The sequence below is a fragment of the Desulfovulcanus sp. genome (assembly GCF_982781345.1).
Genome location: NZ_CEYAEZ010000002.1, coordinates 1 through 57,671, shown reverse-complemented (window position 1 = coordinate 57,671; position 57,671 = coordinate 1). Strand labels below are relative to the sequence as shown.

Sequence of the window (57,671 nt, the reverse complement as noted above, 5' to 3'; positions counted from 1 at the left end):
ATTTGAACTTCACCTCAGAACACAAAACTCAATACTCTAAAACTTTACAAGGGCAGCCCCCCAAGTAAAGCCTCCACCAAAGGCCACTAATAACACACGATCGCCAGGAGCAATGCGTCCTTTTTGTTTCGCTTCGGCCAATGCAATAGGGACAGAAGCTGCCGAAGTATTGCCATAATCCTGTACATTGACAAAAATTTTTTCAGGCGGAAACTCTAATTTTTTGCTCACCGCTTCTATAATGCGGTTATTGGCCTGATGAGGGATAAACAGGTTAATATCATCCACAGACAAATTGTTCTTTTTCAAGATTTCAAGGGCAATATTAGACATGAAGCGTACAGCATACTTGAACACGGTCTGGCCTTGCATCTGGACAAAAAAATCCTCATCGGCCTTTTGACCAAAGGTCAAGGGATATGCAGACCCCCCGCCCTTAACAGTTAATAGTTCTCCTAAGGAACCATCTGCTTTTAATAATACATCTTCGAGTACAGCTCCGTCTGCTCCAGAATTAGAAAGGATCACAGCCCCTGCGCCATCTCCGAAAAGTACGCAGGTAGAGCGATCGCTAAAATTGATTCTCGATGTAACCACTTCTGATGCTACAACGAGGACTTTTGCATCCTCATAGAGGGCACAAAAACCTCTTGCCAGGTCAAGGGCATAAATAAAGCCAGTGCAAGCAGCATTTATATCACAACACGGAATATCTTTGATGCCCAATTTTTTTTGTAGTACACATGCAGCACTAGGGATGTAACTGTCAGGCGTAAAGGTAGCCGTAATAATATGAGTTAAGTCTTGGGGCTCAAGGTGGGCATCCTGAAGGGCATTTTGAGCGGCAACCAAAGCCAGGTCAGAACAGGCCTCATCCTCAACAATGTGCCGTTTTTTAATACCTGTTCTGGTTGTTATCCACTCATCCGAAGTATCCACTAATTTTTCTAAGTCGTCGTTGGTCAAAATCTTGTCCGGCACATAAAAGCCGAGACCACAAATTTGCGTTTCTCTACCCATGTAAATGATCCTATTTTTTTAAAGGCTAAAGCACGGGACACAAGACGTAAGCTAAAGATAAATTTTTCACAAGATGCACAAATTCAATCAAATTTTCCTATCTTGAATGAACTTTTCCTTCAGAACAAATAACAATCATTCAACATTACGAACGCGGCAAGGCCCTTTTACCAAAAATGCTCAATTCTTTGTTGGCGGATAAACCTTCTACCAGATGTTCATTGGCCTGGTTTTTAATAAAGGTAGCGGCCATGTGCACTGCATTTGTTATGGCCTTACTGTTGGAAGAGCCATGACAGACAATGGCAATGCCTCTTAGGCCAAGAAGCGGAGCACCCCCATATTCAGCGTAGTCAATTCGGCGCCCAAAGCGCTTTAGTGCCCTAATCCCCAGGAGAAAACCAAGACGAGCCAAAAAACTTTTTTTTACCTCGGCCTTTAACAACTTGGTCAAAGATATGGCCAGACCTTCCATAAGTTTTAGGGCAATATTGCCCACAAAACCATCGCAGACAACAATGTCTGCTTTGCCTGTAAATATATCCCGACCTTCTACATTGCCTATGAAATTTAGGGAAGACATCCTGAACAATTCAACTGCTTCCCTGACCAGCTTATTGCCTTTGCCCTCTTCCTCACCAATGGTTAAGATCCCGACCCGCGGTTTCTCTACGTGCAACACATCCCGAGCCAGGACATCCGCCATGAGTCCGAATTGAACCAAATGGTAAGGCTTGCAATCCACATTGGCACCGACATCGATCAAAATGGTCGGGCCCTTTTCAGAAGGAATAATCGAGGCCAGGGCTGGGCGCTCAATACCTTTGATTCGGCCCAGAATAAACATGCCGCAGGCCAAAGTAGCGCCGGAATTACCAGCACTGACCACCCCATGGGCTTTACCTTCGCGCACTAACCTGAATGCCACCTCAATAGAGGTATTTTTCTTTTTGCGCAAAATCTCAGATGGCTTTTCTGACATGCCTGCGACTTCCGGAGCATGGACAATTTCAATATCTAACCCACTAGTTTTATGTTGTTTTAACTCCTGGGAAAGAATCTTTTCATCGCCGACTAGAATCAGAGAAAGCCCTTCTGCCCTGGCGGCCTTTAAAGCGCCTGGAATAACGACTTGGGGACCGTGGTCCCCTCCCATGGCATCGATAGCAATGCAAGGGTTTTGCTTAGGCATCCTCGCGCCTTAAATATTGTCTCCCTTTATAATTGCCACAACCAGGACAAATGCGGTGGGGCAATGTGGCTTCGCCACACTCGCAGTAAATAAAATTGGGAGCAGAGATATGGTCATGAGACCTGCGCATACCTTTTTTGGATTTGGATGTTTTCTTCTTTGGTACAGCCATGATTTCACCTCTTCTTAATGGTTAAATGGTCGAGAGTAGTTGAGTTGTGGTGTAGTTAAACGATATGCTCTCAACCTTTACAATCTTAATTACCCTTAACTTTAAATTGTTTTAACACAGCCAGCCGTGGGTCGCCAGCATTTCGCTCACAACTGCAATTTTTTTCATTCAAATTTTGACCACAATGTGGACAAAGCCCCTTGCAGCTCTCTGAGCAAAGATATTTATCGGGCAAGGCAAGGACAAATTGTTCCCAAAATAAATGTTCTATATCAAGCTCCCAGGCCCCATCAATAAAGCGGAGTAGAGGTTTTTGAACATGGTCAGGTTCAACCGGCTCAAACTCCTCAAAAAGGCCAAAAGAGTAATCAACACCAACCCTCGCCTGCTCCAAACAGCGGTGACATGGCAAAAAAACAGAACCGCTGATTTTTCCCTGGATGTAGAATCCTTTTTTTTGGGGGATAATACTAAGCCAAACGATTAAACTTTCAGCCATAGCGCAGGGCAACTTGTTTTTCTCCCACAAGTACACCCACGCCTGGTCATCTTGAAAAGAAAATTCCCGGCCTTCTGCCGGGATGTCGGTCAAAGAGAGCCATTTTTTTTGCATAATCACCTCGGAAACAAGCTGTCTATATTGCGAATAATTTTCTTGTCAAGGAGTTTGCACTTGCTATTTTTGAGCAAGCAAGTTAGGAGAGTAAATTCTTTGGCATTGAGTGGATGAATTCGCGAGTTGCAAAAACCATATGTTTTAACCTCGCGAAATAAATTTTTGAGACAAATCAAAGATTTACATAACGAGTGAGGAGGTTCGGTTATGGGAAAAGAATGTGCTATCTGCGGAAAGAAGCCTCAGGTTGGGAATAATGTCAGCCATGCCAATAATAAAACTAAAAGAAGATTTATGCCCAATCTGCAGAAAGTCAAGGCCCAATTACCCAGTGGGCAGGTAAAGAAAATTAGCGTGTGCACCAGGTGCATTCGCTCTGGTGCTGTTGTCAAGCCAATGGCAAAATAAAAAAAGGCGGCTAAGGCCGCCTTTTTTTATTTTGTAGAAATAACACCCTGGCCTAACTTCGCTATTTGTCCATCCTGTAAAACTCGAAACACATCTCTTCTTTCCACTTATCAATCTCATCTTTAAAAAATGCGAAGGGCATTTCCATTTTACACGACCTGCAAACTACCCTGGCTCCTGCTCACCGGCCAACTATCTGAACCGGCGAGCTACAAAATTTGCACCTTAATTCAGGAACCTTAGCATCTTTCACTTTAAGCCCTCTCTTCTTTCCTAACTGCTACTACTTAAGCAAGTTGCTGAATCCCTTCCAGAACCCAAGAAGAGTTAGGCTCATCTGTTTGCCGGCTAAAATGCCATACTTCGCGCACCTGTTGGGGATTACTTTGCTCTGGCTCTTCGCGCATCAGAGCATCAAAGTAAACCGAGGCAATGGTTCTGCCCCCTTCCTCACGGACATCTAACAGCCTGGCGTTTACAAGCAAAATTTCTGTTTTGCCAGGATGCGGGTCCTCCTGAGCCTGAGCCTTGATGAAAGCAAATACTTCTGGACTTGTGAACTGCTTTATATCCTCCAGGTCCCTTTTGTCCCAGGATTCCTGCAACCTTAAAAAGGCAGCCTTAGCCCCTTTTAAAAATTCCTGCTCATCAAAGCCGTCCGGGAGATTTATTTCCGGTTCGGACGATAACTGCCCTGACCCCGTACGCAAGTTGTCCCATGACGCTTCCGAGCGGGTAGAAGACTCATAGCTCGCCCCGGAATATGACGATATAGATGGCTCTTCAGCAGGTCTTTTCGATCGCATAAACTTAAAGATAAGAAAGATCACTCCACCAATGATCAACAGATCCAGGAGGTTGGGTCCATGAAATGGTCCGCCAAAAAAAAGAGAGCCTAGCAGGCCGCCCATAGCAAGACCTCCTAGAAAGCCCCACAATCCAGGACGTGAAAAGGTTGTTCTCTGTCCACGGGAGTTGGCGTATGATTTACTAGTATAAGGTTTGGAAGGAATTTTTTTCGTATAGCTGCGGCTATAACTTGGCCTGCTGCCAAAAGAACGACCTCCGCCAAATCTTTTAGCGAAGGCTTGGTGGTCAAAATCCAGAAAAAAACTAAAAATCAAAACAGGAATCAAAATTATAAGCATCTTCTTCCAATTCATTATCTCCTCCGTGTTCAGTGTTCAATGTTCAACGTTCAAGGTTGAAATTTTTACGCTTAACTCTGACAATCAACATTGAACATTGAACGTTGAACATTTAGCCTTCTTCATGTTTGTGCGGAACCTGACCTAAAGGATGGACATGGATGTGTTTATGCATCACCACTGACTCGTCGTACACGAGCTTGCCCTGTTTCATTAAATATTGTTTTTTTGTGGTCTGGGCAAGAAAGTCATAGTCATGGGAAATGATAACCTGTGCAATATCTAAATCTTGAATAATCTTGATAAGTTTTCGCCTGGTTTGTTCGTCCAGTCCTGTAGTAGGTTCATCAAAAATAAGTGCTTCCGGCTCCATGACAAGGACAGTGGCAATGGAGACCAATTTTTTTTCTCCGCCAGAAAGGTTATGTGTAAACCTTTGTTCAAACTCGCTCAGGCCAAGCTTGGCCAGTATAGCACGGGCAAGTTCTTTGGCTTTTTCCGGAGAGTGACCCAGGTTTAACGGGCCAAATGCCACATCTTCCAAAACAGTTGGATAGATAAGCTGGTCATCAGCATTTTGAAAAACAAACCCAATACGCGGCCTTATTTTTTGAAAGTCCTCTTCGGAGCTCATTTTTTGACCAAAAATTTCAATCAGTCCGCTCCTGGGCTTAATCAGGCCCATGATGATGTGAGCCAGAGTCGTTTTGCCGCTACCATTGGGTCCAATTATACCTACTCGTTCTCCAGAGTAAAGCTCAAAGTTTAATTGATCGAGCAAAGCCGACCCATTTGGATAGGCAAAAGAGATATTTTTTAAAGAAACTAACTTCATATTAATAATGTTGAATGCTGAATAGCGAAGCGTTGAATTATTTTGAAAAAATAGGGTTTATATATTCCAGCATCAACAACACGAAGGCAAATATAGATGATGTCAGGAAAAAGGAAAAGTCTTTTTTGGTCAAGGAGAATTTGTGCAGAGAATAAAATTTTCCCTGGAAGCCCCGGCAGAGCATGGCCTTGTGCACCTGTTCTGCCCTGTCCCACGATCTGACGAGGATAAGGCCCAAAAGGCAAGCATAAGTTTTATAGGTGTGGAGGTTGGTTTTAGGGTTAAATCCCCTCACTTTCAGAGACCGTAACAGCCTTTTTTTTTCTTCTTCGAGGACAAAAATATACCTGAATGAAAAAATCAGTAAATAGGTAAGCTTTTCTGGCAGGCCTAGCTGTTGTAAGGCATAGCCAATGGTAGGCACAGGGATGGTGGAAATAAGAGCAATAAAGATGGTCATAATTGCATTGGCTTTTAAAGTAATTTGCAAGGCCAGAATCAATCCCTCTTTGCTGGCAGATAACGGGCCAAGAGAGAACAAGGTCTGCCCCGGATAGGAAAACGGGAGCACTGCCCAAAGAAAAAGTATAAATGTATTAATGACCAAGAGCCTGGATAGAAGCTTTTGCAGGGGAAGAGATGAAAGAAAATAGAGAATTACTGCACCGGCAATACCAGCACTGAGGATAGGCAACGAAGAACTAAGAGCCAGGATAACTGACAAAATAAAAGCCTGGACCAGTCTTATTCGCGGGTCCAGGCTATGAATAAAAGATTTATAAGCTACAAACTCCTGCTCAAGCATTTTAACCCGAATCTACGTAGTTCACTAATTAAATTTAATGTCCGCTCTCTACTTTTTGCTCTTGAAATACATGGCAATGCCCATAAGACCCAGAATATAGCCAATGCCCCCAAAAATGTCAGCAAAACTTATCGGTCTTTCCTGTAGAAGAGTAAGCTTTTCCATAACCGGCTTAAGTTTTCGATCCAGGACTTTGTTCAAGACCTTTTCCAGGCTGGCGGTATCTATGCTACCGGCTGCTCCAACCTTTGACTGAAGCTCTGTTTCAGATTTTTGGAATTCTTCAGGCGTATCAATATCAGTAGCCTGTGTCGTATCTTCGGACATTTCATCCTCAACAAGTTCATCAGCCGGGATAGGCCATGTGTTCTTATGGCCCATACCAGCAATCAACTCAACTTCAAGATCCAATTTTTCTTTAATGGCCTTTTGAGGAATAGGTATAGAAACCTCTCCCTGGTCATTAGTCTTACCCTGGACCAAAACTTGGCCACTCTTTTTATCCAGGATCTTGACCTGGCAATCTTGCGCCTTGTTGCCAGAGGCAAATTTTCCCGTACAATTGATTTTTCCCCCTTCTACCCAACAGAAAACATTTACCCGATGGGCCAGAGAGGAGCTAATAAAGCCTAATGTAAGAATGATGGTCAATAATAATTTAGCCATGTTAGTTCCTAGTCTTTGTTTTTGGGTTTCTGGTTTTTATTCAATAATCAAAACTCAACACACCGTTTCTCCGCTTCACCGTTTCTCTATCATTTCAGGCCGGACCTTGTGTAGAAAAGAAACCGTCAAGCTGGCAATTATCCCCTCCACGACCATGACCGGAATATGGGCAAGAATAATGAGTTTAGCTGCCGGCAAAAAAGCCTCCCCAGAAAAAGCTAGACTTATGGCCACCAAGAGTCCGCTACCCAAAATGCCCAGGGCACCCAGGCAGAAATTTACAAATATATTTTTTTTGAGCTTTACAGGCAAACTATAATAGATCAAACCGCAGACAAGCGCAGGTCCTGCCATAATCACAGTATTTACTCCAAGGGCAGTGAGCCCTCCAAATTGAAACAATACTGCCTGCAAGAACAAAGCTACCAAAATAGCCAGAATGCAGGCTGGTCCCAAAATAATTCCGGTCAAACCATTCAAGACCAGGTGCATATTAGAGGGTCCGATGGGCACATGGATTAAAGAGGCCACAAAAAAGACCGCTGACAGGATGGCGGTCTTGGGAATCTGATTATAATCCAATTTTTTTAGGGCCCAGGCCGTGCCGATAGCAGTTAGTCCGGCCCCGGTAAGCAGTACTGGAAGACTTAAAACACCTTCAGATATATGCATGTGTCTATCCTTATCAGGCCAGATCTATACGATAATGATCTGGCCTGTACTTGGTTTTACTTTTCTTGCCAATCCAGAAATTGGACCCAGAGTATAGCCCCAATCTCCACATCCTTGTCCTGACCGTCTTTTTTTATTTTAAAATCAGCAGTATTCAAGCCTGCAAATCCCCACCAACCAGCTCGAGGAGGAGTATAAGTAAAAACACCATTGGCATCGGCCTTGACCACTTGAGTGATCATGTATTCTGAAGGAGCCTTTACCTTATGTCCCTGATTGTAGTACTCGATTTCAACCTCACAATAAGGCACGGGTTTTCCATCTACCAGCACCTGACCTTGAAAAGTATTCCCGGCATACAGACCAAAGGGACGGGTCAAGGGAATAATCTCTGTTTTCAAACCAACGGGTTCATCCCAGCCCTCTTCATCGCCAAAGGCAGCTACAATGGTTTTTGTATAATGAATAATGAAGCAGTCTTCTGCTGGCTCCCAGTAAGGTTTGGGCTCCATATAAAATCTATAGACTCCGGGCCATTTCACCTTAAACTTGGTTTCCCAGGCAGTATGCCCCATGACTTTGGTCTTTTTGAGCTTAGAAAGTAAGTCTTTGTTTTTGGAACCCACCTTAACACCAAATTTAGCAGGCTTAACCAGCTCCATGCCTATCATCTCAAAAGGATGAGAAAAGGATAATTTCAAATCAACCACTTTATTCTCCGGTGCAACCATGGACTGAGAAGGAATGACCATGCCAAAATGAGCCAGACACACAGAAGGGATTAAAACCAAAAGAACAGACATAAAAAACTTAAAAATACGCATAAAAAAACCTCCGTTTTGATGATTAAAATATAACTACTTATAATGTAAAACTTATTTGAAAAACGTATCACTTGTCAAGAAAAAAATAATTTTTCTGTCTCCTGACTTGACGTTGAAAAAGCTATTCTTATTCTTTTCTTGACAAGCGATTTCTAGTTTGTTGAGCTTACCTGTCTTTTTTTAAGTATAAATTTCAAAAATATTTAGCTATGAACAACAAAATTCATATTATTTATGGAAATCTTACCGAGGCAAACGTAGAGGCCATTGTTAATGCAGCCAATTCGCGCCTGGCTGGAGGTGGAGGCGTGGACGGAGCCATCCACCGGGCAGCCGGGCCAGAGCTTCTTCGGGCCTGCCAAAAAATCGTGGCTGAAAAGGGATACCTTCCCCCGGGCCAGGCGGTAATTACTCCGGGCTTTAATCTCCCGGCCAAATATGTTATTCATACAGTTGGACCCATCTGGCACGGAGGGCAAGGTAGAGAGAAAAAGGTCCTGGACCAGGCTTATGCATCTTGTCTTGAACTGGCCAGCGCACACGGAATAAAAACCATAGCCTTCCCGGCTATTAGTTGTGGAACCTATGGCTTCCCCATGCAACTGGCCATTCCCATTGCCATAAGCAGATGCATAAAAGGGCTTGAACAGGGACTGGTTCAGGAAATTTATTTTTATTTATATTCAAGGGAAAGCTATGAGCTTTGGGCTAAAATGGTTGATGAGTTGATGGGATAATGAGTAGATGGGTAAATGGGTGGATGGGGCAAAGATTAAAAGCAATATTTAATTCATTATCCCTTTTACCCATTCACCCATTTACCCATCTACTCATTATCCCATTCACTCATACACCCAATCAAAGGAGCTAAAAATTGGATATGACTATTAAAGGAACAACAATTCTAGCGGTTAAGGATGATCATGGCCTGGCCATGGCCGGGGACGGACAGGTAACCCTTGGTCAGGGCGTGATCATGAAACACACTGCGAGAAAAGTCAGGCGATTATATAAAGACCGTGTTGTGGCTGGATTTGCCGGTGCCACGGCTGATGCCTTTACTCTTTTTGAACGTTTTGAAGCCAAGCTGGAAGAATTTAGGGGCAATCTTGTCCGGGCCAGCGTGGAGATGGCTAAAGACTGGCGGACAGACAAATTCCTGCGTCGCCTGGAAGCCATGCTTGTTGTGGGCAACATCCAGAACCTATTGATTATCAGCGGCGCCGGAGATGTCATAGAACCGGATGACGGTATTGTGGCCATAGGCTCAGGCGGCCCCTATGCCCTTGCAGCAGCCAGGGCCTTGAAGCAAAATACCGACCTTTCCACCAGAGATATTGTTTTAAAAGCCATGCATATAGCCGCTACAATTTGTGTGTACACGAATGACAATTTTGTAGTAGAAACCATAGGCGAGACGGGAAGCTAAGAAGATTAGGAAGTTAAGAGGATGGGAAGATTAGAAGTTGGGAAATTAAGAAGTTTTGAGGATGAGACTGAACTTATATTCTTCTGAGCCCTACTAACATCTTATCTTCATAACTTCCTGACTTCCTCTTCATGAAAGGTATGAGGAGATACTGTTCAACAACAATTAAAACCAAAAATTACATAAATCAGGATATCATATGAGTACAACTTTGACACCAAGAGAGATCGTTTCCGAACTGGATAAATATGTTATTGGTCAACGAGAGGCCAAAAAAATGGTGGCCATTGCCCTGCGCAACAGATGGCGCAGACAAAAGCTAGATCCGGAGCTGAGGGATGAAATAGCACCTAAAAATATAATTATGATCGGCCCGACCGGCGTGGGCAAAACAGAAATTGCTCGTCGCCTAGCCAAACTGGCCGGCTCGCCTTTTTTTAAGGTGGAGGCGACAAAATTTACAGAAGTAGGCTATGTAGGCCGAGACGTAGAGTCCATGGTTCGCGATTTAATGGAGATTGGCGTGAGCATGGTACGGGAGGAGGAAATCCAGCGCGTCAAGGTCAAGGCCGAAGCCAATGCTGAAGAAAGGCTTCTGGATCTCCTTTTGCCAATAAAAAAAAGTCCCACTGAGTTTGGTACTGGTGAAGTAGAACCCACACATGATTCCACCAGGGAGAAGCTGCGCAAATTGTGGCGTGAAGGTAAACTTGATGACCGTTTTGTTGAGGTCAGTGTCAAGGCACAGGGCCCACATGTCGAGATCATGGCCATGCCAGGCTTGGAAGATATGGAAATGCAGTTTCGGGATATGTTTAGCCGCATTTTTCCCAAGCGCAAGAAAACCAAGAAAGTCAGGGTCAAGCAGGCTTATGAACTTTTGGTGCAGGAAGAAAGCGAACGCCTTGTGGACATGGACAAGGTCATAGAGATTGCCAAAGAAAGGGTGGAGCAGAGCGGAATTATCTTTATTGATGAGATCGACAAGATTTGCGGCGGCAGCGGCCAGACCAAGGCAGATGTCTCCAGGGAAGGAGTGCAGCGGGACCTATTACCTGTGGTAGAAGGATGCGTGGTTAACACCAAATACGGCATGATCCGCACAGACCATATCCTGTTTATTGCTGCTGGCGCATTCCACTACTCCAAGCCTTCGGATCTGGTACCTGAACTGCAGGGAAGATTCCCTTTGCGTGTGGAATTAAAGGCCCTGACCAAAGATGATTTTTACCGTATTTTAACAGAGCCACAAAATGCCCTGACCAAACAGTACAAGGCACTTCTCGCCACAGAAGGGATAGAGATAGAATTTACAGACAGCGCACTAAAGGAAATCTCTGCCTTTGCCCAAAAGATAAACGATGAAACAGAGAACATTGGCGCCAGAAGGCTTTATACAATCATGGAGAAAATCCTGTCTGATCTTTCTTTTGAAGCGCCAGAAAGGCAGGGAGAAAAGGTGGTCATTGATGAGGCCTATGTGCGCGAACAGCTCAAGGATGTGCAGGAAGACAGGGATCTGTCCAGGTATATTTTGTAAAGACTTAAGAAAGAAGTTGAAAAGTTTGGTGAATTAATTCCCAGACTTTCTCAACTTCCTTTCATCCCATCTTCTTAACTTCCTCCTGATAACGCGCAGCAAAAGGGAACTGTCCACGGAACACTTTCGGCTCCGGTTCAAAAATTTGGCCGGTAAAAAATTTTTAACTTTTGTCAAAAAATTGCCAAAAAATGCTTGCTATTTTAAATGCAAGCCTATATAGATAGCAGTTGATTTAGGTGTCAGGGTTCTTTGACAAACGAGTATTTTTTATTAACTTCCTGAAAATTTTAAAAAATTTCAGGTAAAAGGAGGAAGATTTTCATGAAACGTTTAGCAATTCTGGCTATTCTAGCTGCCTTCATCCTGGGCACAGTAGCCACTGCTTCTGCTGTTGACATCAAGGCCAAGGGTTCTTGGCGGGTGCATGCCAACTGGATAGACAATAAAAACTTTCAGGACGGCGATGACCCTAACACAACCGCTGGTGACGGTAATAGCGAAGATGACTTTGCTGTTTATCAGCGCGCCAGAGTATGGTTTGATTTCGTAGCCAGTGAAAATGTTAAGGCTGTGCTAGGATTGGAAATTGGAGACTCAAGGTGGGGTCAGAGTGATACAGGGGCTGGCTTAGGTGCTGATAAGACAGTAATTGAAGTAAAACAAGCCTATCTTGATTTTAATGTTCCCAACTCTGAAGTTAATGTAAAAGCTGGTGTTCAATGGGTAGAACTCCCCAGCAACTTGGGTTCTTCTATCATTGGAGGTGACATGGCCGCTTTAGTTGTCTCAACACCTTTCAATGACATGATCAGCCTGACCGCTGGATATGCAAGACCTGTTGACTTAAATGCTGAAGATTCAGGTGAAAATGCAAATGACGAAGTAGATGTTATCTTTTTGGCCTTACCTATCAATGCAGATGGCATTGCCTTAACTCCTTTCTATGCCACAGCTTTTGTAGGACAAGACAGCAATGGGACCCAAAATGGCAAGGCTCCACTTGCAGGCTTAGAGGCTATCAACGCTACTGGTCTTGCTGACAATGTCAATGCATGGTGGGCAGGCGCAAGTGTAAAAGTTGATATGCTCGATCCAATCGTTATTCTGGCTGATCTCAACTATGGTCGCTTTAATGCTGACAAAGACCAAAACGACCGTGCAGGTTGGTACTTTGACTTGGCAATTGATTACAAGATGGATATAATGACACCTGAACTTTTCTTTATCTACTCCACCGGTGATGATGACGACCCAACCGATGGCAGTGAAACAATGCCTTCCCTCTACACTGAGTCCTTTGGACCAACAAGCTTCGGTTTTGCTGGTTCATCTTTTGCGGAAGCTGATGCTGCAATAACCGGCGCTGCAGGCGTAGGACTGGGCATCTGTGCAGTTGGTCTCAAGCTCAAAGGCATGAGCTTCATGGAAAACATGTCCCACGATTTCATCGTCATGTATGCTAAAGGCACAACTGACAAAGATTTGGTTGATAAATATAAAGGAGAGTGGGACGAGACATTGACTGAAAAAGATTCTCTCTGGGAAGTCGACTTCAACACCAAGTACCAGATGTATGAAAACCTAGCAGCTATTGTAGAGCTTGGTTATGTAAAAGTTAATTATGACGAAGACCTTGGCAACAGAACCACTACTACACGTAGCGATTACAAAGACGAAGCTGCTTGGAAACTCGCTGTTGGCTTCAAGTACGACTTCTAATCTCACCTAACTTCAACCCTGACGCCATTATAAAGCCGGAAAGGTGCTTACCTTTCCGGCTTTTTTTATGGGCTTGTTCTGCAGACTGGATTTTGACTAAAGGGGCTTAAAGTTTACTTTTGATTCTTTTGGTAAACTTTGTAACCATTTTTACCTATTGAGACAGCGATTTTAACCCAGTGGGTGAGATTGCCACGGGCAGCTTCGCTGCCCTCGCAATGACAATCTCGCCCCCCTGTCATTGCGTGTGTAACGAAGCAATCTCAAACATTAAACTGCAACAAAATCGCTCATTAGGATTTAACAAGACAACTATAGAAAAATTCCAATTCCAGGAGAAGCAACACACATCCTAAAGCTTGAATTCATCGCAAGAGTTGCATAACAAACCTATAAATTCACTATCTGTATCGATAAAACCTTCAATAAACTCATTACCAACAAAATGAAAATCCTACTCTTTTACCCACGCTGCCTTAATGAAAGGGTGACGGATCAGGATCACCTGATTGTGCCTATCGGGCTTTATTCCATTGCAGCCCTACTTATTGAAAAAGGATATGAGGTTGAAATCATCAATTGCTATGATTTTGACCCAAGCCCTGAAACCCTGAGGAGCCTGTTCCTTCAGAAAAAACCGGATGTGATAGGCTGTTCAGTGTATAATGCCAACAGATGGGGGGCCTTGGATATTGCCAGGATAGCCAAAGAAGTTTTGCCGGACTCATTTGTAGTTTTTGGCGGGGTGGCTGCCACTTTTATGTGGAAGCATTTTTTAAGACATTTTGATTTTGTGGACGCCATAGTCCTGGGAGAAGGCGAATACACTTTTTTAAACCTGCTCAAAGAACTGGAAAAAGGTGAAAAGGGAGATGTTTCAAGGGTTAAGGGACTAGGCCTGCGTAAAGATGGCCAGATTACGAGCACTGGAGAAGCTGAATTCATTCAGGATCTGGATAAATTACCCATCCCGGCAAAATATTTCACTTACAACCATTTGTCGCTAAGCCGTGGCTGTCCTGGAAATTGTTCTTTTTGCGCTTCACCAAGATTCTGGAAACGTAAAGTCCGCTTCCACTCGGCTGATTATTTTGTTGAAGAACTGGAACTTCTAACGCGAAAAGGGGTTAATTTCTTCTACATTTCCGATGACACCTTTACACTGAAAAAATCATTGGTCATTGAAGTTTGCCAAAAAATTTTAGCCAGGAACCTGGACATTACCTGGGTGGCCATTTCCAGGGTGGATCGCATTGACGAAGAAGTGCTCTATTGGATGCGCAAGGCCGGCTGCATTCAAATAAGTTTTGGGGTGGAAAGTGGCTCTGAAAAAATACGTCAAAGGCTGAACAAAAAATTCACCACAGAAGAAATCATAAAGGCCTTTGAGTTAACCAGGTCTTATGGTATTTTGCCCCGCGCCTATTTCATCTACGGCTCACCAGGAGAGACCAGGCAGACCATCCAGGAAAGCATAAAATTGATGCAAAAAATAAAACCCTTGAGCGCTGTATTTTATGTTTTGCATCTGTTTCCAGGCACGTCACTCTTTGATGAATACAGTCGTAAACTAAGACTGGGCGACAAGGTTTGGCTGGAGAAGAGAGAAGATTTTCTTTATTTTGAGCTCGATCTAAAAATAAAACAAAAGGACATACTCAAATTTGGAAAAACATTGCGCTCAAACTTCTACACAAGCCTTCCCAGGTTTGCCCTGGAAATCGAGTTGAAGGACATCAAAAAATTTTATCCCCTGTATGCGGATTTTTATTCCCGACTGGCCATGACCTTTAGTCATGGTGACTATGCCCGAATAGAAGCCATTCCCGATAAAGAGCAAGTGGCTCAAGAGTTATATGCCAAATCCCTAACCTATTCCCCCAACAGCCGAGCTTATCTTGGCCTTGGAATTCTGGCCCAGAAAAGAGGTGACTACCTGGATTCTGTAAATATTCTCAAGCAAGGGGTGACATATTTTCCAAACAATGATATGTTGAATATATGTCTGGGAATAAGTTTCATGAATCTGGGTCAGTATGATCAGGCTCTGAAGCATTTTCTTCCTTTTGAACACAACCCACAGGCATTGGCCAATATTGTTGCCTGCTACCATGCCCTGAAGGATTATCAGCGCAGGGATGAATACCAGAGACGACTGGAAGGCAGATAGGGAGATGAGAGGATGGGAAGATGGGCGACTACGGACTTTCAATTTCACCCTTATTCTCCAACCTTCTTTTCTTCCTAACTTCTCAGCTTCTTAAAAGAAGCTTCTTAACTTCTACACTTAAGGAACTACGTGAAAGATCTCCTTTACCCCGGTCTTGATGTCGGCTCAGGCACGGCCAAGATCATTGTCCTGGACGGCAGAGGCAAAATCATCCACGAACGCTATAAACCCACCCACGGCCAGCCCCTGAAGATGGCTGCCGAATTCCTTGTGGAACTGGAAAAATCCTTTGCTGAGGAGAATTTCGCCTCCCTTGTCTGCACCGGCAGTGCCGGCAAATCAATTGCCAGGCTCCTGGGAGTTGAGTTTATAAATGAAGTCATTGCTCATACCAGGGCAGTTGAGTTCTTTTTCCCCCGGGCAAGGACAATTATTGATATTGGAGGAGAGGATTCCAAGCTGGTTTTGTTAGGACGACAGAGAAAGGGAAAAAGGCTTTATATTGAAGACTTTGCCTTAAATACCCTTTGTGCAGCCGGGACCGGGGCCTTCCTGGACCAGCAGGCAGCGCGGCTTGGTTATTTAATAGACGATTTTTCCAGCCAGGCACTAAAAGCCAAAAGGATACCAGCGCTTGCCGGGCGGTGCACGGTATTTGCCAAGTCAGACATGATCCACCTCCAGCAAATGGCAGTTCCTGACTACGAAATAATCGCCGGCTTATGTTTTGCCATCATCCGCAATTTAAAGAGTAACCTGGCCCGTGGTAAGGATGTCCTCGCGCCGGTTGTCTTTCAGGGAGGAGTGGCAGCCAACCTGGGAGTGAGGCGGGCGATAAAGGAAATCTTTTCTCTAAAAGAAGGAGAGCTGATTATCCCTGAACACTTCGCCACCATGGGCGCAATTGGCGCGGCCATCTTCTCCCGGGAAGAAGACAAAAGAGATAATCAGTGGCTGCAAAAAAGAGCTCTTCTAAAAAAGGGACCAGTGGAGACCGAGCGCTTGCCATCCCTTTCTGTCGGTATAAGCAGGAGCAGGAAAAATGTTTCTCTCGACCATCCATCCTCGAATCACACCTTTTTAGGAATAGATGTGGGTTCTGTCAGTACGAAAATAGCGGCTATAACCTTGGGAGATAATAATGATGGATTTCAGGTCATTGCCAAGACCTACCTGCCCACCTCGGGCCGTCCTCTCCAGGCGATTAAAAAGGCCTTGGCGGGCATCGCCAAACAGATGAAACCGGGAACCGTGGTCGCTGGTGTAGGATGCACGGGCTCTGGGCGCTATCTTTGTGCGGATTTTGTGGGGGCAGATGTGGTACGCAACGAGATCACTGCCCAGGCCAAAGCAGCTCTGACCATAGACCAGGATGTGGAGACGATAATTGAAATCGGAGGCCAAGATTCCAAGTTCATCTCTCTTCAGGATGGAGTAGTTTTGGACTTTACGATGAACAAAGCCTGTGCCGCGGGTACAGGTTCTTTCCTTGAAGAACAAGCTGTCCGCCTTGGAATAAATATAGAAGATTTTGGCGATCTGGCCATGAAAAGCCGGGCCCCTGTTAAAATGATGGAAAGATGCACAGTCTTTATGCAATCGGATCTGGTCCACTACCAGCAGCAGGGAGTAACCAAGGAAGATCTGGCCGGAGGATTATGTTACGCCATCGTCTATAATTACTTGAACAAAGTAATGGAAAAGAGAAAGGCCGGGGAAAAAGTGTTCTTTCAGGGAGGAACGGCCAAAAATAAAGGTATTGTTTCTGCTTTCTCCAAGGTCTTGCAAAAAAAGGTTATTGTGCCGAAATATTGTGAAGTAACTGGCGCAATTGGAGCTGCCCTTTTAGCTGCTGATGAGAAGATACCGCGCACCAAATTTAAAGGCTTTGAGCTAAGCGAGCTGGATTATTCTGTTTCTACTTTTGAGTGCTCTGGCTGTGTCAACAGGTGTCAGATCCAGAAGTTGGTCACAGCGGACAAGGATACCTTTTTCTACGGAGCCCGCTGCGAAAAATACGAGAAAGCAAGGCCATCTAAGGCCGTTCTTCCTGATCTTATAGCGGCCAGGAATGAGTACCTAACTCGGTGGCAGATAAAAAACCAGGACAAAGAAAAAATCGGTATTCCAAGAGCCCTGGTCTTTATGGAGTGGCTTCCTTTTTTTGGGGTTCTTTTCCAGGAATTGGGTTTTGACGTGGAACTCTCTGATCATTCCAACGGTGAGCTCATACAGCAGGGAACAGGAGTCGTGGTCACTGAGACCTGTTTTCCGATCAAGCTGGCCCATGGCCATCTTTTAAATCTCATCCACAAAAAAGGAGTGAAAAACATTTTTCTTCCCCAGATCGCAGACCTGTGCCAGGCAAACCCTGCGGGGACAGAAACAGAAGGGTCAGGGCAGACATGTCCATTGATTCAAAGTCTACCGTGGATAGCTCCCTCCTCTATTGACTTCAAGGCCAGCGGGACGAGACTTATTCAACCTATACTGCGCCCCGGGCGTTCGACTCATTTTAAAAAAGGCTTTAAATCCCTGGCAAAAGAATTGGATGTTAGCTGGAGGGAGATGAATCGAGCCCTGGACATGGCATGGAGTGCCCAGAGAGAGTTTTGGGGTTCTCTTATAAAAAAAGGAAAAAAAATCCTGGATGAGAGACAAGGAGAAGACCTCCTTATTCTGGTTGGCCGGCCATATAATGCCTTTGATCCGGGATCCAGCCTCCACCTCTCGCAAAAGCTGTCCCGCATCGGGGCCCTTGCCTTGCCCATGGATTTTCTTCCCCTTGAAATAAATGACCCCGATATCTACTGGGGGTATGGCCAGAAGATACTGGCCGCAGCCAGGTTCATAAGCTCCAGCAAGAGGCTGTTCCCTATATACGTGACCAATTTTGCCTGTGGTCCTGACTCTTTTATCTTTCCCTTTTTTAAAAAGGCCATCGGTGATAGGCCTTGCCTTGAACTCGAGATTGACGAACACAGCGCAGATGCCGGGATCATGACCAGAATCGAGGCCTTCTGGGACAGCCTGAAAATGAGAAAAAGAAAAAGCTATTCCCTGACCAAGGGCAGGAAACCGCCTCAATCAAAAATAAAAAAAGGGCTTTCTGGAAGAACACTTTTTATCCCCTATATGTCAGATCACGCTCTGGTTCTGGCGGCCAGCTTTCGGAGCTTTGGGATAAAGGCCCAGGCTCTGCCTCCTTCAGACGACGAGACCCTCCGGCTCGGCCGGGAGGTGACATCCGGCAAGGAATGTCTGCCACTCGTACTCACTCTTGGAGATATGCTGAAACTCCTGCGAAAGACCTGTTTGAAGGAAAACCAGATAGCCTTTTTTATGCCTACCACCACAGGCCCTTGCCGCTTTGGACTTTACAACAAGCTACAAAGACAGATCATAAATGAACTGGGCTTCAAGAAAGTGGATATCTTCTCTCCCGATCAAAGCGCAGCATATGGTGATTTTGACCAGATAAGCGGAAAGTTTTCCCGCCTGGCGTGGCAAGGGATTATGGCTGTTGATGTGTTGCAGAAGCTCTATAGTGAATTCAAACCTTACCTGCTATCGCGCGAAAAAGGAGAGCAACTCTATAGCTCCTTCCTGGGAAAAATAGGACGGGCAGTGGAAAAAAAAGGGGACATCCTCCATTTGATGAAGGATGCCTGGAAGGAGTTTTCCCGGCTTCCCTACCGGTCCAATCCCAGACCTGTGGTCGGAGTGATCGGAGAGATTTATGTTCGTTCTAACCAGGTGGCGAATAGTAACCTGTTTAACACTCTGGAAAATCTGGGACTGGAGGTCTGGACGCCTTTTATGGGCGAATGGCTCAACTACGTGAACTTCACGTCCAGACGCTGGGCATGGCGTGAGGGGCAGTGGAAGAGACTTTTCAAGCTGCTGGTAGAACATTTGATACAAAAAAGGGATGAGGAGCGCTTTTTCTCCCTGGTGAAGAGACTTCGTTCCATGCCTGAACCGGACACATCAACTCTAATCAACTGGGCTAAAGATTACATCCACCCGGAGTTTGAAGGGGAAGCTATTTTGAGCGTGGGTAAGACCGTGGATTACATACGCAAAAAGGCAGCTGGAGTGATTAATGCCATGCCCTTTTCCTGCATGCCGGGAAGTATAGTGGATGCTGTATTAAAGAGGCTTAGGCAAGATTACGCAAAATTTCCTGCCCTAACCCTTTCTTTTGACGGCCAAAGGCAGACAAACATCCTGACCCGACTTGAAGCTTTTGTATATCAGGTAAAACAATACGAACGCATTCCGTAGCGCTGCTGTGAGCCAAGGCTCAGTAGTTTAAGAATCCAAGGCTCTTTCTTTTTTTTTTTAACTCCCCACTCTCGACTCCCAGAATCTTGAGAGTCTGTGGCCAAACCTTACTTAAGAGGACAATATTTCATACTTTTTTCAATCCTGATTTCTTTCATGCTGGTGTAAATGCCTGGACCCATCTAAGGCTTGCTTGCGGGCAGAGCATAATGGCAGACTTGGAATAAATGAAAATTCTTTTTATTGCCGGCAGTTATGGCAAATAGACCCCAAGATATTTAGCTTTGTCGCCCCGATGCTCTGCTTAGCCTCAAGCTTCCCCAAGATGGTTTACCCAGCCCTTTGCAAGGCTTTCAAGAAATCAGGATTTTCAATCTGGTGCTCAGAATGGGGTTTGGCCACAGACTCTTCACTCAAAATGTTAGCCCGTTACTTGACAACATGACATTTGATTCATAATGTGACGTTTCGTTCATAATTTGAATATGCATTCTAGGTTTCCAACTCAAAAAATTTCAAGGCCCTCATTAAACTAGACCCGTCAAAGGCGGGATTCGTAAATAACATACAACCTAAGTTGAGCGATTTTTTTGCACTCCTAACTTTGAGATTGCTTCGCTCCACTTTGCTTAAGCTCGCAATGACAGGGGCGAGATTGTCATTGCGAGGGCAGCGAAGCTGCCCGTGGCAATCTCACCCTTTGGGTGAAAATCACTCAACTTAAGTACAATTTACCGGACGCACCCCACAATTTTGGACAAAATCTATAAAAAAAGTGATACGGGAGTTCATAAGGAGTGGAAGAAAAAAAACTTACCAGGCGGGAAAGGGAAAAGATGCGGCATCGCAGCGAAATACTGGAAGTGGCTCTCGATCTCTTTTCCAGCAAAGGCTACCATAATGTCTCTATGCATGAGATCGCCAAAACTGCTGAATTCGCTGTGGGCACTTTGTATAAATTCTTTAAAAACAAAGAAGATGTCTACAAAGCCCTTATTTTTGAGATTGCCGATCAATTTCATTCGGCTATTGATGAAGTGTTTCAGGGAACAAAAGACGAATATACCAAGATCATGGACTATATCCGGGTCAAAGGAAAGGTATTCATGTCCAATGCAAAAGCGATTCGACTTTATTTCGCTGAAACCAGTGGAGTTAAATTTAATCTTAAAGCTACGCTAAGTACGGAACTCCAAGAACGCTACGAAAGTTTTCTGAACCAGTTAAGTAAAGTTTTTGCCAACGGGATTGACAAAGGAATTTTCCGTGCTGCAAATCCTTATTATCTTGCCCTCTCTCTGGAAGGAATTGTAAACAATTTTCTATTTTGCTGGCTTGAAGACCCCAAAAAACATCCCTTCGAGAAGAACATAGCTGAAATTGAAAAAATCTTCTTTCAATCCGTATTGACAGAAAAACATGAAGGGTGAGGAGATACGCGCAATGTTCACTTGTTTACAGAAAACTTTGCTGACCATGCTGCTTATTTTTGCAGCAGTGTTCTGTCCCTATACAGGAAAGGCCGAGCAAGGAGAAGATATTCTTACGCTGGAAAAGGCCATCCAGGAAGCGCTCTCCAACAACACACTCATCCGGGAAGCCATAGAAAATCAACGCGCAAGCTTAGAAGCACAAAAAAGCGCCAGGGCTGATCTCTTTCCGAAATTATCCGTTTCCTATGCTTACACCCATCTAAACGATGCTCCTTATTCCAGAACAGGTCCGACAAAGGTGTATGTCGGAAAAAATGACAATTTTTCCTGGGATCTGACTCTTACCCAACCTGTTTTCACCGGGTTTGCACTAGTTACCAAACAAAAAATTGCTGCCCTTGGGATTAACTTACGCAAAATCGAAAAAGAGCAAGCCATACTGGATATCGCCAAACAAGTTAAGGTGACCTATTTTCAAATCTTACTGGCTCGCAAGTATTTAGAAGTGGCCCGGGAAGAAGTTTACCAGTTGAAGGCCCATGTACGCGATGCAAAACACTTCTACGACCAAGGTATAATCTCCTATAACGACCTCTTAAAATCCCAGGTAGCCCTGGCAAATGCCCGACAAAAACAAGTCAGGGCAGCGAGCAACCTGGAAATGGCCATTGCCACCTTAAATACCTTGCTCAGGCGAAATATTAACCAAAAAACACGCATTGAAGACCCACCGGTCTTGCCTCATGAAATTAACGGACTTCCGGAACTCTTTAAACAGGCCCTTCGCAACCGACCCGAACTCAGGCAACTGGAGATAGCATTAAGAGAGGCTGATTTGAGGATACAGATGGCCAAAAGCGGTGATTATCCACAAGTTGCCCTTGTCGGACAGTATGAGCAAGCAGGTGATGACCCCCTGGCAACGAATAATGATTTTAGCAACAACCACAACTTAAGTGTTGGTGTCCAACTCTCCTGGACTTTTTTTGAATGGGGCAAAACCCGCTCAGAGGTCCAAAAGACCATTTACCAGAAAAAGGCCCTGCAGGAAAAAGTTGAAGGTATCAAGGAGAGTATCCTTTTAGAAGTGAAAAACGCCTATCAAAAGGTAAAAGTAGCTAAAGAAAATATCTTTACTGCGAAAGAGGCCCTTTCCCAGGCCAAAGAAAATTTACGCATCACCAACCTGCAATATCAGCAGCAGATTACCACATCCACTGAAGTACTTGATGCGCGGACTTACCTTACCCAGGCCGAGGTAAACTACTACTCAGCTCTCTATGGTTATAGAGTGGCTAGGGCTGAACTTAAACGGGCAGTTGGAGAAAAATAAAAAGGAGAAAGGCAGATGGGAGAGCAAAGAAAGGCCGGCAACAAAGTCTCATGGATTATAAGTTGTTTAGTCCTGATATTTTTAGCAATAGCAGTGTATAATTTTCTGGGACTCAGAAAAAAGGATGATTTTTTAGCGCCAAAGGAAGAAAAAGTACCGGTTCAAGTTGATACGGTCAAAAAAGGAGAATTGGATTGGTTTTTGGATGTCACAGGCGACCTAAAACCCCTTCAGGTTGTAGATGTCCATCCCAAGGTCGCAGGCAGGATCATTGAAAAGATACTAGTAGAAAAGGGAGACTGGGTCGAGAAAGGACAACTTGTGGCAGTTCTGGAAAAAGATACGATCAAAGCCCGGGTAAACCGGGCCCGGGCAGAGGTGGAGGTAGCGCAAACAAACCTGGAAGTACTGCAAAAAGATTACCGCCGCATAAAAAATCTCTTCCGGGAACATGCCGTGCCAAAACAAAGACTGGATCATATCCAGGCCGAGCTTAAAGCAGCTAAAGCCAGATTAAAGCAAGCCAGGGCAGTTTTGAAAGAACTTCAAATCCTTTATCGCAACCATAGTATTTATGCCCCGTGTAAAGGAGTAGTGGCTGCCCGTTATGTCGATCCTGGAAATCTTTCAGATACAGAAATACCTATTTTGCGTATCTCCGACGAAAAAATCCTCAAAGTGGAGACTTCCATACCCGAAAGAGATTTCCCCTTTGTGCGCAAAGGCATGGAGGTAACCTTTCATACTGATGCCTATCCGGAAAAAGCCTTTTCCGGGCAGGTAGCCATTGTTTATCCCACGCTAAACCCAAAGAGCCGCACCGCAAACATTGAAATACATATCCCTAACAATGATCTTACCTTACGCTCAGGCATGTTTGCCCATGTAAGGTTATATTTTGGCAAAAAAAAGGCCCTCGTTATAAGTCGGGATGCCTTAAACAAGGTGCCTGGCACAGGGAATTATTATGTTTATGTGATCAAGGGAGAAAAGGCTTACTTACGAAATATTCAAACAGGGCTCAAGCAGGGCAACCGCGTCCAGGTCATTTCAGGACTGCATGAGGGCGAGCAAATAGTGGTCAAAGGCCAAAACAGGTTAAAAGACGGCATGCTTGTGGAGGTTAAGGAGAAAAGAGATGAAACTAACTGAGTTTTCCGTCAAACAGCCAATAGCTACTTTGATGCTTCTTCTGGCCTTTATCCTTATCGGTGCTGTTTCCCTATCCAAGCTCAGCATCGATATGTTCCCCGATATTGAACCTCCGGTTGTTTCCATTCTCACCACCTGGCCCGGGGCAAGCGCCTCTGACGTAGAGACAGAGGTGACCAAAAAAATTGAAGATCAGGTAAATGCCGTCAATAATCTGGACAGCCTGACATCCAAATCCCTGGATAACCTTTCCGTAATTTCCTGCAAATTTGAATGGGGAACAAACCTGGATACAGCTACCAATGACATACGAGACAAACTGGAACTGGCCAAAAGGGATCTGCCCGATGATGTTGAGCCGCCCATGCTCTTTAAATTCAGTAGCGCCACCGCCCCGATCCTTTTTATGACTGTCAGCGCAAATAAGACATGGCCCCGGTTGTATCATTTAGTGAACAAATATATCTCTGACGAACTAAAGCGCGTTCCCGGTGTTGGAGCTATTCAGCTCTATGGGGGCTTGCGCCGCAGGATAAATATCTATTTTGACCTCAACAAAATCGAAGGATACCGTCTATCCATACCCAGGATCAATCAGATACTGGCTGCTGAAAACCTGAACGTTCCTTCCGGGAATATCAAGTCCGGCTTCCGCGAATATTTCGTGCGCGTTCCAGCGCGATACAAGGATGTGGAAGAAATTAAGGATACGATTATTGCTTTTTACGATGGAAAACCTGTTTATCTGCGCGATGTGGCCAAAGTTGAAGATGCTTATAAACCGCAGGAGTTAAACGGTTGGGGTGACGGTAAAAACGCCATTGTCCTTCTCCTACAAAAACAGAGTGGGAAAAATACAGTAGAAGTTATTCAAAGGGTTAAGGACAAACTTAAACAACTCCGCAAAAACTTGCCTTCCGATGTAAAAATCAACATTGTCCTGGACAATTCAGAAAACATACTACTTAGCGTCAAAAACCTGCGTAGCACTCTTTTGTGGGGTGTTTTCTTTGTCATCATGGTCACCCTGCTTCTCTTACGTCAGGTAAGGCCAGCTTTCATTATTGCCCTGGCCATTCCTTTCTCACTGATCACCTCTTTTATATTTCTCTATCTCTTTGGCTACACCATAAACCTGATTTCTCTCATGTCCCTGGCCATTGCCTCGGGCATGGTCGTGGATAACGGCGTTGTGGTCCTGGAAAATATCATCCGTCATCTGGAACGTGGTTCATCTCCTGTACAGGCTGCCATTAGCGGAGCGTCAGAAATGGGCATGGCTATTACAGCTTCGAGCATGACCACTGTAGTAGTCTTTGTTCCGCTAATGTTCCTCACTGGACTGGCCGGCATCATTTTTAAACAGCTTGGCTTTGTCATCGTGATTACCATCTTGGCCTCGCTTTTTACTGCCCTGACCATGACACCCATGCTCTGTTCAAAATGGGTCAAAAAAGGCATCCCGGAGAAAAAAGGTCGAAAAAAAATCTTGGGGCGCCTTTACAATTTAAGTGAAAGTTGGTTCAATACCCTGGAAAAAGCATATGCGAGTCTTCTTGCCTGGGCATTAGAACACCGCAAAACTGTCTTTTTGCTAGCCGTATCTATTTTTATCAGTAGTCTTTCCCTGGTCCCCTACCTTTCTACTTCTTTTATGCCTGAAACAGATACAGGAGATATTAGTATTGATTTTCGCCTGGCCGAAGGAACGCGCATTGAAGAGACCAACCGGGTCGTGGAAGAAATTCTGCAAAACATTGATGAGGTGGTAAAACCAGAGGAATTTCGTCACTCCTATGCCTTTGATGGTCAATCTGAGCAGGGCAAGGGCGTGGCCTTAGGTATGGATGAAGGTCCAAATGTGGGCCAAATCGGGTTCAAGCTGGTAGATCGGGACCAAAGAACCAGGAGTGCCAAAGAAATTGCGGCCCTTCTCAGGGAGCGAGTCCAGAAAATACCAGGAATTACGCGGATCAAGGTGACGGCCCAAGACCCCATTACAGCCATTCTCATGGGCAGAGGCAAACCGGTTTCACTGGAACTTCAAGGGGCTGACTTAAACGAGCTCATTGCTTTTGCAGACAAGTTAAAGGCAACTCTGCAAAATATCCCGGGCCTGGTGGATGTATCCATAAGCCAAAAGGACCCGCGACCCGAACTATGGGTAATCATCGATCGGGCAAAAGCATCCTCGCTGGGGCTGAATGCGGCCTCTATTGCCACTGTCTTAAGGAACTATTTTTACGGAAAACAAGCAACCAGCTTTCGCGATAGCGGCGATAATTTTGATATTTTTACCCGGCTGGACAAAGAGAATAAAGACAACCTGGATCACTTGCTAAGAGCCCCCATTTTTACGCCTGATGGGCGCATGGTTCGCTTGCGCAATGTGGTCAGAATCAAAGAAGGAAGTGGTCCAATTGAAATTGAGCGCAAAAACCGCCAAAAAATCGTAAAAGTTGAGGCAGACCTCTTCAAACGTTCCCTGGGCGAAGCAGTAACTGACATTAAAAAGGCCATAGACAAGATGGGAATTCCTTCTGGAATCTCCTTAAGTTTCGGGGGTGATATTGAGGAACAGGCCAAAGCCTTCCATGATTTGACTGCACTTCTGGTACTGGGAATCATATTAGTTTATATGGTCATGGCCTCTCTTTTTGGAAACCTGCGAGACCCCTTGATCATTATGTTTTCTGTCCCCTTTGCCTTTAGCGGAGTTTTTTATGCATTTTACTTATTTGACGTCACATTAGGAATTATCTCTTTTATGGGTATCATCATGCTTTTAGGGATCGTGGTCAATAATGCCATTGTACTTCTCGATTACACCCATCTTTTGCAAAAAAAGGGCAAAAATCTTTTTGAAGCCGTCACCCAGGCAGGCCAGAGCCGCTTAAGGCCTGTGCTTATGACCACGCTGACCACCTTTTTTGGCATGCTGCCCATGGCCATATCCAAAAGCGTGGGTGCAGAGGTCTGGAATCCGCTGGGAATAACCATGCTTGGAGGACTTTTACTTTCTACCCTGGTCACCCTGGTGCTGGTACCCACCGTTTATTATCAACTGGAACTCAGGAAAAAAAGTCTTGGTTTCTGAAATGCATTGCAAACGGCTTGGGTAACGCATCTTAGAGAAGCTTGATGGGTCCAAATCTTTGTACCAGCATGAAGGAAACCAAGACTGAAATAAACTATGGAAATTGAGTTGATATAAAGGTTCGGCCACAGGCTCCACAGACTCGATTGATAAAAAAAATTTACCACAAACTCTTACCTAACTTATACGATGTTTTTGCAATTTAATGAAAACTGATGTCTTAAACCTACTTTTCTCCTTTTCCTTCTTTGCCATCCTTGGATGGATATTGGAGGTCTCCTATCGATCTTTGCGGGACAGACGATTTGTCAACCCTGGTCTCTTAAAAGGACCTTACCTCCTTCTATACGGCATAAGCACATTGGCACTTATGGGTGCTGTTTACCTGTTACAGAACTCCAATTTAATACTTAAAGCTTTCGTTTATTTTACAATTACAACGGGACTTGAACTGGCCTCCGGATTCATTGCACAACACCTTTTTCAGACCCGTCTTTGGGACTATTCAGACCAACGTTTTAATTATAACGGCCATATCTGCCTTAAATTTTCAATTTACTGGATATTATTAGCCTTTGCCTTTGAATATCTCATCTTGCCCCCTTATCAAGGTTTTCTCGCCTATCTTTCACCAGGCGTCAAAGCCCTATTTTCCGGTGTGACGATTTCAATAATGTTTGTGGACTTCTTGATGGTTTTAAGTAAAAAGTTATTAGACTTGAGAGTAGATGAAGAAAGCTTAAAAACAGAATTTACAAACCTGGCCAGGCCCCTGCTTGAAGACCCCAGAGTAGTTAAACTTTCAAAATACACGCATCATAGGGGCAAGACACGGCTTACACATGTAAAAGAGGTGGCATATTTGAGCTTTCTCTGGGGCAAACGGCTTTCCCTCGACTGTAATTCAATTGTCCGCGGCGCCCTGCTCCACGATCTTTTCTACTACGATTGGCTGCGTGAAGGTCCAAGACTACACGGTTTCAGACACCATAATATTGCTCTCAAAAATGCGCGTAAAATAGCCAGCCTCTCCAAAAAAGAAGAGGATATCATCAAAAAACATATGTGGCCACTGACCATTGTGCCTCCGCGTTATATGGAATCGTTCATTGTTTCTTTGATAGATACATTTTGCTCTCTAAGAGATTATACAAGGATAAAAAATAACGAAAACGCTAAGCTGGCTTCTATTTGCGCTAGTTTGAAACCTGGAAACAAAAATGACAAAAACTCCTAATAAGATATATTTTGCCGGAATAGATATAGGCTCCACAACAGCCAAGGTGACCATCTTCGATAAAGAGGACGACCTGGTTTTTTGGCGTTACCGTCGCCATCAGGCCAAAGCCATAGAAACGGTTCGAGACATTCTCAATGAAGCCATCCGGGAGTTGGGCGACGTGGAACTCGACTTGGCAGTTACCGGCTCTGCCGGGATGGGAGTGGCCGAAATCTTTGGTCTGCCTTTTGTTCAAGAAGTTGTGGCCTCTGCATATTTTATAGAAAAGTTCTATCCTGAAGTCAGGACATTTATTGAAATCGGTGGGGAAGACTCCAAAATCATCTTCTTTGACGAGCATTTCCGTCCTGACATCCGAATGAATGGCAGTTGTGCCGGAGGAACTGGGGCCTTCATCGATCAAATGGCTGTGCTGTTGGATGTTGAAGGTAGAGAACTAAATGCCCTGGCTAAAAAGTCCTCCAATATTTATCCTATTGCCTCCCGATGCGGCGTCTTTGCCAAGACCGATATCCAGTCCATGTTAAGCCGTCACGTATCCAAGGAAGATATTGCTGCCTCCATATTTCATGCGGTTGCCCTGCAGGTACTCACTGCACTGTCCAGAGGACGGGAGATAAAAAAGAAGATACTTTTCGGAGGCGGCCCCCTTACTTTTTACTCAAAACTTCGCAATGCCTTTATCGACTTACTGGATGTCAAAAGTGACTCAGAGCTGATTATTTCTGACCATTGCGAACTCCTCCCCGCCATGGGGGCGGCCATGATCCGAAATGGCAAACGTTTCCTGGCTAAGATTAGTAATATTTTATCAATGCCTGAGAATGGAGTCGCCCGGCAAACAAACAACGACACCAAAAGGCTGCCTCCCCTGTTTGAAAGCAAGGCCGAATTTGAGACATGGCAAGAAAAACATGCACGGGCCATGATTCCCAGGGTTAATCCAGCAGTTCTAAAGGAAAAAAAACTTTTTTTGGGTGTTGATTCCGGCTCAACAACTACAAAAATTGTCCTTATTGATGAGGAAGGGAAACTGGCCCATGGTTATTACAACGCCAATAAAGGTGATCCCATCCAAGCGGTAAAAGATGGGTTGAGCAGGCTTAAGAAAAAATTCGCAGCGCTCGGCTTTTCTCCCCGTATCGTTCGAACAGCTGTCACCGGTTATGGCGAAGACCTTATAAAAGCTGCCTTTGGATTAGATGACGGCGTGATTGAGACCATGGCCCATTACCGTGCAGCGCGACAGTTTGAACCAAATGTCTCTTTTATTTTGGATATCGGCGGACAGGATATGAAAGCGATCTATATTCATAATCTCGCTGTGGCGGAAATCCAGGTAAATGAGGCCTGCTCCTCAGGGTGTGGCTCCTTTATTGAAACCTTTGCCCGCTCGCTGGGATACAATGTTCAGGAATTTGCCAAAATCGCATGTGAAAAGAATTCGCCCTTTGACCTGGGAACCCGCTGCACAGTCTTCATGAACTCCAAGGTCAAGCAAGCCCTTAGAGAGGGGGCAACTGTCTCTGATATTTCAACCGGGCTGGCTTACTCAGTCATCAAGAATGCACTGTACAAAGTACTCAAACTAAACAATATTGATGTACTGGGGAACAAAATAGTTGTCCAGGGAGGAACTTTCCGCAATCCGGCCGTATTACGCGCCCTGGAGCTGTCACTTAACAAAGACGTGATCAGACCTGACATTTCAGAATTAATGGGTGCCTACGGTGCAGCCCTGACAGCCATAGTAAATTATCACGGCAAGCAGAGTAAACCTGCTGCCTTAACCCCTATTTGGAGCCAGGAGTTGAAAACTGATTTTTCCAAAAAGGAGATCCACTGCAACGGTTGCGAGAACAAGTGCGCAGTTTTGAAGCTTACCTTTGCTAATAGAAACTGTTTTTATACTGGAAACCGGTGTGAGCGGTATTTTAACAACAATCCTGATGTCCAACAAAAGGGGAATAATCTTGTTGACGAGCAGACAATCCTCTTATTTGACAGAAAAAGAGAGCCAGAAAAGGAACCGAACCTCACCTATGGTCTTCCCCGCTGCTTAAACATGTATGAAAACTTTCCTTTCTGGTGTGCTTTTTTGACCACGTGTGGATTCAGGGTGGTTCTCTCCTCTCCCTCTAACTTCAACATCTATGAAAAGGGCGCCTGCACGGTCATGTCAGAAAACATCTGTTTCCCTGCCAAGCTCGCCCACGGCCACATTTTCGACCTTGTTGAAAAAAAAGTGGACAGGATTTTTTATCCCACGGTGGTCTGTGAACAAGAGGAATATGAGGATGTTTTGAACACTTATAACTGCCCGGTGGTTACAGGATATCCTGATCTCTTAAAAAGCGCTGTCAACCCTAAACAAAAATTTGGGATTCCACTGGATAGTCCAGCTATCAGCTTTAAGGACTCAAAGCTTTTAAGGGACCAGCTCTATCTCTTCTTTAAGCAGTTTGGAATAGATTACTGGACGATATCCAGGGCTGTGGAAAAAGGACATACAGCACAAAAGAATTACAAGGGGAGACTTAGAGCCCGGGCAAAAGCTTTGATAGCCAAGGCAGAGGATCAGGGAAAAACAATAGTGGTCCTTGCTGGTCGACCCTATCACCAAGACCCGCTTGTCAACCACGGCATCCCCCATCTGCTGGCAGAACAAGGAGTGGATGTTATCAGCGAGAATGCCCTTCCTTTAGCCCCAGAGCAGGTCTTCCTGGATGATATCAATGTCCTCACCCAGTGGAGTTATACAAACAGGCTGTATGCTGCAGCCAAGTGGGTAACTCAAACTCCCAATGCCCAATTGGTTCAGCTAACATCCTTTGGCTGCGGTCTGGATGCCATTGCTACTGATGAGGTCGGAGAAATCTTACGCGGCTGCGGAAAGATATATACCCTGCTCAAGATGGATGAAATCACCAACCTGGGTGCTGTCAAAATCAGGTTGCGCTCCATGCTAGAGACAGTAAAGGAGAATGCTGAGAGGGTCCAAAGAAAAGATAAAAAAAGAAAAATTGCTCGAACCTTAACACCCAAAGACAAAGAATGGACCCTGATTGCCCCTTTTTTTTCTCCCTTCTATTCACCTCTGATCCCGTTCGCTTTCAGACCACTCGGTTATCGGGTTGAAGTGCTCCCGTCCCAGGATAAAGCCTCGGTTGAATTAGGCCTTAAAACTATCAACAACGACATGTGCTATCCCTCTATCCTTGTTGCAGGCGACATTATAAAGGCTTTCCAATCAGGGTTATACGATCCTGAAAAGACCGCTGTTATTCTGACCCAGACCGGCGGTCAATGTCGTGCATCCTCTTATGTACCTCTTATCAAGAAAGGACTGAACACAGCCGGCCTGAATACGGTTCCGGTAATCAGCATATCTTATGGGGGTATCAATTCTCAGCCGGAATTTGAGATTGATGAAAAGGGGCTGGTCAAACGGTTGGCCCTGGGAGTTATCTTCGCTGATCCCCTGGCCCAAATGTATCTATCCACCGTGCCCAGAGAAAAGACTCCCGGGACATCTAAAGCCCTTCACAGCAAATATCTTTCAAAAATGGAAACAGGGATTGAGAATGCTGATTACTATTATCTTTTAAATCTTCTTAAAAAGGCCATTGCGGACTTTAACAGCGTTGAAATCAACAAGGAACCCGTTCCCAAAATCGGAGTCGTGGGCGAAATTTTCGTCAAATACAATTTTTTTTCCAATGGAAATATCATCGAGTGGCTTTCCAACCAAGGTCTGGAAGTAATTCTTCCCCCCTTGCAGAGCTTTTTTGCCCAAAAATTTATCAACGAAGCATATGCCCACAAGGCCCTGTTTAAACATTCTTTGATTGACTACATCAAAACCAGGATGCTTGAAATTTATACAAATTTCTACCTTGGTAAAATAAAGCGGGTCATGCAAGGTTTTCGTTTTTACCGGAAGTCTCATGATCTAAGAAAACTCTCTGAAATCACTAACGAAGTAGTCAGTCTAGCCAATCAGTTCGGCGAGGGCTGGCTTTTGGCAGCCGAAATGATCGCCATGCTTGGTGATGGAATCAGTAACATTGTCTGCTTGCAGCCATTCGGCTGTATTTCCAACCACATTACCGGGAGGGGAATGGAAAACAAACTCAGGGAGATGTATCCCCAGCTAAATCTGCTTTCTCTCGATATGGACGCAGGGGCAAGCGAAGTCAATATATTAAATCGGCTCCATTTTATGGTTATGAGAGCACGGGAACAGATAAATTGTGAGGCAAAAACAGTAGTCGGGCCAAAAGCTACTCGGCGCTTTAGCATTCCCAGGGCATGGCCGCGCGAACTAAATGTTTTTTACAATTATGTGTCACTGGATGTTGAAAAATGGAAGTCATGGGTGTCCGGCTTGGAACTGTGGGAAAAAACGCGTAACATTAAGTTCAGAATTGGCAGGTAACCATTAACATTAAGTTTAAAGAGGTGGAATCATGTCGGAAAATCAAATGAAGGATCGTATCGTCGAAGAGTTAAAGAAGGCTAAAGAAGCTGAGAGGATCACATCGGAAAAGATATACGACATCGTTAAGGAGGCGGTGGCCGACACCATGGCAGAAACCAAAGCCGGTATTGAGGAGTTTCGCTCTATCGTAAAGGATGCTGTAACAGCTGCCGTTGAAGGATTAAAAGACGCCGAAGCGAACATAACAGAACACATCGAGGCTGTCATTGAAGGGGCCATGGCCGGCGTTCGCAGCCGTGGAGATCAGACCGTCGACCTTATCAGAAAAGAGATCAGCGAGCTTGAAACAAAACTTGAAACCGAAAAAGCCAAACTGGCCCAATCTCTTAGAGAAGGTCTTGAAGGAGCTAAAGAGGCAGGAGCTACATTGTCCGAAGAGCTCAGAGCTCAGATTGAATCTGCTTTAACCGGCATCAAATTAAAAAGTACAGAATTGTTGGGTTTGACCAAGCAGACTGTAAAGGAAGCAGTCAAACAGGCCATAGAGTCCGGTGAGGATATAAAAGAGACCGTGGCCCAAATTACCAAGGATGCTACGGAAAAAGCCCTGAAAGAAGGCCGATTCAGGGCGAAAAGGGTAAAGGAGATTGCCGAAAAAATCCTCTCTGGAGCTGTGGAGGCCGCTGAGGAGACCGGCAAGGAGATCAAAAATGTTGCCCATGGCGCTTTTGAAGGGGCTCAAAAAGGAATCGCATCAGTAGTAGAATCCATTGGGGATAAAACCAGGGAATTTATCCACGAGGACCTTGCCCGGACAAAGAAAGATCTTGAGGCAATCGAAGAGCTTTTTCTGGAGACTGTTCTCAGTGTGGCAAGACGCTCGCAAGAAGTGGCAAAAGAAGTATTAACCGAACTTGTTGAACAAACTGAAAAAACGACTTCTGTCTTGAAAAAAGAGACTGGTCGTACAGCGAAAAAAATTGCTGAAAGTTTGAAAGAAACAGGAAAAGACGTTGCCAAAACCATTGCGGAGGCTGGAAGCAAGATAACCCGCGTCATGACTGACGAGGCTATAGAACTCGGGAAAAAATCCGTGGAGGTAGCAAAGGGGGCCATCTCGGGTATGTTGAAGGGGGCAAAAGATGCCCTTCAAAAAGGAAAAGAGAAAGAAAAAAAGTAATTCTAAACTATAGTCTTTGATGGCAAGTGAAAATCACCGATAAAGGCTCAAACCCCATAATACTGACGTTCTACAATGAAAGAGTATCTTGTTGGGCAAACTTATATATAGCAAGAATTAATTAATGAGGAGACTACTCTGTGGAAAACATTAAAAAATTCTTCAAAAATGACAGGTTTGCAGAACATGTCGGGATTGAATTACTAGAAGTGTCTAAAGGGTACGCAAGGGCAAAGTTAGAAATCCGGAATGAACATCTAAACAGTGTCGGGACTGTTCATGGAGGAGCAATATTCGCACTGGCAGACTTGGTATTTGCTGTTGCTTCAAATTCACACGGAACAATTGCTATGGGCATTAACGTGAGTATTTCCTATTTGAAAGCGGTTAGAGAAGGAACAATTTTTGCGGAAGCAAAAGAAATTTCCAAGAATCCAAAACTTGCTTCCTATACAGTGACCGTATCGGATCAAAGCGGAGATACAATAGCTATCTTTCAAGGGATGGTATACAGAAAAAAAGACAAACTACCTGTCCCTGCAAAAGAGTAGAAGAGTCTGTGGCCAAACCCCATTTTAACTACCAGATTAGAAATCCTGGTTTCTTGAAAGCATTGCAAAGGGCTGGGTAACCCATCTTGGTATTGAAAAAAATTATGAAAATTTGTCCCCTGAGTAGGGTTTGGCCACAGACTCAAATGCTCAAACAGGGAATTTCCAATCAATGGTAATGGTGAGTAATTTTGTTGACAATAACGAACACCTCAATAATTATATTATTTTCGTCAAAGTCTACTTAAATTTGGATAAACAATGGACCGTCTTTTCAATTTATCTAACAAAACTTTCGATATGGCCAATAGGGCCTGGAAAAGTAATGTCAACAGACGTTCTATTGGTATTCTACTTATATTGATCTACCTTGCTTCACTTATCGTCATTGAACTGGGGCGAAGAGAGCTATTGCCCCCATCTATTTCAGCTCTCATACCTAGAAGTCATTTTTATGCTATAAGTTTTACTTTTACCTTCCTGCTTTACATAGAGGTCATAGATCTCGTCTTTGGCCTTGCCCGATCTGTTTCGGAAGCTCTAGGAAAGCAGTTTGAAATTTTTTCGCTGATTTTACTTCGCCAGTCCTTCAAAGAATTTGCCCATTTGCCCGAGCCACTGCATTGGCCCAAAACAATCGAACCCATTTTGTATATCCTCTCTAATGCAGGAGGAGCTTTAATTATATTCTTTATCCTTGTATGTTATTATCGAATCCTTTACCATCAACCAATAACCTACGATCAAAAGGAAGAATTCCATTTTATCTCAGCCAAAAAAACAATCTCGCTCATCTTACTAATAACCTTTGCGGCTATGGGTATCCTTTTTTCTATTACATATATTCAATCACGCTATACATTCGACTTTTTTACGACATTCTATACAGTTCTGGTTTTCAGTGACATCCTGATCGTTCTTGTTTCCTTACGTTATAGCCACGCTTTTCCAGTAGTGTTTAGAAATTCAGGATTTGCATTGGCAACTGTGATGTTAAGGTTATCTCTAACAGCACCACCATACTATAATGCTGCCCTTGGTATTTGTGCTGCTCTTTATATTCTGGCACTCAAATACGCTTACAATCGCTTTGTTCCGCTTCACAAAGCCAAACGTAGCTAAATGCAGCCTCTTAAGCTTCTTCCACAAAAGAGTCTGTGGCCAAACCACATTTTGACTACCAGATTAGAAATCCTGGTTTCTTGAAAGCATTGCAAAGGGCTGGGTAACCCATCTTGGTGAAGCTTGCGGATAAGCAGAGCATCGGGTCGACAAAGCTAAATATCTGGTACTATGTCATAACTATCAACAATAAAAAGAATATTCATTTATCCCAAATGCCCCATTATGCTCTGCCCGCAAGCAAACTATAGATGGGTCCAGGCATTTGCACCAGCATAAAAGAAACCAGGATTGAAAAAAATTATGAAGATTTGCTCTCTGAGTTGAGTTTGGGCACAGACTCAAAAGCCTCCATCCCGCACCTCTGGCATTTAAGGCACCCGTTTTGCGGACATTTAGGTGTGGACAGACATTTTTTATATCTTTCCCACTCTCTGAGCAAATAATCTTTTCTCACCCCTATTTCCAAGACGTCCCACGCAAAAACTTCATCGGCATCCCGCTCCCGGTCCAGATACCAAGAGATATCACCGGACCAAAGCTTCAATGCCCTACGCCAGTTACCGTTCTCATCGACTACCAATGTGAGCAAAGAGTAGACCTGTTCATCGCCTCGAGCCAGAAGGCCCTGGAGCCTGGCCTGAAAAGCTTTCTCGCCCGAGAATCTAACACCTTTAAAACCTGAACACATCTTTTTAAAACGATGCAGCTTATCATTTAACTCCTTTTCTGAAGCCATAGGTGCCCATTGCATAGGGGTCCAGGCCTTGGGCACCAGACAACTAGCACTGATTTGAATAAGTTCCACTCCTTTCTTGCGTTTACCCTGCCCCTTTATTCTGGCTGACTGCAACCTCTCCAAAAATTCAGACAAATCCTGCCAATCAGCTTCATTTTCTCCAGGAAAACCTAAAATAAAATAGAGTTTCAACTTGTTAAACTGCAACGCACTAATAAGTTCCACAGCCTGAAAAAACTTTTCGTCATCAAAACGCTTATTTATAGCTTTACGCAGCCTTTTACTTATGCCTTCTACGGCCAAGGTTAAAGTCCTGGTACCTGTACGCCGCAAAAATTCCAAAAACTCCTTGTTTAAGCCATCAGCTCTCAGTGACGACAAAGAAAATTTAATTTTTTGTTTGTTTAGGAAGCGCAAAAAGGGATACAGACCCTCCCAATCTGTCAAAGCCGTACCGACCAGCCCCACCTTTCTGGGTTTTACCTCAAGCACTATTTTCTGCACATCTTCAAGACCTGCTTGCCGGGGTGGACGATAGATAAAACCGGCTGCACAAAATCTGCATCCATACGGACAGCCCCTGTTGATCTCGATAAGGAGCATATCCCTAAACCTGGATTTACCATGCACGAAACAAGAATAAGCAGGTTGTAGGGGCTCAATGCCTTGTGCCCCGATCCTTAAAGAAGGAAGACCTGCTATTTGCCTTTTAACTCTTTTACTATTTTTAGGAACAAATACCCCGGGAAGGTCGGCTATTTTTTGCAAGGAGGCTTCTTTGCTTTCTCCAGCAAGCCACATTTTCTTGATTTTTAGGACCAGAGATACAAAAGATTCTTCTGCTTCGCCAGCATAGAAAAAATCCAGACTAGGGAGAATTGGGAAAGGATTTAAAAAAGCGATCGGCCCGCCAGCCATAACCAGTGGCCAATCGCTTCGTTTTTGGGCTAAAAGAGGAATTCGTGAATTTTTAAGAAGTCTTAAAACATTTACATAATCGCCTTCAAAGTTGAGGCTAAAACATATAAGGGGAAAGAGGGATAAAGGTTTTCCCGAGTCAATAGAGCGCGCAACCTCACCATCTTTTCCGGTACCAAAAAACCGCTCTACTACGAAAAAATCATTCTTTTCAGTGAGCAATCTATATACAACCTGCCAACCCAACGTAGACAGGGCTAAACTCTCTTCTTCGGGAAAGACCAGGGCTATCGGTAACCGACCACCCCACTCCGGGATTTGCGGCTTTACACGATCCCTATATACAAGTTCTTTCACAACATGATTGGTTTTGTGTTCTGAAATGAGTAAGTTGAGCAAATTTGCAAGCTGCCAGCATTATATACATTGATTTTTTCCACTCAACTACTCACCCGAATAAATTAATGACCAACTTCAATCTGCTTGCATGCGAATAAAAGAGGGTATTTCAAACTCATCTTCATCAAAAATAAATTCTTCCCCTTGAGTATTTGATGCGCTATTTTTCACTTCATTTTTATCAACCGCTCTGCGGCCCTGACGTAGATACGTAGGAATACGCAAATCATCTTCCGAATCAGGATCAATCTGCACGGTGCGAGGTCTCTTGACTATACTCCCTTTTTCTTTTCTGGCCTTACTAATAGAAGTGACCCTGGAGCTTTCAGTTTCAATACTTTTTTCGTTTGCATCTTCAATACCAGTGGCAATGACTGTAATGCGCATTTCATCACCCACATTCTGATCAAAGACTGTTCCGAAATAGATCTTTGCATCTTCGTGAGCTGCTTCATGGATTATGTTGGCAGCTTCACTAACCTCATCAATGGTCAAATCAGGGCCACAGGTTACGTTCATGAGTACGCCTTTGGCTCCATCAATAGAGACGTCTTCTAACAAAGGACTGGTTATGGCCTTCATGGCTGCCTCTCTGGCGCGACCTTCTCCCTGGGCAATGCCTGTGCCCATCATGGCCAGCCCCATTTCAGACATGACTGCCTTTACATCGGCAAAATCCAGATTGATCAGCCCCGGAACCATAATCAAATCAGAAATGCCTTTAACTGCATAATAGAGCACTTCATCGGCTTTTTTGAGCATCTCCAAAAAGGTGGCTTTTTTGGAAGCCAAGGACAAAAGACGGTCATTGGGAATGGTGATGATGCTGTCCACCACCTCTTTTAAGGCCTTGATTCCCTTTTCAGCCTGCATAAGCCTTTTTTTCCCTTCAAAATAAAAAGGCTTGGTAACCACAGCCACGGTCAGGGCTCCTAGTTCCTTGGCCACCTGGGCAATCACCGGCGCGGCTCCGGTTCCTGTTCCGCCACCCATCCCCGCGGTGACAAAGACCATATCACAGCCATCCAGGACCTCGCGAATCTGCTCCGTACTTTCCATGGCGGCTTCCCGGCCAATATCTGGATTGGCTCCTGCACCCAGACCTTTTGTCAACTTTTCTCCCAATTGCAGTTTAAATTCGGCTTTAGAGTGTTTTAAGGCCTGGACGTCTGTATTGGCAGTGATGAAGGTTACTCCTTTCATGGACGAACAGATCATATTGTTTACGGCATTACCGCCGCCACCACCGACGCCGACCACTTTTATCTGGGCATTGCTTTCCATTTCAATTTCCAGGTATTCCATTTCTTCCTCCTTCCCCTTGCTTTTAGCCATTTGCTCCTGCCTTAAGCATTCAAAAAAACAAACTAACTAATATCCACAAACCACTTACGCATCCTAGATAGGATACGGTTAAAGATATTTTTGTCCCGAATTCGGAACCGCTGCTCAGAGCTTTCCTTTTCTGCTCCATACCTCAAAAGCCCCACAGCAGTGGCATACATCGGGCTATTGACAACATCCTTTAGTCCCCCAATTTGGATAGGATATCCTATACGGGTGGGCAGATTAAAAATCTGTTCAGCCAGTTCCTGCACCCCTTCGATTAACGCTGCTCCTCCGGTTAAAACTACTCCGGCTCCAATGGTCTTTTTGTATCCGGACTTAATCAGTTCCTGATCAACCAGAGCCAGAAGTTCTTCCATTCTAGGCTCGCAAATCTCGGCCAGAACATGCCTCGACAAACGTCTGGGAGGCCTGCCGCCCACACTTGGCACCTCAATCACCTCATCCTGTTGAACGAGATCAGCCAGAGCGCAACCGTATTTGATTTTAATCTGTTCCGCTGCCACCATTGGAGTCCTCAAACCAAAAGCAATATCATTGGTCAAATTGGTCCCGCCTATGGCCAGGACACTAGTATGCTTAATAGAATCATTATTAAAAACGGCCAAATCTGTTGTTCCTCCACCAATATCCACCAAGGCTACGCCTATCTCCCGTTCCTCTTCTGTCAGCACGGCCTTGGCCGAGGCAAGGGATTCCAAAACAATATCCTCCACATCCAACCCCGAACGATGACAGGATCGAACAATATTCTGGGCACTGCTGACAGCTCCGGTGACAATATGTACCTTTACCTCCAGCCTGACCCCTGCCATCCCCAGCGGATCAGCAATGCCACGCTGATCATCAACAATAAACTCCTGGGGTAAAATATGGATAACTTCGCGATCCAGGGGAATGGCTACAGCCTTGGCCGCATCAATAACCCGCTCAATATCCCGGGTGCTGACTTCTCCGCCCTTAACAGCTATTACTCCGTGGCTGTTAAACCCTTTGATGTGACTCCCGGCAATGCCTGCATAAACCGATCTGATATCACATCCAGCCATGAGCTCTGCCTCTTCCAGGGCCTTTTTGATGGATTGCACAGTTTGTTCAATATTGACCACAACTCCCTTGCGCAGGCCAGTGGAAGGACTTGTCCCTATACCAACCACATCTACCCCATCAGGTGATATCTCGCCCACAACCGCACAAATTTTTGTAGTCCCCAAATCCAGCCCTACGATCAAATCAGATTTGGCCATAATTCTATCCTTTAAAAGGTTAAAAGGTTTAAAGGCTAAAAAGTCAGGAGACTAAAAGGTTTAGAGGCCAAGAGATCAATTTTGGCTTCTCCACCTCTTCACCATTTTACCTTTTTATCTTTTAGCCATTACCTAAAACCTACCCATACCTGTCCTTTAAGAACATGGATTTTATTTACTTTGTTTAGCTCTCCCCTATTGCGCAAATCTTTCCAGACCAAGCTTAATCTATGCACATTTTCTAAAATTTCATCCATATCCAGGCTGAGCTTGAGCCGTGGTTTTTCCAAAAAAGCTTCCATCCTGTTTAAACTGGTCAAGTGTATCCCGGCCAAATCCTGCCAGGAAAAAGGGAACTTCTTCTTATCCAGCAAAGAAACTATTATTGGTAATTGCTCTTTAGCCCGCGTACATTGTGCATCTACATAAAGTACAGGTAGAGAAATAAAATTCTTGGGCAGCACCTCGGCTATACGCTCACCCAGCCGATTAGCATAAAAAAGCTTTTGGCCATATTTGACCCAAAAATAAGCTTGGCGTTCAACAATAGCGATCCTAATCTTGTCAGGTAGTTCCCGACGTACATAAACCTTTTTAATCCAAGGGTTTTTTGATAATTTATATTGTAGCTCAGCAATGTTTAAGTCCAGAATATTCTGACCCAGGTTCAGCCCCAAGGAAGAAGTAATTTCTCCGTAAGTAAGGTGCTTACAGCCTTCTATTTCAATCTGTTTCAGGGCAAAATAATTACTACCTGTTACCAAACGATAACCATAGATAAGACCCAGGCTTATGCCCGCTATAAAAACTAAACCAACCACAATTTTCAGGCCCAATATGAAAATTACCTTTACCAGCTCTCCTAGGCCTTGCCTGACGGTACTCGAATTTTGTCGGTAACTTTTTACTCTGCTAACGGGCCTTTTTCTGGCCATGGCATCTAGATGCATGGGACAACTTTAACCTCCATCTCCAAGGCAATTCCCCACATTCTGCTCACTTTATTCTGGGCAAACTCAATTAATTCCAGGGCCTGGCTAGTTGTCCCGTGACCGTAGTTAACCAAAAAATTAGCATGTAAAGCGGAAAAGCCTACTCCTCCAAGCCTCTTCCCTCTAAAACCAGCTTGATCCAATAACCACCCGGCTGAAACTTCCTTCACTCCTCCATCAAAACCTATTTTCTTCGCCAATAAGCTACTTTCCCGTGGGTTCAGGTTTGGATTTTTAAACACACACCCTGCCGTAGCCTGAAGAACAGGTTGCGTTTTTTTTTTGCGCTCATACCAGGAGGCAATTCTCTTTTTGATCTCCCCTGAATCATCTTTTCCAAGCCTTAAAATAGCACCTAAGATTAAATAAAACCCGCTTGTTCTTTTTAATCTAAAATTTCGATAAGCTATGTACGTATCCTCTCTGTCTACCCAGAATATCCCCTGCTCAGGGACCCAGACTTTAACCTTCTCTATTTTCGAACCTATTTCGACACCATGCGAGCCGGCATTCATGGCCACAGCTCCACCCACAGTTCCCGGTATCCCGGCCAATCCTTCAAGACCACTAAGACCTTTCTTTATGCACCAGCCCAAGAAACGAGGTAAACTCAAACTCGCTGAAACTTCTACGAGGACCTCGTTTTCCCTTTCGTCCAAAATTTGGGGTGTTTCTCCCCCTGCCCATTTTATCAGGACCAAATCCACGTCTGCATCGCGAAACAAGACATTGCTCCCCCGCCCCAAAACAAAAGCCAAATCTTTTATCTCCGGCCAGACACGACCAAGTTCATCCAGATCAGAGCAAGAATGGGCCAGATAAAGCCTTCGCCCTCTGCCTCCGAGTTTTAATGTGGAAAATTTCTTTAACTCCGGCCTGTCTATAATCTGCATGAGCTTCCCATCTTCCTGATGAACGTATGCAATACGCCCCTACTTCTCCGTTTCACCGCTTCCTTTCAAAAACTCTTCCCCTACTTTCCACACACTGCCTGCACCCAGAGTCAGAAACAAATCATTCGGTCTGAGTATCTCTGGCAGAGCCTTGGCCACAGCATCCAGGTCTTCAAAAAATATAACAGGAGTTCCGCTGACCTGCTTGATGCCCTGAGCCAGGCTGAGCCCATTTACTCCAGGGATGGGGTCCTCCGAAGCCGGATAAATTTCTGTCAGAAGTAACAGGTCCACATCTGAAAAGACCCGGCAAAAGTCACCAAACAAGACCTTGGTCCGGGTAAACCTGTGTGGCTGAAACAGAACTACCAATCTTTTCTCCGGGTAACATTTACGAGCCGTTTCTAAAGTAACACGAATTTCAGTAGGATGGTGTCCGTAATCATCAACTACCAACACCCCGTCTAGCTCTCCTTTTTGCTCAAACCTTCGTCCTACACCGCCAAACAACTCAAGTCCTTTAATGATCTTCTCCTTGTCAATGCTTGCTTCTATGGCAATACCAATGGCAGCCAAGGCATTTAAAATATTGTGGCGACCTGGTTGGTTCAGACGGACACGGCCCCAATAGTTATCGAACATAAACACATCAAACTCTGACCCGCGGCTACAATTTATGATTTCGGCCCGCAGATTATTTTTCGACCCAAATCCATAGGTAAGGACCGGCCTCTTGACATGAGGCAAGAGAGAATCAACCCCCGGATCATCTCCGCAAACCACATTGACTCCATAAAATGGTATCGAGTTCATAAATTGGACAAACGCGCCCTTGATTTCTTCAAGATCTTGATAATAATCCAAGTGATCCGCATCCACATTGGTGACAATCGTCATAATGGGGAACAGACAGAGAAAAGAACCATCTGACTCATCCGCCTCGGCAATAAAAAACTCCCCTGTGCCTGGCAGGGCATTACTTCCGTAAGAATTCAGACGCCCACCAATAATTACAGTGGGATCCAACCCTGCTTCCTTAAAAATCGTACCCAAAAAAGAGGTAGTGGATGTCTTGCCATGCGTTCCAGCCACAGCAATACCGGTCTTTAAACGCATAAGTTCAGCCAGCATCTCTGCCCTGGGAATAATAGGAATCTGTTTTTCTCTGGCTGCTACAAGTTCTGGGTTGTCATCTTTGATGGCCGTAGATTTAACCACCACCTGGGCCTGTCCCAGATTATTCTGGTCATGTCCGATAAATATCTTCGCTCCCAGGCCTCGTAATCTGGCTACCTGCACACTTTCGCTCAGATCAGAACCGCTGACTTCATAGCCCAGGTTAAGTAATACCTCGGCAATCCCGCTCATGCCTGAGCCACCAATCCCGACCATATGTATTTTTTTTACTTTTGCCTGCATTCTTTTGTTTATTGGTTTATTAGTTAAATAGTTTATTGGTTAAATGGTTTATTAGTTTATTGCTTTATCTTGGAAGTCTCATTTCACTCTCCCAGCATCCCTCACACGCTGTAAGCTATTATCCAATCAACTAATCAACCAACTAACTGGCATAATTCCTCGACAATAATTTCAGCGGCATTGGGCCTGGCCAGACTTCTGGCTGCCCGGGCCATTTTTTCTAATTTATCAGGCGCACAGAGCAAGTCCTCGATAACTTGAGCCAGGTTAATTTCCTCCAGATAGCTCTGCACCAGAACCATTGCTGCTCCTGCCCTTTCCAATACTTTAGCATTGGTCAACTGGTGATTATGCGTGGCATAGGGGAAAGGAACCAAAATTGCTGGTTTACCGGCCACGCAAAGTTCGGCCAGAGTCGTGGCTCCAGCCCGGCAAAGAACAAGGTCGGCATAAGCATAAGCCTTGGCCATATCTTCAATAAAAGGCTCCACTTTAGCCTGTGGATATTTCCGGGCATAGACCTTGTTTACCTCTTCAAAATCCCTTTTCCCGGTCTGATGCCAGATCTCTATCCCCTGGGCCTTGAGTTGACTAAGACAGTCTGTAACCGCCTGATTTATAGCCCTGGCTCCCTGGCTCCCACCCAGGACAAGTAACCTTTTTCCCCTGGCATGGGATAAAGTCTCTTTGGCTGCCAGAGAAACAATCTCCCCCCGGATCGGGTTGCCACTTAAAATAACTTTATCCTCCGGGAAAAAACCATGTTCGTCTGGAAAAGTTAAAAAAACCCTGTCTACCCGCTTGCCCAAGATTCTATTAGTCACTCCGGGAAGGCTGTTTTGTTCATGAACGGCCGTAGGCAAACCCATCCATCTGGCAACCAGGACCGGAACAAAGCCAGCATAACCGCCAAAACCAATCACCACCTCTGGCTTAAAAGAACGCAAAAATAAGAATGACTTAACAAGGCTCTGACTGAGCCAAAAAACTGTGGCCAAAGACCTTATCCCCCTGCCAAGTACGCCCCTGGCTGGTAATCCCTTAAATTCCAGGCCAGCTTTTCGGGCCAGAGCCGCTTCCGGTCCTGACTCACCGCCCAAAAAGCAAATTTTACAGTCAGGATTTTGCTCTCGTATTTTCTCGGCCACAGCCAGGGCCGGGAAAATATGTCCGCCCGTGCCCCCTGTAGTTATAACCACTCGCTTAAGCATCTTAGTTAAATGGTCGATTAGTTAAATGGTTAAGTAGTTGATTGGTTACATGGTTAGTCTTCACCCAATAAACTAATAAACCAATCAACCTGTAAGCCATTAGTCTCTTGCCTTTTGTCTTCTTGAAAGATTCAGTAAAAAGCCTGCGCAAAAAAATGAAACTAACAGGTTACTTCCTCCATAACTAACGAAAGGCATGGGCACGCCCTTGGGCGGTACTGTTCCCAGAACCACGGCAATATTTAAAAGAGCACCTAAAATCAAAATTAAGCCCAGACCAAAGGCAGCGAATCTGTCCTCCATCTCTTGCTGATCACAGGAGATCCTGATTACCCGCCAGATAATGATCCCAACCAAAATAAAAACCAAGGAAAAGCCGACAAAGCCCAATTCCTCACCCAAAACAGCGAGGATAAAATCATTGTGCGCTTCCGGTAGAAATAAGAGCTTCTGCCGTCCCTCTCCTAAACCCAGCCCCCACATTCCGCCAGAACCAAAACCATATAGGGATTGGACCAATTGATATCCACTGTCCTGGGCATCTTTGAAAGGATCCAAAAAGGCAAACCAGCGCCGAAAGCGATACGGAGATTGTACTATCAACACAAATCCCGTGGCCACAGCCAAAAAAGCAGAAGAAACCAGGTATACTAATCGTGTTCCTCCGATTAGACTCATAAAAAACAGTATCAGGGCTAAGTAGGCTGCACCGCCAAAATCCGGTTGAAGCATAAGCAATACACACATAGAGGCCGTGACTATAGTCGGGGGCAAAAAACCAACACTGAAAGTTTTGACCAATTCTTGCTTGTGCGAAAAAAAATAGGCCAGATAAAAAACCAAAGCCACTTTGGCCAGTTCCAGGGCCTGAATTGTCAGCGGCCCGAATTTAAGCCACCTTCGAGCGCCGCCCGCACCATAACCCAAGGGGCTGAAGACAGTTAAACAAAGAAGTCCAAAGACCAAAATAAGCCAAAGATATTTTAATTTATAGAAAAATGTTCTTGGAATCTTGATTGTGCAGGCCAAGACAATCAATCCGGCCAAGGTAAAAACAACCTGTTTCTTGATAAAATAAAATTTATCCCCCAAAAACTTTTCAGCCATAATACTGCTGGCACTAAAGAGCATAACTAGTCCCAAACCAGATAAGGCCAAGACAGCACCCAAAAGCCACAAATCAATGCCCGGACCTGAATTTTGCTTAATCCTTCCCCCTCTCATCTCCCTCTCGTATTTTGGGCATTTTTTCCGTTACCTATTGTCCAGCCAAGCACGCTGGCATGCTTGCTTCTAAGCATTTCCCTTGTCACGCACACAATCCAACACCAAACGTTGAAATTGCATTCCCCTTGCCTTGTAATCCGGAAACAGATCAAAGCTGGCCGTGCCTGGAGAAAGAAGAACAGTATCTCCTGGTTTTGCATCAACGACAATTTTCCGTACTGCTTCCTCCAAGGTGGGAAACCACTCCATTTCCACCAGGTCACCAAAGGCTTGGAGAAAAATTTCTTTACTAGCTCCAAAAAGGTAGACCTTGCTTACCTTTTCCTGCACAAGTGGCCGAATTACTTTTAGATTCCCGCCCTTAAAAACTCCACCGGCCAGAAGTCTTATAGGGCGAGGAAAAGTTTTTAAGGCCGACTTTACGGCGTCAATAGTGGTAGCCTTTGAGTCATCAACAAAAGTTATCCCTTTATGCTGAAAAAATATCTCCTGTCTGTGGGCCGGTGGGACAAAGTCCTGTATATTCTTTTCAAGCTCGTTTTCAGTAACTCCAAAATACTTACAAGCCAGAAAAGCGGCCTCCAAATTCTCTTGATTATGTTCGCCCCTAAGCCTTGGACAAGAGAATCTGTCTTGGGGCACAAAATAAACCCTCCTGGCACGGGTAAATGAACGCTTTTCAAGTTCGCCCTTTAGACTTAAAGGGAGAATGGCCAGATCTTGTTCATTTTGCCTGGCAAAAAGTTTTAACTTGGCTTCAAAATACTCTTGAATATCCTGATGATAATCCAGGTGATTGGGAGAGAAATTAAGGAAAATAGCTACCCGCGGATGGAATCCACTACAGTTTTCCAACTGAAAACTGCTCGTCTCCAGGACCAAAATCTCTGCCTTTCTCCCTTCCAGAAGGTATTCGCTAAGCGGGGTGCCAATATTGCCACCGGTAAACACCACTTTCCCTGCCTTTTCCAGAACATGAGTAATGAGTAAGGTAGTAGTTGTTTTTCCATTGGTTCCGGTAACGGCAATTATGGGCTCGGACACAAACCAGGAAGCCAACTCCAACTCAGAATAGACTTGGGCACCGGCTGGTATATGAGCCTGAATGTTTCTTTTCTGAACTCCTGGACTCAATATAATTAAGTTCGCTCCTTTAAAATCTTCAGGTTTATGTTCACCAAACCTTAGGGCCCAACCTTTTTCCTCAGCTAATTGCTTGAGATCCTTAGAAAACCTGCTTTCGTCCTTTTCCAAAAGGCGAACCTCTGCTCCAAGCCTAGTCAAAAGCCTGGCCGCGGCCAGACCTGATCGTCCTGCGCCTACAACAACAGCCTGATGGCTGCGTAATTGTCCTGGATGAATTAACTCTTTCATAAATTTTTAATGGTTATGGTGATGAAAAGGTAAAAAGGTGAAGAAGACAGAATAAGCCTTTTTACCTTTTTACCTATCATTACTACCTCAATTTCAGGGTACTCAAAGCAACCAGAGCCAGGAGAATGGATAAAATCCAGAACCTGACTATTATCTTGGATTCGGGTACGCCCTTTAATTCAAAATGATGGTGCAGCGGGGCCATCCGAAAAATTCGCTTCCCCCCACTAAGCTTGAAGTAACCCACCTGAAGAATAACTGAGATTGTTTCTACAACAAACAAGCCACCAACAATGACCAGAATCAATTCCTGCTTACAGAGCACAGCAATAAACCCAAGACAGCCGCCCAGGCTTAAACTGCCAACATCGCCCATAAAAATCTGAGCCGGATAAGCATTAAACCATAAAAAACCTAAGCCTGCCCCGACCATTGCCCCACAAAACACTGTGACTTCACCAACACCGGGAATATAGGCTATCTGGAGATATCTGGCCAACTGAGAGTGACCTGTGACATAGACAAACAAAGCGAAACAGGCCGCACAAACCACTACGGGCCCAATAGCCAGGCCATCCAGGCCATCTGTCAAATTCACTGCATTAGATGCTCCGACCATGACAAAGATGGCAAATGGGATATAGAATAAATATAAATCAGGTCTTATGTCCTTAAAGAACGGAACCAAAAGTTCTGTGGTATAGCCCGGCATATTAACCAAAATTGAAACTACTCCCAATGCTACGATCATCTGCCCTAAAAATTTGGTCTGGGCACTTAAACCTTTATTCTGCTTTTTGACGATTTTTAAATAGTCATCCACAAAACCAACCAACCCAAAGCCCAAAAAGACAAAAATAGTCAGCCACAAAAATTTATTAGTCAAATCTCCCCAGAGAAAAACACTACCCAACAGACTAACACCAATAAGCAAACCACCCATTGTAGGCGTGCCCGCTTTATTCTGATGTTTCGGTCCGTCTTCCTGAATATATTGCCCAAATTTTATCTTTCTCAACCATTCAATAAATTTTGGCCCAAGCACAATACTAATCAACAGGGCGGTCAAAAGAGCATAGATACTTCTAAATGTTATATATCTGAAAACATTAAAAACAGTGTAATCCTGAGATAATGGATATAATAAATGATATAACATTTCGCTTCTTAACCTTTTAACCTCTTAGCCTATTAAAATTCCTATCCTTTAACCTTCTTCACATATTCTTCCATTTTACTGCTTCTTGAACCTTTAAACAGAAGAACAGCCTGTTTTAAATTAAGATTTTTAAAAAAACTAAAAAAATCTTCCGGGCTGTGACAGATATAAAATTCTCCTGACCATCCTTTGAGCCCCTCTTTTACAAAAGACGCATTCTGACCGTGAAAAAATACATAACGGCAACCTATGCTATGGATAAACTCGCCCAGCTTCCTATGTTCTTCTTCTGATGCTTCACCCAATTCAGCCATATCTCCAAGGACAAGAACCAACTCTTTATCTTTAGCCAATTCTGCAGCGGTGCTAATAGCTGCCCTCATAGAAAGGGGATTGGCATTATATGTATCGTCAATAATTGTCCACTCCCCTTTAGTCCAAAGGCAAAGCCTCTGTTCTGGCAGCCTGGCCTGACAAAGCCCCTGTTCGATCTCCGAGCCTGAATAACCCAATAAATGGGCCAAAACAGCTACCGCGGAAATGTTCTCTGTTAAATGGGCACCTATCCAGGGCAAAGTAAGACAGTAGCTTTCCCCATTTATCCCCATTTCATAGTGGCCCCTACCCCCTTCACAGCCACGGTACTCCCCCCAGAATCTCTGTCTTTTATCAGTGCAGGAAAAAAAGTAAGGCTTAATTTGGTTGCGCCTCTGGGCTTCTTTGACCAAAGGAGGGTAGTCTTTATTTAAAATTGCCCAGGATTCGTTTTCCAAATAATCAAGAATTTTAGTCTTATACCTGGCCACATCAGATACACTGCCTAAGCCCTCCAGATGACAAGGGCCGATATTGGTTATAACCACAATATCTGGACGCAAAATACTTCCCAATTCTTCCATATCTTCGGGTTTACTAATGCCCAATTCTAAAACCCAATAATCTTCCTGGCCATCAAACTTCAAAATCGACAAAGGCAGGCCGAGCTGATTGTTCCAATTTTTATAATTCTTTCCAACCTTGGCTTTCTGACTTAAAACAGAGAAAAGAAACTCTTTGGTTGTTGTTTTTCCTGCTGAACCAGTGATACCGATGACCCTAGCCCTCGTTCTCTGTCTTACATAAAGAGCCAGCCGGCCCAGTGCCTTGACTGTATCTTCCACCAGAAGAACCGGTACCTCTTCTATATCTAATAAAGGAGTATGGGCCAAAATAGCTCTTGCTCCCTTTTTCACTGCCTCCTGAGCAAAATTATGGCCATCGTATCTTTGCCCGGCTATACATACAAAAAGATCTCCCTCCTGAACCAACCGACTATCAGTCTGCACCTTTGTTATTGGTACTTTTTCAAAGCCGTCAAAGTCCCCATAACTTGATATCGCCAGGGCAATTTGCTCAATAGTCAAATGCATCAATTATCTCCTCCACCACACGCGCATCGTGAAAAGGAATTTTTTCTCCCTTTATTTCCTGATAGTCTTCATGCCCTTTGCCAGCTATAAGCAAAACATCGCCTTTTTCCATTCTAGAAATGGCCAGTTTTATGGCCTTTTTCCGGTCTGGCTCAATTTCTATCTCTACTCTTCCCTTTATTCCCGGCAAAATATCCTTGATTATTGCCTCAGGTTCTTCATTCCTGGGATTATCCGAAGTAATTACAGCTAGATCCGCATACCTGGCTACTGCCTCACCCATAAGCGGTCTTTTTGCCTTGTCCCTGTTTCCACCGCAGCCAAAAAGTACTATAAGCCGTTCAAAGTCTATGTTTTTCAAAGTCTTGCACACATTTTCCAAGGCATCCGGGGTGTGGGCATAGTCTACAAAGATATTGAGTCCTTTTTTATTACCTACCCGCTGCAAACGGCCCGGAACACCTTGAAAGTCCTCAAGGACCTTTAATTCCATCTCCTCCATGCCCAGTTTTAAACCGACGCCTAACGCAGCCAATAGATTGAAGGCATTAAATTGGCCAACGAGAGAAGATGACATGGACCACTGTTTGTTGTGAAACTTACATTCAAGTCTTAAGCCCTGCCGACTTTCTATAACGGACGCAGCAATGAGATCATTGCCTTCTCCCAGACCATAACAGAGAGGCTCCAACGCCATTTTTTTTAATCTTTGTCCGAACTTGTCATCACCATTAATAATAGCCTTTGGTTTCCTGTTTTTTTCGGGAGTGAACAACTTTGCTTTGGCCTGAAAATAATTTTCCAGGTTTAGATGATAATCCAGATGATCCTGGGTTAAATTGGTAAAAACAGCATAATCAAAATAAATCCCAGCCACCCTGTCTTGGTCCAGGGCATGAGACGAGACCTCCATACATATCCAGTCCACACCATCTTTATCCATTTGGGCCAAAAGGTGATGGAGGCGCAGGCAATCAGGAGTGGTCATATCGGCCGCGTACTCTTTCCCCCCCCATCTATAGTTTACAGTACCTATTACCCCCACCTTAAACCCATTTCCGGTCAGTAAATGTTCTAGTAGATAACTAGTTGTTGTCTTGCCGTTGGTCCCGGTGATGCCGATAATCCTCGCCCGAAGCGCTTCAGTGCCAAAATAAGCTCCGGCCAGTTCCCCTAGAGCTTGTGCCGGATTAGGATGGATGACTATTTTTTCCCTAACATCTAATAAGCCAGGAGGCACATGCCTGGTAACAACATAAGCTGCCCCTCTTTCCAATGCCTGAGGAATATACACTGCTCCATCCACTCTGGTGCCGGGCAAGGCCACAAAAATATCACCATGCTCAACTTTCCCTGAATGGGTGCATACAGGAGTCCCGGTTCTGGCCAGTTTAAGAAGTTTTGCCCATAATCCCGTGTCTCCGGCGACATTCCATATTTTTCTATCATCCCAAGTCATCATCTTTTCAACTACTTAACTCTGGCTCTGTGAGCCATAATTTAATACTTTTGTCTGCTGGCCATTTACTCCCGGGCCGAGGCTTCTGTTTTTTAATCACCATTCCCTGGCCGATCAGCTCTGGAACAATCCCCAGTCCCAGTAAAGTTTGTAAGGCCTTGCGCAAGGATACGCCCTGAAAATCCGGAACATTAGCTGCATCAACAGCACCAGCCGTTTTGATGACATTATTTTCCGATTTTACCTTGACCCTGACTAACTCGTGGTGCTGTTTATCGCGTTCCACAGACTGAACCTTCGGATAATCATTATATAAAGACAAAAGTTCCATACCAACCTTTTTTGCTGCTGGTGCAGCCACCACTCCTCCATAATGTTGGGGATGTGGCTCATCTACAACTACTAAAACCAAATATTTTGGGTTTAAAGCCGGGAACAGGCTTACAAATGAGGCCACATATTTATCCCCATAACCCCCTGTTTTCATGGCCTTTTGGGCGGTTCCTGTTTTGCCGCCGACTTCGATTCCCGATATACGAGCCTGTTTACCTGTCCCGTCTTCTTCCACCACTTCCCGAAGCATAGAAAGAACCAACCGAGCCACTTTCTTGGGAAACACTCTATACCCGGATAATTTCTCCTGCTCGGGTCTACTGACTAATTTAAGTGGCTCAAATATTCCCCCTTTAGCCAGACAGAGATAAGCCTGGGCCAAGTGCAAAGGGGTTATGGCCAGCCCCTGTCCGAAAGAAGCCGCTGCCAGATCAATTTTATTCCATTTATGGTAAGGACGAATCAGTCCTTTGCTACGCCCTGGAAAGGGGAGTTCAACAGCCCGGCCAAAACCTAATTTCTGCAAATAGTTAAAATACGTCTCCTCACCCAGATCCAGGCCAATCTTGGCTGCACCAATATTACTGGAATACCTGATAATCCTGTTTACAGAGAGCCACCCGTATTTATGAGTGTCATTTATTTCACTATCACCAATACGCCAACGGCCATTTTCACAAAAATAAATGGATTTCTTCGTACAAACTCCCTCGGTTAGCGCTGCTGCCACTAAAAAGGGCTTGATGGTTGATCCAGGTTCAAGGAGATCCAAAACAGCTCTATTACGCCAGATACTTGGACTTGAATTTCGAAAATTATTAGGATTAAAAAAAGGATATGTAGCTAGTGCTAAAATCTCTCCTGAAGGAACATGGACCACTACGCAGACACCACTGCGACCTGAAAACCTCTGAACCACCTCAGCTAATGCATCTTCAGCTGCCAGTTGAACGCGAGCATCTATTGTTAGGTAAAGGTCATGACCACTTAAAGTTTGCAGAGTCGCGCTGGCGCTACCCGGAGCCATCCTCCTGCCCGCAGCATCCTTTAAAAGAACAATTTTCTTTTCAGTTCCTCCTAAATACCCGTCGAAAAATCTTTCCAACCCTTCCAAGCCATGTCCGTCAGTACCTACAAAACCCAATACCTGGCCCAATAAATGACCCTGAGGATAAATGCGCTTATATTCATTGACTAAATAAATACCCTTTAAATTAGCCTGGCGAATTAACTTAGCCTTACGATCACTGATTTTCCGAGTCAGCCAAACAAAACTCTTTTTCTGACGCAAAATCCGAACAAGTTTTGTTCTCTTTATATTTAAAATCTTACTTAATTTTTTGGAAGCCAGCTTATAATCATTTATTTCCAGTGGGTTAGCATATACAGATTTACTTAATACACTCTGAGCCAAAACCAGGCCATTACGATCAAAAATCTCTCCCCTTTTGCCCTGAATCTTTTCTCGACACCAGTATTGGTTTTCCGCCAGCCGGGCCAGCTTAGGACCTTCAACTATCTGCACCCAATAGGCCCTGGCCCATAGACCCAGCCATAACCCCATAAAAACCAGGCCCATAAAAATAATCTTGAACCTGGACCAGTCTTTTGTCTTCAGCCCCCGCTTTCTACTCATGATCCAACCTTCTCACCCTGTCTGCACCAGGGGGAGAAAATCCCAACTCTTCAGCTAATCTCTTCAACCTATATGGAGAGAGGAGGTTATTTTTTTCCACCAAAAGCTTGGATTTAAGTTCCAAGTTGGCCGCATATTCTTTTTGCAACTTTTTTAAATCATATGCCAAATCTACCTTTTCAATACTTACCCATACCTTAATGAGGCTCATGAATATGGTTATTAAAAAAAACACTAACAAGCCTAATACTTTTCTTTTTGTTAACCCCAACATAATCAACCGACTCGCTCAGCCACCCTTAATTTTGCACTCCTGCTTCTTGGATTTCGCTCAATTTCTTCTTCATCCGGGATAATAGGCTTTTTGGTCAAGATATGTAGTGTTTTTTGATGGTTACAATCACAAATCATCTTTTGTGGAGGACAAATACATTCAGCAGACTCTTTTTTAAAAAAAAGTTTGACGATCTTGTCTTCCAAAGAGTGGAAAGAGATGATAGCCAGCCTTGCCCCTGGGTTTAAATAGTGAACTATCTTGTCCAGAAACTCCTTAAGCGCATCCAGCTCTTGGTTGACTACAATTCTTAAAGCCTGAAAAGTTCTGGTAGCTGGATGATTTCTGGCTTTAAGCCGCATTTTCGGCGGGTAAGCATTTTTCACAATTTCAGCCAATTGAAGGGTGGTTTCTATCTTTTGTTTTGCTCGTGCCGTGACTATGGCCCTTGCAATCCTCCCAGCCAAGGGATCCTGACCATACTTGGCAATTATTTCCTTAAGCATTTGCACTGAGTAATTATTGACTATATTTTTGGCAGGGATAAAACCCTCTTCTTTTGACATACGCATATCTAATGGACCATCGTGCAGAAAACTGAACCCCCTCTCCGGAGTTTCAAGCTGCATAGACGACACTCCCAGATCCAACAATGCCCCATCTAGCTTATCCCACCCGATTTCATTCAAGGCCCGGTCAAAATCTTTATAAGAACAAAGAGCTAAAAAAAAGCGGCCAGCATATTCAGCAAGTCTTTGTTCTGCAATCTTAAGGGCCTGTTCATCCTGATCAATTCCCAGAACCTGAACATTGGCCCCATGGCGCAAAATAGCTAACGTGTGTCCTCCCAAACCGAGAGTGCCATCCAGAAACCGTTTTTTCCTTCCGGGTTCAAGCCATTTTATGACTTCTTCACGTAATACCGGCTGATGTTCGATCATATTATTTATACTCTAAAACCTAAGTTCAAATCCATTTTGGGCCAGGGCGTCCATAACTCCATCAAAATTTTCTTCCATCTTCTTGCGCCCGGCCTCAAAGCGTTCCATATCCCAAATCTCAAACTTACGACCCACACCAGCCAATACCACATCTTTATTCAGTCCGGCATATGCACGCAGATAAGGTGGAACCAAAATCCGTCCTTGTTTATCCAAGGTAACCTCAGTAGCACCTGAAATAAAAAAACGATGAAAATCCCTAAACGTTCTGTTGGCCATATTCAGTTGGTTGAAGCTCTTTTCAATCAACTCCCACTCAGGCAAGGGGTAACCAACCACGCAATCATCAAAATTTGTGAGCATTAATTTCCCTTCGGGAGACATTTTGATTACCATCTCCCTAAAGTCCGGAGGCAGCATTACCCTGCCTTTACTATCCAGATTTCTATGCGTATGCCCACGAAACATTATTTAGTACCCACCACTTTTTACCACCTGTTACCACTCTATCCCCCATGAAGCAAGAAAAAGTCAAGGACTAAAAAAAAATCTTTAAAACTTTTCCGTTTTCGCTTAGTTTATTTCTTAAATATAGTTGTTTAGCTAAACCAATTACTCTTTGTGAGGTCAAAATGCGCACCAAAATCATTGCCACTTTAGGGCCAGCCAGCGAAGATGTCCGGATTCTGAAAGAATTAATTACAAACGGAGTAAGAATTTTCCGGCTCAACTTCTCGCACGGCAGTGCTTCTGATTTCTTGCCTTTAGTTAATAAACTAAGGACATTAGAACAGGAGCTACAAATACACATAACCATCTTACAGGATCTCTCAGGGCCCAAAATCCGTACCGGAATTCTTAAAAAATCGCCCTTAACCATAAGTATCGGCCAAGAGATACTTATGGGGCCAAGTGAACTAAACACAAAAGAGCAAGAAAATTTTTTACCATTTGAAAATAAAGAAATACTGAAATCCCTATCTCCGGGAGATATTGTCCGCCTAAGCGATGGTGGGCTAAAATTTGAAGTGGTTAATAGACAAGGAGAGCTTGTTAAATTAAAAGCTTTTAACGCTGGCCTGGTTTCATCTCGTAAAGGTGTAAGCTTTCCGGGTAAAAAAACCAGCGTCACAGCACTTACGGAAAAGGACCGACAAGATCTAATTGATGGCCTTAAACTGGGCATAGATGCAGTTGCCCTCTCTTTTGTTCAAGGTCCTGAAGACATCGCCAGCGCCAAGGCCATTATAGATAAACAGGGTAGATGGGTTCCGGTTATAGCCAAACTCGAAAGACAGGTTGCAGTAGAGCGTCTTCCAGAAATATTAAATATTGCAGATGGCATCATGGTCGCCAGAGGCGACCTGGGCTTAGAATGCCCTTTGTCCTCTTTACCAACACTACAAAAGAAAATTATCAAGGCATGCAATCAAGCGGCTAAACCTGTTATTGTAGCCACGCAAATGCTTTTGTCTATGGTCACCAACCCCATGCCAACGAGAGCAGAAACAACTGATATTGCCAATGCTATTTTAGACGGAGCTGATTGTCTCATGCTGTCAGAAGAAACAGCCATTGGGAGGTACCCTGTCCAGGCTGTCGAGTATATGCGAGAGATTGCCCTTGAAGCGGAAAAGCTGTTTTTTGAACAAAGAACAGGCTCTATTGAGCCTAAGCAAAAAGGTGCAGAAAACTTCCTTGCTTATGGGGCCTGTCAACTGGCTGAAAAAATTTCTGCTAAAGCTCTAGTGGCCCACACAAAATCCGGAGCCACTGCAAAATTAATCAGTGCCTGCAGACCATCCCAACCTATTTATGGTTTGACTCCTTCCTCCAATGTTTTAAAGTATATGAATTTCTCTTGGGGGGTAAATCCTATTAAAATAGGAGATGAACCACATGATCATCTCCAACGAACTCAAAAATTTGTTGAAGAATCGTCAAATTTCAACCCGGGCGATAAAATAGTTATCACTGCAGGACACCCTAAACCAGGCCAGGCAAACTCACCGACAAACCTTCTTAAGATTTATTGCAAATGAAAAACAAAAATTTGATTCCGGAAGAATTAAACGAGGAATTTTATCAAATATCATCAGAAATATTGTCCAGTTTTCCAAAATTTAGACTGCCACTAAATCTCTACCTCTTTAAAGAAGATATTGCTCAGCTTGTACCTTATTATAGAGCAAAGGAAAGATTGGACAAGAGAAAACAGGAAGAACTGTTTGAACTGAGTAATGATGGCTATATTTTTGTATCTCGCACTGATCATCCCATTTATGCTAAGCACATCAGCAAACAGCTGGACTTGGTTTTAGTTGATAAAAATCTAAAACCCAATGAGATTGTAGAAATCTTTAAACAAGCCTTAACCAATAGGGTTGCTGAGTTTTATGACCAACCAGTAAAACCAACATTGGAGAAGCTGCAATCTGATCTTTTAATCCTCATCGAATACCTCTGGAAGGATCAGTACCAGATAAAAAGCTTCCTCAAAAGGTTGCATTATAATTATTCGCTACCAAATATGGCCTATAATACAGGAATAATTGGTCTGGCTCTTTTTATTGAAACCCAGGGCAATAACCTAACTAAAAAACATCTAACTCAAATTGCTTCGGGTCTTTTTACATATGATCTAGGACTAGCCCGCATCCCCAAATTCATTCTAGATAAAAAGGAAAACCTAACCCCGGATGAACAGAGCAAAATCCATAATCATCCAATTAACGGGGCCAAAATCCTTCGAAAATTGGATGTAACCGAATCAGCGATCCTTCAATGCCTCCTTGAACATCATGAATTCATTGATGGTAGCGGTTACCCACGTAAACTATCAGGTTCTGAAATCAGCCTCCAAGGAGGTATCGCCTCTTTAGCACATAGCTTCAACGAATTACTAATCAAGTCTAATCCCCGAAAGTCAATAAAAGAGACTATTGCTCAACTTATGTCCATGGAAAAAAAGTTCAATCATAATTTAATTGCATCATTATCCAAAATATTTGTTTCTGAATTAATGAAATGAGATAAAGATAGGGTAAAGGATTAAGGGATAAGGGTTAAGAGAGTAAGAGTGAGGTGGTTGGTGGGGATTAGGAGTGAATGGCTCGAAACTTTTAAGTTTTGGTAGTTTTGGAGAAAAAATAAAAAAGTCCTGGCGACGACCTACTTTCCCACCCTTAGAAGGGCAGTATCATCGGCGCTGGAGGGCTTAACTTCCGAGTTCGGAATGGGATCGGGTGTTTCCCCTCCGCCATGGTCACCAGGACAAAAATTTATAGTTAATAGGGGTAAGAGTTTTTTAAAGGGTTAAGACTCACGGACTATTAGTACCGGTCAGCTAAATGCATCGCTGCACTTACACTTCCGGCCTATCTACCTGGTAGTCTTCCAGGGTCCTTCAGTCATCCGAAGATGAGGGGAGACCTTATCTTGAGGCAGGCTTCCCGCTTAGATGCCTTCAGCGGTTATCCTTTCCGATCATAGCTACCCTGCTGTGCCGCTGGCGCGACAACAGGTCCACTAGAGGATCGTCCACCCCGGTCCTCTCGTACTAGGGGCAGGCCCTCTCAAGTCTCCTACGCCCACAGCAGATAGGGACCAAACTGTCTCACGACGTTTTAAACCCAGCTC

General features: G+C 44.3%; 44 protein-coding genes and 2 rRNA genes. 18 read left to right on the top strand and 28 right to left on the bottom strand.

All coding sequences use genetic code 11. The annotated features are described in order from the left end of the window. Positions 1–36 precede the first annotated feature (36 nt). The 4 genes from AC3WVG_RS00675 to AC3WVG_RS00660 all read right to left on the bottom strand — a co-directional run bounded on the left by AC3WVG_RS00675 (position 37) and on the right by AC3WVG_RS00660 (position 2,997). Positions 37–1,020: a beta-ketoacyl-ACP synthase III gene (locus AC3WVG_RS00675; protein ID WP_488796254.1), complete on the bottom strand. Its 984-nt coding sequence runs from the start codon at positions 1,018–1,020 to the stop codon at positions 37–39. Positions 1,021–1,165: 145 nt separating this feature from the next. Beyond that, positions 1,166–2,212, bottom strand: a complete 1,047-nt coding sequence (gene plsX / locus AC3WVG_RS00670) for a phosphate acyltransferase PlsX (RefSeq protein WP_488796253.1) — start codon at positions 2,210–2,212, stop codon at positions 1,166–1,168. After that, positions 2,205–2,384, bottom strand: coding sequence for a 50S ribosomal protein L32 (rpmF, locus tag AC3WVG_RS00665; RefSeq protein ID WP_252379859.1), 180 nt, complete (start codon positions 2,382–2,384; stop codon positions 2,205–2,207). The genes plsX and rpmF overlap by 8 nt, the downstream gene beginning before the upstream one ends. A gap of 85 nt (positions 2,385–2,469) precedes the next feature. Then, positions 2,470–2,997, bottom strand: coding sequence for a YceD family protein (locus tag AC3WVG_RS00660; protein ID WP_488796252.1), 528 nt, complete (start codon positions 2,995–2,997; stop codon positions 2,470–2,472). Positions 2,998–3,207: 210 nt separating this feature from the next. On the opposite strand from AC3WVG_RS00660, the gene rpmB reads away from it, so the two are divergent. Continuing rightward, positions 3,208–3,408, top strand: coding sequence for a 50S ribosomal protein L28 (gene rpmB, locus AC3WVG_RS00655; RefSeq protein ID WP_252379861.1), 201 nt, complete (start codon positions 3,208–3,210; stop codon positions 3,406–3,408). A 287-nt stretch (positions 3,409–3,695) separates the two neighbouring features. Here rpmB and AC3WVG_RS00650 read toward each other — a convergent pair whose 3' ends face one another. From AC3WVG_RS00650 to AC3WVG_RS00625, 6 genes are all read right to left on the bottom strand, one after another. Further along, a complete protein-coding gene (locus AC3WVG_RS00650) occupies positions 3,696–4,571 on the bottom strand; it encodes a Tim44 domain-containing protein (RefSeq protein ID WP_488796251.1) in 876 nt (291 codons plus the stop codon). A 97-nt stretch (positions 4,572–4,668) separates the two neighbouring features. Further along, the gene (locus AC3WVG_RS00645; protein WP_488796250.1) at positions 4,669–5,391 is read right to left on the bottom strand and encodes an energy-coupling factor ABC transporter ATP-binding protein; all 723 of its coding nucleotides are present in this window, start codon (positions 5,389–5,391) and stop codon (positions 4,669–4,671) included. Positions 5,392–5,428: 37 nt separating this feature from the next. Then, positions 5,429–6,196: a cobalt ECF transporter T component CbiQ gene (gene cbiQ / locus AC3WVG_RS00640; RefSeq protein WP_488796249.1), complete on the bottom strand. Its 768-nt coding sequence runs from the start codon at positions 6,194–6,196 to the stop codon at positions 5,429–5,431. Between the two features lie 48 nt (positions 6,197–6,244). After that, positions 6,245–6,862 (bottom strand): hypothetical protein, encoded by a 618-nt coding sequence (locus AC3WVG_RS00635; RefSeq protein WP_488796248.1) that lies wholly within the window; start codon positions 6,860–6,862, stop codon positions 6,245–6,247. A 75-nt stretch (positions 6,863–6,937) separates the two neighbouring features. After that, positions 6,938–7,534: a cobalt transporter CbiM gene (cbiM, locus tag AC3WVG_RS00630; protein ID WP_488796247.1), complete on the bottom strand. Its 597-nt coding sequence runs from the start codon at positions 7,532–7,534 to the stop codon at positions 6,938–6,940. Between the two features lie 56 nt (positions 7,535–7,590). Next, positions 7,591–8,358: a DUF4198 domain-containing protein gene (locus tag AC3WVG_RS00625; protein ID WP_488796246.1), complete on the bottom strand. Its 768-nt coding sequence runs from the start codon at positions 8,356–8,358 to the stop codon at positions 7,591–7,593. 209 nt (positions 8,359–8,567) lie between these two features. Between AC3WVG_RS00625 and AC3WVG_RS00620 the strand changes: the two genes are divergently transcribed. The 15 genes from AC3WVG_RS00620 to AC3WVG_RS00550 all read left to right on the top strand — a co-directional run bounded on the left by AC3WVG_RS00620 (position 8,568) and on the right by AC3WVG_RS00550 (position 35,055). After that, on the top strand, positions 8,568–9,095 hold the full coding sequence (locus AC3WVG_RS00620; RefSeq protein WP_488796245.1) for an O-acetyl-ADP-ribose deacetylase: 528 nt from the start codon (positions 8,568–8,570) through the stop codon (positions 9,093–9,095). A 143-nt stretch (positions 9,096–9,238) separates the two neighbouring features. Beyond that, the gene (hslV, locus tag AC3WVG_RS00615; RefSeq protein ID WP_488796244.1) at positions 9,239–9,787 is read left to right on the top strand and encodes an ATP-dependent protease subunit HslV; all 549 of its coding nucleotides are present in this window, start codon (positions 9,239–9,241) and stop codon (positions 9,785–9,787) included. A gap of 199 nt (positions 9,788–9,986) precedes the next feature. After that, a complete protein-coding gene (gene hslU / locus AC3WVG_RS00610) occupies positions 9,987–11,327 on the top strand; it encodes an ATP-dependent protease ATPase subunit HslU (protein WP_488796243.1) in 1,341 nt (446 codons plus the stop codon). Between the two features lie 324 nt (positions 11,328–11,651). Beyond that, on the top strand, positions 11,652–13,049 hold the full coding sequence (locus AC3WVG_RS00605; RefSeq protein WP_488796242.1) for an outer membrane homotrimeric porin: 1,398 nt from the start codon (positions 11,652–11,654) through the stop codon (positions 13,047–13,049). Positions 13,050–13,494: 445 nt separating this feature from the next. Then, positions 13,495–15,219, top strand: coding sequence for a B12-binding domain-containing radical SAM protein (locus AC3WVG_RS00600; protein ID WP_488796241.1), 1,725 nt, complete (start codon positions 13,495–13,497; stop codon positions 15,217–15,219). 129 nt (positions 15,220–15,348) lie between these two features. Then, complete coding sequence (locus tag AC3WVG_RS00595; protein ID WP_488796240.1) at positions 15,349–19,506, top strand: acyl-CoA dehydratase activase; 4,158 nt, start codon at positions 15,349–15,351, stop codon at positions 19,504–19,506. Between the two features lie 797 nt (positions 19,507–20,303). After that, positions 20,304–20,936, top strand: coding sequence for a TetR/AcrR family transcriptional regulator (locus AC3WVG_RS00590; RefSeq protein WP_488796239.1), 633 nt, complete (start codon positions 20,304–20,306; stop codon positions 20,934–20,936). Between the two features lie 13 nt (positions 20,937–20,949). Then, a complete protein-coding gene (locus AC3WVG_RS00585) occupies positions 20,950–22,272 on the top strand; it encodes a TolC family protein (RefSeq protein WP_488796238.1) in 1,323 nt (440 codons plus the stop codon). A 15-nt stretch (positions 22,273–22,287) separates the two neighbouring features. After that, entirely contained in the window at positions 22,288–23,424 is a 1,137-nt protein-coding gene (locus tag AC3WVG_RS00580) for an efflux RND transporter periplasmic adaptor subunit (RefSeq protein ID WP_488796237.1), read from the top strand. After that, a complete protein-coding gene (locus tag AC3WVG_RS00575) occupies positions 23,411–26,521 on the top strand; it encodes an efflux RND transporter permease subunit (RefSeq protein ID WP_488796236.1) in 3,111 nt (1,036 codons plus the stop codon). Before AC3WVG_RS00580 ends, AC3WVG_RS00575 begins: the two co-directional genes overlap by 14 nt. 205 nt (positions 26,522–26,726) lie before the next feature. After that, positions 26,727–27,758: a putative ABC transporter permease gene (locus AC3WVG_RS00570; RefSeq protein ID WP_488796235.1), complete on the top strand. Its 1,032-nt coding sequence runs from the start codon at positions 26,727–26,729 to the stop codon at positions 27,756–27,758. Continuing rightward, entirely contained in the window at positions 27,742–32,199 is a 4,458-nt protein-coding gene (locus AC3WVG_RS00565) for an acyl-CoA dehydratase activase (RefSeq protein ID WP_488796234.1), read from the top strand. Before AC3WVG_RS00570 ends, AC3WVG_RS00565 begins: the two co-directional genes overlap by 17 nt. Before the next feature lie 31 nt (positions 32,200–32,230). Beyond that, positions 32,231–33,382: a DUF6781 family protein gene (locus AC3WVG_RS00560; RefSeq protein ID WP_488796233.1), complete on the top strand. Its 1,152-nt coding sequence runs from the start codon at positions 32,231–32,233 to the stop codon at positions 33,380–33,382. Between the two features lie 140 nt (positions 33,383–33,522). Beyond that, positions 33,523–33,933, top strand: a complete 411-nt coding sequence (locus AC3WVG_RS00555) for a PaaI family thioesterase (protein ID WP_252379883.1) — start codon at positions 33,523–33,525, stop codon at positions 33,931–33,933. Between the two features lie 261 nt (positions 33,934–34,194). Next, entirely contained in the window at positions 34,195–35,055 is an 861-nt protein-coding gene (locus AC3WVG_RS00550; protein ID WP_488796232.1) for a hypothetical protein, read from the top strand. Positions 35,056–35,356: 301 nt separating this feature from the next. Here the strand turns inward: AC3WVG_RS00550 and AC3WVG_RS00545 are convergent, their stop codons facing one another. The 16 genes from AC3WVG_RS00545 to mraZ form a co-directional block, all read right to left on the bottom strand. Continuing rightward, the gene (locus AC3WVG_RS00545; RefSeq protein WP_488796231.1) at positions 35,357–37,069 is read right to left on the bottom strand and encodes a radical SAM protein; all 1,713 of its coding nucleotides are present in this window, start codon (positions 37,067–37,069) and stop codon (positions 35,357–35,359) included. Positions 37,070–37,186: 117 nt separating this feature from the next. Then, positions 37,187–38,416: a cell division protein FtsZ gene (ftsZ, locus tag AC3WVG_RS00540; RefSeq protein ID WP_488796269.1), complete on the bottom strand. Its 1,230-nt coding sequence runs from the start codon at positions 38,414–38,416 to the stop codon at positions 37,187–37,189. A 62-nt stretch (positions 38,417–38,478) separates the two neighbouring features. Further along, the gene (ftsA, locus tag AC3WVG_RS00535) at positions 38,479–39,705 is read right to left on the bottom strand and encodes a cell division protein FtsA (protein WP_488796230.1); all 1,227 of its coding nucleotides are present in this window, start codon (positions 39,703–39,705) and stop codon (positions 38,479–38,481) included. 128 nt (positions 39,706–39,833) lie between these two features. Then, positions 39,834–40,655, bottom strand: coding sequence for a cell division protein FtsQ/DivIB (locus AC3WVG_RS00530; RefSeq protein ID WP_488796229.1), 822 nt, complete (start codon positions 40,653–40,655; stop codon positions 39,834–39,836). Continuing rightward, positions 40,646–41,590, bottom strand: coding sequence for a UDP-N-acetylmuramate dehydrogenase (murB, locus tag AC3WVG_RS00525; protein WP_488796228.1), 945 nt, complete (start codon positions 41,588–41,590; stop codon positions 40,646–40,648). Before murB ends, AC3WVG_RS00530 begins: the two co-directional genes overlap by 10 nt. 39 nt (positions 41,591–41,629) lie before the next feature. Next, positions 41,630–43,009, bottom strand: coding sequence for a UDP-N-acetylmuramate--L-alanine ligase (murC, locus tag AC3WVG_RS00520; RefSeq protein ID WP_488796227.1), 1,380 nt, complete (start codon positions 43,007–43,009; stop codon positions 41,630–41,632). A gap of 134 nt (positions 43,010–43,143) precedes the next feature. Then, positions 43,144–44,220, bottom strand: coding sequence for an undecaprenyldiphospho-muramoylpentapeptide beta-N-acetylglucosaminyltransferase (gene murG, locus AC3WVG_RS00515; RefSeq protein WP_488796226.1), 1,077 nt, complete (start codon positions 44,218–44,220; stop codon positions 43,144–43,146). A 99-nt stretch (positions 44,221–44,319) separates the two neighbouring features. Further along, complete coding sequence (gene ftsW, locus AC3WVG_RS00510) at positions 44,320–45,444, bottom strand: putative lipid II flippase FtsW (RefSeq protein WP_488796225.1); 1,125 nt, start codon at positions 45,442–45,444, stop codon at positions 44,320–44,322. Between the two features lie 69 nt (positions 45,445–45,513). Continuing rightward, positions 45,514–46,821 carry a UDP-N-acetylmuramoyl-L-alanine--D-glutamate ligase gene (gene murD / locus AC3WVG_RS00505; protein WP_488796224.1) on the bottom strand — a complete coding sequence of 436 codons (1,308 nt, stop codon included), beginning with the start codon at positions 46,819–46,821 and terminating at the stop codon, positions 45,514–45,516. Between the two features lie 82 nt (positions 46,822–46,903). Next, entirely contained in the window at positions 46,904–47,980 is a 1,077-nt protein-coding gene (gene mraY / locus AC3WVG_RS00500; RefSeq protein WP_488796223.1) for a phospho-N-acetylmuramoyl-pentapeptide-transferase, read from the bottom strand. A 41-nt stretch (positions 47,981–48,021) separates the two neighbouring features. After that, complete coding sequence (locus tag AC3WVG_RS00495) at positions 48,022–49,389, bottom strand: UDP-N-acetylmuramoyl-tripeptide--D-alanyl-D-alanine ligase (protein WP_488796222.1); 1,368 nt, start codon at positions 49,387–49,389, stop codon at positions 48,022–48,024. Continuing rightward, on the bottom strand, positions 49,373–50,851 hold the full coding sequence (locus tag AC3WVG_RS00490) for a UDP-N-acetylmuramoyl-L-alanyl-D-glutamate--2,6-diaminopimelate ligase (protein ID WP_488796221.1): 1,479 nt from the start codon (positions 50,849–50,851) through the stop codon (positions 49,373–49,375). The genes AC3WVG_RS00495 and AC3WVG_RS00490 overlap by 17 nt, the downstream gene beginning before the upstream one ends. A 4-nt stretch (positions 50,852–50,855) precedes the next feature. Then, the gene (locus AC3WVG_RS00485) at positions 50,856–52,817 is read right to left on the bottom strand and encodes a penicillin-binding transpeptidase domain-containing protein (protein ID WP_488796220.1); all 1,962 of its coding nucleotides are present in this window, start codon (positions 52,815–52,817) and stop codon (positions 50,856–50,858) included. After that, complete coding sequence (locus tag AC3WVG_RS00480) at positions 52,810–53,028, bottom strand: hypothetical protein (RefSeq protein ID WP_488796219.1); 219 nt, start codon at positions 53,026–53,028, stop codon at positions 52,810–52,812. Before AC3WVG_RS00480 ends, AC3WVG_RS00485 begins: the two co-directional genes overlap by 8 nt. A gap of 65 nt (positions 53,029–53,093) precedes the next feature. After that, complete coding sequence (gene rsmH / locus AC3WVG_RS00475) at positions 53,094–54,032, bottom strand: 16S rRNA (cytosine(1402)-N(4))-methyltransferase RsmH (protein ID WP_488796218.1); 939 nt, start codon at positions 54,030–54,032, stop codon at positions 53,094–53,096. A gap of 12 nt (positions 54,033–54,044) precedes the next feature. Next, positions 54,045–54,500, bottom strand: coding sequence for a division/cell wall cluster transcriptional repressor MraZ (gene mraZ / locus AC3WVG_RS00470; protein ID WP_488796217.1), 456 nt, complete (start codon positions 54,498–54,500; stop codon positions 54,045–54,047). A gap of 164 nt (positions 54,501–54,664) precedes the next feature. On the opposite strand from mraZ, the gene pyk reads away from it, so the two are divergent. Both pyk and AC3WVG_RS00460 read left to right on the top strand, forming a co-directional pair. Continuing rightward, positions 54,665–56,074 carry a pyruvate kinase gene (gene pyk / locus AC3WVG_RS00465; protein WP_488796216.1) on the top strand — a complete coding sequence of 470 codons (1,410 nt, stop codon included), beginning with the start codon at positions 54,665–54,667 and terminating at the stop codon, positions 56,072–56,074. Continuing rightward, positions 56,071–57,063, top strand: a complete 993-nt coding sequence (locus tag AC3WVG_RS00460) for an HD-GYP domain-containing protein (RefSeq protein WP_488796215.1) — start codon at positions 56,071–56,073, stop codon at positions 57,061–57,063. The genes pyk and AC3WVG_RS00460 overlap by 4 nt, the downstream gene beginning before the upstream one ends. Before the next feature lie 127 nt (positions 57,064–57,190). On the opposite strand, the gene rrf is transcribed toward AC3WVG_RS00460, so the two are convergent. Further along, positions 57,191–57,305, bottom strand: a 5S ribosomal RNA gene (rrf, locus tag AC3WVG_RS00455). Between the two features lie 38 nt (positions 57,306–57,343). Further along, a 23S ribosomal RNA gene (locus tag AC3WVG_RS00450) occupies positions 57,344–57,671 on the bottom strand; the annotation flags it as partial.

Excerpts from the sequence above, each read along its gene's own strand:
- AC3WVG_RS00675 (WP_488796254.1), bottom strand. The coding sequence starts at position 1,020 with ATGGGTAGAGAAACGCAAATTTGTGGTCTCGGCTTTTATGTGCCGGAC.
- plsX (WP_488796253.1), bottom strand. The coding sequence starts at position 2,212 with ATGCCTAAGCAAAACCCTTGCATTGCTATCGATGCCATGGGAGGGGAC.
- rpmF (WP_252379859.1), bottom strand. The coding sequence starts at position 2,384 with ATGGCTGTACCAAAGAAGAAAACATCCAAATCCAAAAAAGGTATGCGC.
- AC3WVG_RS00660 (WP_488796252.1), bottom strand. The coding sequence starts at position 2,997 with ATGCAAAAAAAATGGCTCTCTTTGACCGACATCCCGGCAGAAGGCCGG.
- rpmB (WP_252379861.1), top strand. The coding sequence starts at position 3,208 with ATGGGAAAAGAATGTGCTATCTGCGGAAAGAAGCCTCAGGTTGGGAAT.
- AC3WVG_RS00650 (WP_488796251.1), bottom strand. The coding sequence starts at position 4,571 with ATGAATTGGAAGAAGATGCTTATAATTTTGATTCCTGTTTTGATTTTT.
- AC3WVG_RS00645 (WP_488796250.1), bottom strand. The coding sequence starts at position 5,391 with ATGAAGTTAGTTTCTTTAAAAAATATCTCTTTTGCCTATCCAAATGGG.
- cbiQ (WP_488796249.1), bottom strand. The coding sequence starts at position 6,196 with ATGCTTGAGCAGGAGTTTGTAGCTTATAAATCTTTTATTCATAGCCTG.
- AC3WVG_RS00635 (WP_488796248.1), bottom strand. The coding sequence starts at position 6,862 with ATGGCTAAATTATTATTGACCATCATTCTTACATTAGGCTTTATTAGC.
- cbiM (WP_488796247.1), bottom strand. The coding sequence starts at position 7,534 with ATGCATATATCTGAAGGTGTTTTAAGTCTTCCAGTACTGCTTACCGGG.
- AC3WVG_RS00625 (WP_488796246.1), bottom strand. The coding sequence starts at position 8,358 with ATGCGTATTTTTAAGTTTTTTATGTCTGTTCTTTTGGTTTTAATCCCT.
- AC3WVG_RS00620 (WP_488796245.1), top strand. The coding sequence starts at position 8,568 with ATGAACAACAAAATTCATATTATTTATGGAAATCTTACCGAGGCAAAC.
- hslV (WP_488796244.1), top strand. The coding sequence starts at position 9,239 with ATGACTATTAAAGGAACAACAATTCTAGCGGTTAAGGATGATCATGGC.
- hslU (WP_488796243.1), top strand. The coding sequence starts at position 9,987 with ATGAGTACAACTTTGACACCAAGAGAGATCGTTTCCGAACTGGATAAA.
- AC3WVG_RS00605 (WP_488796242.1), top strand. The coding sequence starts at position 11,652 with ATGAAACGTTTAGCAATTCTGGCTATTCTAGCTGCCTTCATCCTGGGC.
- AC3WVG_RS00600 (WP_488796241.1), top strand. The coding sequence starts at position 13,495 with ATGAAAATCCTACTCTTTTACCCACGCTGCCTTAATGAAAGGGTGACG.
- AC3WVG_RS00585 (WP_488796238.1), top strand. The coding sequence starts at position 20,950 with ATGTTCACTTGTTTACAGAAAACTTTGCTGACCATGCTGCTTATTTTT.
- AC3WVG_RS00580 (WP_488796237.1), top strand. The coding sequence starts at position 22,288 with ATGGGAGAGCAAAGAAAGGCCGGCAACAAAGTCTCATGGATTATAAGT.
- AC3WVG_RS00575 (WP_488796236.1), top strand. The coding sequence starts at position 23,411 with ATGAAACTAACTGAGTTTTCCGTCAAACAGCCAATAGCTACTTTGATG.
- AC3WVG_RS00570 (WP_488796235.1), top strand. The coding sequence starts at position 26,727 with ATGAAAACTGATGTCTTAAACCTACTTTTCTCCTTTTCCTTCTTTGCC.
- AC3WVG_RS00565 (WP_488796234.1), top strand. The coding sequence starts at position 27,742 with ATGACAAAAACTCCTAATAAGATATATTTTGCCGGAATAGATATAGGC.
- AC3WVG_RS00560 (WP_488796233.1), top strand. The coding sequence starts at position 32,231 with ATGTCGGAAAATCAAATGAAGGATCGTATCGTCGAAGAGTTAAAGAAG.
- AC3WVG_RS00550 (WP_488796232.1), top strand. The coding sequence starts at position 34,195 with ATGGACCGTCTTTTCAATTTATCTAACAAAACTTTCGATATGGCCAAT.
- ftsZ (WP_488796269.1), bottom strand. The coding sequence starts at position 38,416 with ATGGAATACCTGGAAATTGAAATGGAAAGCAATGCCCAGATAAAAGTG.
- ftsA (WP_488796230.1), bottom strand. The coding sequence starts at position 39,705 with ATGGCCAAATCTGATTTGATCGTAGGGCTGGATTTGGGGACTACAAAA.
- AC3WVG_RS00530 (WP_488796229.1), bottom strand. The coding sequence starts at position 40,655 with ATGCATCTAGATGCCATGGCCAGAAAAAGGCCCGTTAGCAGAGTAAAA.
- murB (WP_488796228.1), bottom strand. The coding sequence starts at position 41,590 with ATGCAGATTATAGACAGGCCGGAGTTAAAGAAATTTTCCACATTAAAA.
- murC (WP_488796227.1), bottom strand. The coding sequence starts at position 43,009 with ATGCAGGCAAAAGTAAAAAAAATACATATGGTCGGGATTGGTGGCTCA.
- murG (WP_488796226.1), bottom strand. The coding sequence starts at position 44,220 with ATGCTTAAGCGAGTGGTTATAACTACAGGGGGCACGGGCGGACATATT.
- ftsW (WP_488796225.1), bottom strand. The coding sequence starts at position 45,444 with ATGAGAGGGGGAAGGATTAAGCAAAATTCAGGTCCGGGCATTGATTTG.
- murD (WP_488796224.1), bottom strand. The coding sequence starts at position 46,821 with ATGAAAGAGTTAATTCATCCAGGACAATTACGCAGCCATCAGGCTGTT.
- mraY (WP_488796223.1), bottom strand. The coding sequence starts at position 47,980 with ATGTTATATCATTTATTATATCCATTATCTCAGGATTACACTGTTTTT.
- AC3WVG_RS00495 (WP_488796222.1), bottom strand. The coding sequence starts at position 49,389 with ATGCATTTGACTATTGAGCAAATTGCCCTGGCGATATCAAGTTATGGG.
- AC3WVG_RS00490 (WP_488796221.1), bottom strand. The coding sequence starts at position 50,851 with ATGATGACTTGGGATGATAGAAAAATATGGAATGTCGCCGGAGACACG.
- AC3WVG_RS00485 (WP_488796220.1), bottom strand. The coding sequence starts at position 52,817 with ATGAGTAGAAAGCGGGGGCTGAAGACAAAAGACTGGTCCAGGTTCAAG.
- AC3WVG_RS00480 (WP_488796219.1), bottom strand. The coding sequence starts at position 53,028 with ATGAGCCTCATTAAGGTATGGGTAAGTATTGAAAAGGTAGATTTGGCA.
- rsmH (WP_488796218.1), bottom strand. The coding sequence starts at position 54,032 with ATGATCGAACATCAGCCGGTATTACGTGAAGAAGTCATAAAATGGCTT.
- mraZ (WP_488796217.1), bottom strand. The coding sequence starts at position 54,500 with ATGTTTCGTGGGCATACGCATAGAAATCTGGATAGTAAAGGCAGGGTA.
- pyk (WP_488796216.1), top strand. The coding sequence starts at position 54,665 with ATGCGCACCAAAATCATTGCCACTTTAGGGCCAGCCAGCGAAGATGTC.
- AC3WVG_RS00460 (WP_488796215.1), top strand. The coding sequence starts at position 56,071 with ATGAAAAACAAAAATTTGATTCCGGAAGAATTAAACGAGGAATTTTAT.